Source organism: Nonomuraea sp. NPDC050404 (assembly GCF_040655495.1).
Lineage (GTDB): Bacteria > Actinomycetota > Actinomycetes > Streptosporangiales > Streptosporangiaceae > Nonomuraea.
In genome coordinates, this window is the sequence record NZ_JBFAKB010000006.1 from 228,940 (window position 1) to 283,324 (window position 54,385).

58 protein-coding genes, 1 tRNA gene, 1 pseudogene and 1 riboswitch (2 of these 61 running past the window's edge) are annotated in these 54,385 nt (G+C 69.4%); of the genes and pseudogenes, 30 read left to right on the forward strand and 30 right to left on the reverse strand.

Annotated elements, in window-relative coordinates; translation table 11 throughout:
• The 6 genes from AB0I81_RS18245 to AB0I81_RS18270 all read left to right on the forward strand — a co-directional run.
• On the forward strand, nt 1-1,050 hold the 3' portion of the coding sequence (locus AB0I81_RS18245; protein WP_360657778.1) for a hypothetical protein. It extends 324 nt beyond the left edge of the window; 1,050 of the gene's 1,374 nt are visible here — the last part of the coding sequence; its start codon lies off the left edge, out of view; its stop codon occupies nt 1,048-1,050.
• A 61-nt stretch (nt 1,051-1,111) separates the two neighbouring features.
• Nucleotides 1,112-2,239 carry a DUF2510 domain-containing protein gene (locus AB0I81_RS18250; protein WP_360657781.1) on the forward strand — a complete coding sequence of 376 codons (1,128 nt, stop codon included), beginning with the start codon at nt 1,112-1,114 and terminating at the stop codon, nt 2,237-2,239.
• Nucleotides 2,240-2,307: 68 nt separating this feature from the next.
• Nucleotides 2,308-2,901: an oligoribonuclease gene (gene orn / locus AB0I81_RS18255; protein WP_360657784.1), complete on the forward strand. Its 594-nt coding sequence runs from the start codon at nt 2,308-2,310 to the stop codon at nt 2,899-2,901.
• Between the two features lie 68 nt (nt 2,902-2,969).
• Nucleotides 2,970-3,045: transfer RNA gene (locus tag AB0I81_RS18260), tRNA-His, on the forward strand.
• A 219-nt stretch (nt 3,046-3,264) separates the two neighbouring features.
• Nucleotides 3,265-3,492: a LuxR C-terminal-related transcriptional regulator gene (locus AB0I81_RS18265; RefSeq protein ID WP_360657787.1), complete on the forward strand. Its 228-nt coding sequence runs from the start codon at nt 3,265-3,267 to the stop codon at nt 3,490-3,492.
• A gap of 322 nt (nt 3,493-3,814) precedes the next feature.
• Nucleotides 3,815-5,035, forward strand: coding sequence for an NAD(P)/FAD-dependent oxidoreductase (locus AB0I81_RS18270; protein ID WP_360657790.1), 1,221 nt, complete (start codon nt 3,815-3,817; stop codon nt 5,033-5,035).
• A 3-nt stretch (nt 5,036-5,038) separates the two neighbouring features.
• Here the strand turns inward: AB0I81_RS18270 and lat are convergent, their stop codons facing one another.
• From lat to AB0I81_RS18290, 4 genes are all read right to left on the reverse strand, one after another.
• Nucleotides 5,039-6,319, reverse strand: coding sequence for an L-lysine 6-transaminase (lat, locus tag AB0I81_RS18275; RefSeq protein ID WP_360657793.1), 1,281 nt, complete (start codon nt 6,317-6,319; stop codon nt 5,039-5,041).
• A 63-nt stretch (nt 6,320-6,382) separates the two neighbouring features.
• A complete protein-coding gene (locus AB0I81_RS18280; protein WP_360657795.1) occupies nt 6,383-6,925 on the reverse strand; it encodes an HdeD family acid-resistance protein in 543 nt (180 codons plus the stop codon).
• A gap of 57 nt (nt 6,926-6,982) precedes the next feature.
• Nucleotides 6,983-7,630: a hemolysin III family protein gene (locus AB0I81_RS18285; RefSeq protein ID WP_360657798.1), complete on the reverse strand. Its 648-nt coding sequence runs from the start codon at nt 7,628-7,630 to the stop codon at nt 6,983-6,985.
• Nucleotides 7,631-7,687: 57 nt separating this feature from the next.
• Nucleotides 7,688-9,199 (reverse strand): penicillin-binding transpeptidase domain-containing protein, encoded by a 1,512-nt coding sequence (locus tag AB0I81_RS18290; RefSeq protein WP_360657801.1) that lies wholly within the window; start codon nt 9,197-9,199, stop codon nt 7,688-7,690.
• Nucleotides 9,200-9,247: 48 nt separating this feature from the next.
• Here AB0I81_RS18290 and AB0I81_RS18295 point away from each other — a divergent pair, with 48 nt between their 5' ends.
• Nucleotides 9,248-10,093: a fused MFS/spermidine synthase gene (locus AB0I81_RS18295; protein WP_360657804.1), complete on the forward strand. Its 846-nt coding sequence runs from the start codon at nt 9,248-9,250 to the stop codon at nt 10,091-10,093.
• 282 nt (nt 10,094-10,375) lie between these two features.
• On the opposite strand, the gene tgmC is transcribed toward AB0I81_RS18295, so the two are convergent.
• The 3 genes from tgmC to AB0I81_RS18310 form a co-directional block, all read right to left on the reverse strand.
• Complete coding sequence (gene tgmC, locus AB0I81_RS18300; RefSeq protein WP_360657807.1) at nt 10,376-11,506, reverse strand: ATP-grasp peptide maturase system methyltransferase; 1,131 nt, start codon at nt 11,504-11,506, stop codon at nt 10,376-10,378.
• Nucleotides 11,503-11,700 carry a hypothetical protein gene (locus tag AB0I81_RS18305; RefSeq protein WP_360657810.1) on the reverse strand — a complete coding sequence of 66 codons (198 nt, stop codon included), beginning with the start codon at nt 11,698-11,700 and terminating at the stop codon, nt 11,503-11,505. The genes tgmC and AB0I81_RS18305 overlap by 4 nt, the downstream gene beginning before the upstream one ends.
• A 426-nt stretch (nt 11,701-12,126) precedes the next feature.
• Nucleotides 12,127-12,375 (reverse strand): hypothetical protein, encoded by a 249-nt coding sequence (locus AB0I81_RS18310; RefSeq protein ID WP_360657813.1) that lies wholly within the window; start codon nt 12,373-12,375, stop codon nt 12,127-12,129.
• A 269-nt stretch (nt 12,376-12,644) separates the two neighbouring features.
• Between AB0I81_RS18310 and AB0I81_RS18315 the strand changes: the two genes are divergently transcribed.
• Nucleotides 12,645-13,967 carry a helix-turn-helix transcriptional regulator gene (locus tag AB0I81_RS18315; protein ID WP_360657816.1) on the forward strand — a complete coding sequence of 441 codons (1,323 nt, stop codon included), beginning with the start codon at nt 12,645-12,647 and terminating at the stop codon, nt 13,965-13,967.
• Nucleotides 13,968-14,069: 102 nt separating this feature from the next.
• A complete protein-coding gene (locus AB0I81_RS18320) occupies nt 14,070-14,546 on the forward strand; it encodes a Uma2 family endonuclease (protein WP_360657819.1) in 477 nt (158 codons plus the stop codon).
• On the opposite strand, the gene AB0I81_RS18325 is transcribed toward AB0I81_RS18320, so the two are convergent.
• Nucleotides 14,543-15,949 carry an SUKH-4 family immunity protein gene (locus AB0I81_RS18325; protein WP_360657822.1) on the reverse strand — a complete coding sequence of 469 codons (1,407 nt, stop codon included), beginning with the start codon at nt 15,947-15,949 and terminating at the stop codon, nt 14,543-14,545. The two genes, AB0I81_RS18320 and AB0I81_RS18325, sit on opposite strands and share 4 nt — an antisense overlap.
• A gap of 127 nt (nt 15,950-16,076) precedes the next feature.
• Here AB0I81_RS18325 and AB0I81_RS18330 point away from each other — a divergent pair, with 127 nt between their 5' ends.
• From AB0I81_RS18330 to AB0I81_RS18345, 4 genes are read left to right on the forward strand one after another with little or no spacing between them, the layout of a single operon-like run.
• On the forward strand, nt 16,077-17,027 hold the full coding sequence (locus tag AB0I81_RS18330; RefSeq protein WP_360657825.1) for an SPFH domain-containing protein: 951 nt from the start codon (nt 16,077-16,079) through the stop codon (nt 17,025-17,027).
• Nucleotides 17,027-17,287, forward strand: a complete 261-nt coding sequence (locus tag AB0I81_RS18335; protein ID WP_360658605.1) for a hypothetical protein — start codon at nt 17,027-17,029, stop codon at nt 17,285-17,287. Before AB0I81_RS18330 ends, AB0I81_RS18335 begins: the two co-directional genes overlap by 1 nt.
• A complete protein-coding gene (locus AB0I81_RS18340; RefSeq protein ID WP_360657828.1) occupies nt 17,274-17,918 on the forward strand; it encodes a GPP34 family phosphoprotein in 645 nt (214 codons plus the stop codon). Before AB0I81_RS18335 ends, AB0I81_RS18340 begins: the two co-directional genes overlap by 14 nt.
• A gap of 28 nt (nt 17,919-17,946) precedes the next feature.
• Complete coding sequence (locus tag AB0I81_RS18345) at nt 17,947-19,134, forward strand: DUF418 domain-containing protein (RefSeq protein ID WP_360657831.1); 1,188 nt, start codon at nt 17,947-17,949, stop codon at nt 19,132-19,134.
• Between the two features lie 4 nt (nt 19,135-19,138).
• Here AB0I81_RS18345 and AB0I81_RS18350 read toward each other — a convergent pair whose 3' ends face one another.
• Together AB0I81_RS18350 and AB0I81_RS18355 are read right to left on the reverse strand one after the other, a co-directional pair.
• Nucleotides 19,139-19,816 carry a response regulator transcription factor gene (locus AB0I81_RS18350; protein ID WP_360657834.1) on the reverse strand — a complete coding sequence of 226 codons (678 nt, stop codon included), beginning with the start codon at nt 19,814-19,816 and terminating at the stop codon, nt 19,139-19,141.
• Nucleotides 19,809-21,542, reverse strand: coding sequence for an ATP-binding protein (locus tag AB0I81_RS18355; RefSeq protein WP_360657837.1), 1,734 nt, complete (start codon nt 21,540-21,542; stop codon nt 19,809-19,811). Before AB0I81_RS18355 ends, AB0I81_RS18350 begins: the two co-directional genes overlap by 8 nt.
• A 166-nt stretch (nt 21,543-21,708) precedes the next feature.
• On the opposite strand from AB0I81_RS18355, the gene AB0I81_RS18360 reads away from it, so the two are divergent.
• A complete protein-coding gene (locus AB0I81_RS18360; RefSeq protein ID WP_360657840.1) occupies nt 21,709-23,055 on the forward strand; it encodes a serine hydrolase in 1,347 nt (448 codons plus the stop codon).
• Between the two features lie 68 nt (nt 23,056-23,123).
• The gene (locus AB0I81_RS18365; RefSeq protein ID WP_360657842.1) at nt 23,124-24,593 is read left to right on the forward strand and encodes a DUF234 domain-containing protein; all 1,470 of its coding nucleotides are present in this window, start codon (nt 23,124-23,126) and stop codon (nt 24,591-24,593) included.
• A 15-nt stretch (nt 24,594-24,608) separates the two neighbouring features.
• On the opposite strand, the gene AB0I81_RS18370 is transcribed toward AB0I81_RS18365, so the two are convergent.
• The 5 genes from AB0I81_RS18370 to ngcE all read right to left on the reverse strand — a co-directional run bounded on the left by AB0I81_RS18370 (nt 24,609) and on the right by ngcE (nt 28,756).
• The gene (locus AB0I81_RS18370) at nt 24,609-25,169 is read right to left on the reverse strand and encodes a superoxide dismutase family protein (RefSeq protein ID WP_360657845.1); all 561 of its coding nucleotides are present in this window, start codon (nt 25,167-25,169) and stop codon (nt 24,609-24,611) included.
• An 88-nt stretch (nt 25,170-25,257) separates the two neighbouring features.
• Entirely contained in the window at nt 25,258-25,533 is a 276-nt protein-coding gene (locus AB0I81_RS18375; protein ID WP_360657848.1) for a 4a-hydroxytetrahydrobiopterin dehydratase, read from the reverse strand.
• A gap of 9 nt (nt 25,534-25,542) precedes the next feature.
• Nucleotides 25,543-26,391, reverse strand: a complete 849-nt coding sequence (locus tag AB0I81_RS18380; RefSeq protein WP_360657851.1) for a carbohydrate ABC transporter permease — start codon at nt 26,389-26,391, stop codon at nt 25,543-25,545.
• On the reverse strand, nt 26,392-27,306 hold the full coding sequence (locus tag AB0I81_RS18385) for a sugar ABC transporter permease (protein WP_360657855.1): 915 nt from the start codon (nt 27,304-27,306) through the stop codon (nt 26,392-26,394). It lies immediately after the preceding gene.
• Between the two features lie 4 nt (nt 27,307-27,310).
• On the reverse strand, nt 27,311-28,756 hold the full coding sequence (ngcE, locus tag AB0I81_RS18390) for an N-acetylglucosamine/diacetylchitobiose ABC transporter substrate-binding protein (protein WP_360657858.1): 1,446 nt from the start codon (nt 28,754-28,756) through the stop codon (nt 27,311-27,313).
• 150 nt (nt 28,757-28,906) lie between these two features.
• Between ngcE and AB0I81_RS18395 the strand changes: the two genes are divergently transcribed.
• Nucleotides 28,907-30,139: an alkyl sulfatase dimerization domain-containing protein gene (locus tag AB0I81_RS18395; RefSeq protein ID WP_360657860.1), complete on the forward strand. Its 1,233-nt coding sequence runs from the start codon at nt 28,907-28,909 to the stop codon at nt 30,137-30,139.
• A gap of 1 nt (nt 30,140) precedes the next feature.
• On the opposite strand, the gene AB0I81_RS18400 is transcribed toward AB0I81_RS18395, so the two are convergent.
• The 4 genes from AB0I81_RS18400 to AB0I81_RS18415 form a co-directional block, all read right to left on the reverse strand.
• Nucleotides 30,141-31,025: a hypothetical protein gene (locus AB0I81_RS18400; protein ID WP_360657863.1), complete on the reverse strand. Its 885-nt coding sequence runs from the start codon at nt 31,023-31,025 to the stop codon at nt 30,141-30,143.
• On the reverse strand, nt 31,022-31,558 hold the full coding sequence (locus tag AB0I81_RS18405) for a sigma-70 family RNA polymerase sigma factor (protein WP_360657866.1): 537 nt from the start codon (nt 31,556-31,558) through the stop codon (nt 31,022-31,024). The genes AB0I81_RS18400 and AB0I81_RS18405 overlap by 4 nt, the downstream gene beginning before the upstream one ends.
• Before the next feature lie 64 nt (nt 31,559-31,622).
• The gene (locus AB0I81_RS18410) at nt 31,623-32,837 is read right to left on the reverse strand and encodes an aminotransferase class III-fold pyridoxal phosphate-dependent enzyme (RefSeq protein ID WP_360657869.1); all 1,215 of its coding nucleotides are present in this window, start codon (nt 32,835-32,837) and stop codon (nt 31,623-31,625) included.
• A 12-nt stretch (nt 32,838-32,849) separates the two neighbouring features.
• Nucleotides 32,850-33,764, reverse strand: a complete 915-nt coding sequence (locus AB0I81_RS18415; protein ID WP_360657871.1) for a carbohydrate kinase family protein — start codon at nt 33,762-33,764, stop codon at nt 32,850-32,852.
• Nucleotides 33,765-33,810: 46 nt separating this feature from the next.
• On the opposite strand from AB0I81_RS18415, the gene AB0I81_RS18420 reads away from it, so the two are divergent.
• Nucleotides 33,811-34,395 (forward strand): TetR/AcrR family transcriptional regulator, encoded by a 585-nt coding sequence (locus tag AB0I81_RS18420; protein WP_360657873.1) that lies wholly within the window; start codon nt 33,811-33,813, stop codon nt 34,393-34,395.
• Nucleotides 34,392-35,033: a class II aldolase/adducin family protein gene (locus AB0I81_RS18425; protein ID WP_360657876.1), complete on the forward strand. Its 642-nt coding sequence runs from the start codon at nt 34,392-34,394 to the stop codon at nt 35,031-35,033. Before AB0I81_RS18420 ends, AB0I81_RS18425 begins: the two co-directional genes overlap by 4 nt.
• On the opposite strand, the gene AB0I81_RS18430 is transcribed toward AB0I81_RS18425, so the two are convergent.
• Entirely contained in the window at nt 35,028-36,596 is a 1,569-nt protein-coding gene (locus tag AB0I81_RS18430) for a DUF885 domain-containing protein (protein ID WP_360657879.1), read from the reverse strand. The genes AB0I81_RS18425 and AB0I81_RS18430 overlap by 6 nt on opposite strands.
• A 22-nt stretch (nt 36,597-36,618) precedes the next feature.
• Here AB0I81_RS18430 and AB0I81_RS18435 point away from each other — a divergent pair, with 22 nt between their 5' ends.
• The 5 genes from AB0I81_RS18435 to AB0I81_RS18455 all read left to right on the forward strand — a co-directional run bounded on the left by AB0I81_RS18435 (nt 36,619) and on the right by AB0I81_RS18455 (nt 39,973).
• Complete coding sequence (locus AB0I81_RS18435; protein ID WP_360657882.1) at nt 36,619-37,830, forward strand: DUF4032 domain-containing protein; 1,212 nt, start codon at nt 36,619-36,621, stop codon at nt 37,828-37,830.
• Nucleotides 37,831-37,996: 166 nt separating this feature from the next.
• The gene (locus AB0I81_RS18440) at nt 37,997-38,374 is read left to right on the forward strand and encodes a roadblock/LC7 domain-containing protein (RefSeq protein WP_360657885.1); all 378 of its coding nucleotides are present in this window, start codon (nt 37,997-37,999) and stop codon (nt 38,372-38,374) included.
• Between the two features lie 4 nt (nt 38,375-38,378).
• Nucleotides 38,379-39,173, forward strand: coding sequence for a hypothetical protein (locus tag AB0I81_RS18445; protein ID WP_360657888.1), 795 nt, complete (start codon nt 38,379-38,381; stop codon nt 39,171-39,173).
• Nucleotides 39,174-39,202: 29 nt separating this feature from the next.
• The gene (locus tag AB0I81_RS18450) at nt 39,203-39,577 is read left to right on the forward strand and encodes a roadblock/LC7 domain-containing protein (protein WP_360657891.1); all 375 of its coding nucleotides are present in this window, start codon (nt 39,203-39,205) and stop codon (nt 39,575-39,577) included.
• Nucleotides 39,578-39,601: 24 nt separating this feature from the next.
• A complete protein-coding gene (locus tag AB0I81_RS18455) occupies nt 39,602-39,973 on the forward strand; it encodes a hypothetical protein (RefSeq protein ID WP_360657894.1) in 372 nt (123 codons plus the stop codon).
• 54 nt (nt 39,974-40,027) lie between these two features.
• Here the strand turns inward: AB0I81_RS18455 and AB0I81_RS18460 are convergent, their stop codons facing one another.
• The 3 genes and pseudogenes from AB0I81_RS18460 to AB0I81_RS18470 form a co-directional block, all read right to left on the reverse strand.
• A complete protein-coding gene (locus AB0I81_RS18460; protein ID WP_360657897.1) occupies nt 40,028-40,873 on the reverse strand; it encodes an alpha/beta fold hydrolase in 846 nt (281 codons plus the stop codon).
• Between the two features lie 334 nt (nt 40,874-41,207).
• Nucleotides 41,208-41,573, reverse strand: a pseudogene (locus AB0I81_RS18465) (hypothetical protein); the annotation flags it as partial.
• A 295-nt stretch (nt 41,574-41,868) separates the two neighbouring features.
• Nucleotides 41,869-42,005: riboswitch (cyclic di-AMP (ydaO/yuaA leader) on the reverse strand.
• Nucleotides 42,006-42,167: 162 nt separating this feature from the next.
• Nucleotides 42,168-42,368 (reverse strand): DUF5302 domain-containing protein, encoded by a 201-nt coding sequence (locus tag AB0I81_RS18470; RefSeq protein ID WP_360657900.1) that lies wholly within the window; start codon nt 42,366-42,368, stop codon nt 42,168-42,170.
• Nucleotides 42,369-42,662: 294 nt separating this feature from the next.
• Between AB0I81_RS18470 and AB0I81_RS18475 the strand changes: the two genes are divergently transcribed.
• Both AB0I81_RS18475 and AB0I81_RS18480 read left to right on the forward strand, forming a co-directional pair.
• Nucleotides 42,663-43,649, forward strand: coding sequence for a rod shape-determining protein (locus tag AB0I81_RS18475; RefSeq protein WP_360657903.1), 987 nt, complete (start codon nt 42,663-42,665; stop codon nt 43,647-43,649).
• Complete coding sequence (locus tag AB0I81_RS18480) at nt 43,646-44,158, forward strand: VOC family protein (protein ID WP_360657906.1); 513 nt, start codon at nt 43,646-43,648, stop codon at nt 44,156-44,158. The genes AB0I81_RS18475 and AB0I81_RS18480 overlap by 4 nt, the downstream gene beginning before the upstream one ends.
• Before the next feature lie 4 nt (nt 44,159-44,162).
• On the opposite strand, the gene AB0I81_RS18485 is transcribed toward AB0I81_RS18480, so the two are convergent.
• Nucleotides 44,163-44,492, reverse strand: a complete 330-nt coding sequence (locus AB0I81_RS18485; RefSeq protein WP_360657909.1) for an STAS domain-containing protein — start codon at nt 44,490-44,492, stop codon at nt 44,163-44,165.
• Nucleotides 44,493-44,629: 137 nt separating this feature from the next.
• On the opposite strand from AB0I81_RS18485, the gene AB0I81_RS18490 reads away from it, so the two are divergent.
• A complete protein-coding gene (locus AB0I81_RS18490; protein ID WP_360657911.1) occupies nt 44,630-45,070 on the forward strand; it encodes a hypothetical protein in 441 nt (146 codons plus the stop codon).
• 251 nt (nt 45,071-45,321) lie between these two features.
• On the opposite strand, the gene AB0I81_RS18495 is transcribed toward AB0I81_RS18490, so the two are convergent.
• The 4 genes from AB0I81_RS18495 to AB0I81_RS18510 are packed head-to-tail and all read right to left on the reverse strand — an operon-like array spanning nt 45,322 to nt 49,044.
• Nucleotides 45,322-46,542, reverse strand: a complete 1,221-nt coding sequence (locus AB0I81_RS18495; protein ID WP_360657914.1) for an ABC transporter permease — start codon at nt 46,540-46,542, stop codon at nt 45,322-45,324.
• On the reverse strand, nt 46,542-47,378 hold the full coding sequence (locus AB0I81_RS18500; RefSeq protein WP_360657917.1) for an ABC transporter ATP-binding protein: 837 nt from the start codon (nt 47,376-47,378) through the stop codon (nt 46,542-46,544). The genes AB0I81_RS18495 and AB0I81_RS18500 overlap by 1 nt, the downstream gene beginning before the upstream one ends.
• A gap of 8 nt (nt 47,379-47,386) precedes the next feature.
• On the reverse strand, nt 47,387-48,511 hold the full coding sequence (locus tag AB0I81_RS18505; RefSeq protein ID WP_360657920.1) for a peptidoglycan-binding protein: 1,125 nt from the start codon (nt 48,509-48,511) through the stop codon (nt 47,387-47,389).
• Nucleotides 48,512-48,516: 5 nt separating this feature from the next.
• Nucleotides 48,517-49,044: a hypothetical protein gene (locus AB0I81_RS18510; RefSeq protein WP_360657924.1), complete on the reverse strand. Its 528-nt coding sequence runs from the start codon at nt 49,042-49,044 to the stop codon at nt 48,517-48,519.
• Between the two features lie 187 nt (nt 49,045-49,231).
• On the opposite strand from AB0I81_RS18510, the gene AB0I81_RS18515 reads away from it, so the two are divergent.
• From AB0I81_RS18515 to AB0I81_RS18525, 3 genes are all read left to right on the forward strand, one after another.
• Nucleotides 49,232-49,888 carry a response regulator transcription factor gene (locus AB0I81_RS18515; protein WP_360657927.1) on the forward strand — a complete coding sequence of 219 codons (657 nt, stop codon included), beginning with the start codon at nt 49,232-49,234 and terminating at the stop codon, nt 49,886-49,888.
• Entirely contained in the window at nt 49,885-51,129 is a 1,245-nt protein-coding gene (locus AB0I81_RS18520) for a HAMP domain-containing sensor histidine kinase (protein WP_360657930.1), read from the forward strand. Before AB0I81_RS18515 ends, AB0I81_RS18520 begins: the two co-directional genes overlap by 4 nt.
• 625 nt (nt 51,130-51,754) lie before the next feature.
• Nucleotides 51,755-51,976 (forward strand): hypothetical protein, encoded by a 222-nt coding sequence (locus tag AB0I81_RS18525; protein ID WP_360657933.1) that lies wholly within the window; start codon nt 51,755-51,757, stop codon nt 51,974-51,976.
• On the opposite strand, the gene AB0I81_RS18530 is transcribed toward AB0I81_RS18525, so the two are convergent.
• Complete coding sequence (locus AB0I81_RS18530) at nt 51,957-53,234, reverse strand: MFS transporter (protein WP_360658607.1); 1,278 nt, start codon at nt 53,232-53,234, stop codon at nt 51,957-51,959. The two genes, AB0I81_RS18525 and AB0I81_RS18530, sit on opposite strands and share 20 nt — an antisense overlap.
• A 28-nt stretch (nt 53,235-53,262) precedes the next feature.
• On the reverse strand, nt 53,263-53,490 hold the full coding sequence (locus AB0I81_RS18535; RefSeq protein ID WP_360658609.1) for an SEC-C metal-binding domain-containing protein: 228 nt from the start codon (nt 53,488-53,490) through the stop codon (nt 53,263-53,265).
• Between the two features lie 348 nt (nt 53,491-53,838).
• Here AB0I81_RS18535 and AB0I81_RS18540 point away from each other — a divergent pair, with 348 nt between their 5' ends.
• A protein-coding gene (locus tag AB0I81_RS18540) for a serine/threonine-protein kinase (protein WP_360657936.1) crosses the window boundary here: on the forward strand, nt 53,839-54,385 show its 5' end (the start). Its footprint extends 1,355 nt past the window's final position; the window shows 547 of its 1,902 coding nt (coding positions 1-547); it begins with the start codon at nt 53,839-53,841; its stop codon lies off the right edge, out of view.

A 54,385-nucleotide genomic window follows, 5' to 3' on the forward strand; every position in this document is an offset into this window, starting at 1 on the left:
CCGGGCGGGGCGGCGTCCGTGCTGGTGGAGACCGCTCAGACGTTGCTCGCGCTGCACGCGGCGGGGGTCACGCACGGCTCGGTGCATCCGGGCACGGTGGTGGTCACCGCCGAGGGCGTCTCGCTGCTGTCGGAACGCGGGTTATCCGACGCCATCCGCGGCGAGATCTCCCCGCGCGAGCGGGACGCGGCGGGCTGGGCCGCACTGGCGCGCGGCCTGGCCGCCTCATGCGGGAGTGGCTCCCCCCAGGCGGTGGAGTTGTTCGGGCGGGCCGCGGCCACCGCCGGCACGCTCGGCCTGGGCACCGCGCGCGACCTGCTGGTCAACGAGCGGCGGCTGCTGCCGGGCGGCAGGATCAGCAGGGACGGGCTGGCCCTGGCGGCGCGCGGGAGGTCGGCGTTCGCGCAGTCCTCGCCGTTCGGGCGCGGCCCGGCCGTGACGCCGCCACGGGACGAGGGCGACATCGTCACCCTCCTGCGCGTGCCCGCCCGCTCGGCGGGGCCGCTGCACTTCGGGCCCGGGGTCGGCACGCAGGAGCCCGGCCCGCAGGAGCAGTCCGCGACGCCGGCCGAGCGGATCTGGCGGGCCGGGCGCGACGGCTCCTCCACCACGCACCGGCCCGGAAAACGGCCCGGCAGGGCGGTACGGGCCAGGCGGCGGCGTACGGTGCTGGCCGGCGTCGTCTTCGCGGTGATCATGGCGGGGGCGATCCTGGCCTGGTTCAGGCTGGGCAGCGAGCCGGCGCTGGCGATCGAGTCGGTCAACGTGGTGGCGCCGAAGAAGACCCAGGGCTGCGGCAGCGCGGTCCAGGTCACCGCGACCGTCGTCACCAACGGGTCGGCCGGCGAGATCGCCTACGAGTGGCGCAAGAACACCGACAAGGAAGTCGTCAGGGGGACGCTGCGCACGAAGTCCGACCAGACCTCGTACACGGTGCCGCTGCGCTGGACGCTGCAGGGCAGGAGCAACGTCAAGGCCACCGCCACGCTGCGGATCACCGCGCCGGCGCCGGCGATCACCGACAAGGCGAGCTTCACCTACAAGTGCTGATCCAACTGTTGATCACCTTCCGGCAATGCATCTCCAGGCCGTTCTTACTAATCTTGCGAACATGACCACGCAGACCCCCGCGGGCTGGTACCCAGACCCCTACGGAGAGCCCCAGCTCCGCTGGTGGGACGGCGACCAGTGGACAGACGCCACGCACGTCCATGAGCAAGGGCCGGACCAGCCCCGGCCCGGGCAACCGTCCTCCGGGCCCCAGCCGCAGTCCCCGACCCCGACTCTGACCCAGCCGCAGCCGCCGTCCGGACCTGACTGGTCGGCCACGCCGGCGAACCCCACGCTCCAGTTCGGCCAGCCCACCTCCGGGCAGGGCGCCTACGGCGCGCCCACCGGGCCGCCGCCGCAGCCGCAGTGGAGCGGCTCGCGGTTGCCGCCGGGCCCCGGCTACGGGCCGCCGCCCAAGCAGAGCAACCCGATGCCCTGGGTGTTCGGCGGGCTCGCGGCGCTGGTCGTGGTCGCGCTGATCGTGGTGGCCGGGATGGTCTTCATCAACCGCGACAGCACGGAAAGCGCCTCGCCGCCGATCCCGACGGACACGTTCGAGCCCCGGCTGCCGCCCACGGAGCAGCCGCCGTCGCTGAGCCCGCCCTCCCAGGAACCGCCGCCCAACCAGGGTGGCGCCGAGTTCCCCCAGCCGTCGGGCGACCGCGTCACCGACTCCAGGGCGGGCGTCTCCTTCGAGGTGCCGGACGAGTGGACGGTGCCCGAGCCCAACACCGTCAACAACGGCAGCCCGGCCGAGCAGCAGTGGTCGGCCGCGGTGAAGGGCATGTCGCACGAGAACTACGAGGGCGAGTCCGACTGGATCGGCAATGTCTTCACGGGCGAGCTCAACGAGCTCTACCCCTACAGCGGGGCCGCGGGCATGGAGGAGACGGCCAAGGCCATGTTCCTGCAGTTCTCCACCAACTACTACGCGCCCGCGCACGAGAGCAAGATCGTCGAAGACAAGACCATGAAGATCGGCGACCGGGACGCGTACCTGCTGCAGTTCGAGCTCGACTTCACCAAGATCTCGGACGAGAAGGGCTACAAGTGGAAGAAGGAGAACGGGGCGATCGTGCTCATGGATCGCGGCGATGGGCAGCGTCCGGCGGTCGTATACGTCTCCGTTCCCGACAATCTGGGCACCGACGTGGTCAGTAAGGTTCTCGGCTCTCTCAAGCCCGCCTGACCGGTGGCACTAGGCTGGGAGGGTAACAAGCGGGCGGATTGCTCCGAGCCGCTGGGCGAGGAGATCGTATGAGTGACTTGCTGGTATGGATCGACTGCGAGATGACCGGGCTCGACCTGAGCCGCGACGCGCTCGTTGAGGTGGCGTGCGTGATCACCGACAGCGAGCTCAAGCAACTGGACGAGGGCGTCGATGTGGTCATCAAGCCGCCGCCGGAGTCGCTGGAGCAGATGTCGCAGGTCGTACGCGAGATGCACACGGCCTCCGGGCTGCTGCCGGAGCTGGCTGGCGGCGTGACGCTGTCGGAGGCGGAGTCGCTGGTGCTCGACTACATCCGCCGCCACGTGCCCGAACCCAAGAAGGCGCCGCTGTGCGGCAACTCGATCGGCACGGACCGCACGTTCATCGCGCGCGACATGCCCGGAGTCGACTCCCATCTGCACTACCGGATGGTCGACGTCTCCTCGATCAAGGAGCTGGCCCGCCGCTGGTATCCGCGGGTCTACTTCGCCGCGCCCGAGAAGCAGGGCGGGCACCGGGCCCTGGCCGACATCACGGAGAGCATCAGGGAGTTGCGTTACTACCGCGCCGCCATCTTCGTCGGCCAGCCGGGACCCGACTCGACCACGGCCAGAGCCCTGGCGGAACGCGTCAGCGGTTAATCGGGTGGCGTAAAGACTCCCGAACCCCGCTACACTTTTCCTGTGCCGCCACGACAGCGGTGGCCGTGGTGGGTGTAGCTCAGTTGGCAGAGCGCCAGGTTGTGGTCCTGGATGTCGAGGGTTCAAGTCCCTTCACTCACCCCAAGAGGCGCGCGGCCGGTCCCACGGGACCGGCCGTCGCCGTTTCTTCCCGGGTTCTCTGGGGCTGCCGTGCTCTGGGCTGCCGTTTCCTCCCGGGCTGTCGTTTTCTCCCGGGCAACGCCCCAAAACATGACAATGCGGGTTATGCTCGCTGTCTAACGCTAACGCCGGCAGCACGGGGGCCATCGGCGATCTGACCGTCTGCGCGCCCCCGGAGGCCGGATGAGAGTCGACGACGCAGCTTTCGAGAGCGTGTTCACGTCCTTGAGCAAGCGCGAGGCCGAAGTGATGGACCTGATCGCCACGGGCGAGTCCAACGGCCAGATCGCGCAACGGCTGTTTCTCAGTGAGAAGACCGTCAAGAACCACGTCAACCGCATCTACGCCAAGCTCGGCGTGGACTCCAGGGTCACGGCCATCGGGCTGTGGCAGTCACGCCGCGATCGGTGAGGGCTCTTACAGTCCCTCGCTGACCGGGGTTTCCGGGTCGCGAGGCGGGTCGATGCTGCGCGCCCGCGGGACTCCCGGGTTCGCGGGGTTCGTCCACCACGTCGCCGGTCCACTTGGGCTCGCGTTACGGCGGGCCACCGCTGAAGGGTCAGAGGCCGTTTCCTGGAGGGCCGCCGGCCGTAGTGCGGCGGTTGGGAAGCCACGGCAGCGCGTAACGGATGGGGCCTTGATGGGTTGAGAGGTGCCGTCCGCAAAGGGATCTGGCCGCGTAACGGATGGGCCTTGATGGGTTTAAGAGGTGCTGCGCGGAAAGGGACCTGACATGGTGCAGAGAGCGCGGGTCATCGTCGTCGGGGCCGGGTTCGCGGGGCTGGCCGCCACGCGGGAGCTGGCCAGGAGCGGCGCGCTGGTGACGCTCGTGGACCGCAACCCGTACGCCACCTTCCAGCCCCTCCTCTACCAGGTGGCCACCGCCGGGATGGGCACATCTGACGTGTCCTACCCGATCAGGACCTTCGCCGCGAAATGGCCCAACGTGCGCGCGCGCCGCGCCGCGATCACCAAGGTGGTGCCGGACAAGCGGCGGGTGGAGTTCGACGACGGCGGCTCGCTCGCCTACGACTACCTGGTGCTGGCCACCGGCGTCACCACCAACTGGCTGCACGTGGCAGGCTCGCGGGAGAACGCGCTGCCGATCTACTCCCTCGGCGACGCCGCCACGCTGCGCCGCCGCCTGCAGCACTACCTGGAGGACACGGCGGCGGGCCGGCGCGAGAGCACCCACGTCGTGGTGGTCGGCGCCGGCGCGACCGGCGTCGAGATGGCCGGCACGCTCGCCGAGCTGCGCCGTCACACGATCCCGCTGACCCACCCCGAGGTCCGGCCCGACCAGACGAGCGTGACGCTGGTCGAGCGGTTCGACTACGTGCTGGCCCCCTACAAGCCGCGGCTGCGCGACTCGGCGGCCGACGCGCTGCGCAAGCGCGGCGTGGACCTGCGGCTGGGCTCCACCGTGGCCTCCGTCGAGCCGGACGCCGTGGTCCTGGAGGACGGCACGCGGCTGCCGAGCGACGTGACCGTGTGGGCGCTGGGCGTCACCGCGCCGCCCGAGGTGGGCTCGTGGGGCCTGGAGCAGGGCAAGGGCGGCCGGATCGCGGTCACGGACGCGCTGAACGTGCCGGGACATCCCGAGGTCTTCGTGATCGGCGACCTGGCCGGGCCGCCGGACGCGCCGCCACAACTCGCGCAGCCGGCCATCCAGATGGGCAAGCACGTAGGCAAGCAGATCGCGGCGGTGGTGAAGGGAGGCCCGCTGCGGCCGTTCACCTATCGCGATCCGGGGATCATGGCGACCGTGGGCAAGGCCGAGGCGGTGCTGCAACTGGAGAACGGGCTGACGGTGCGCGGGTTGCCCGCCTGGCTGGTGTGGATCTTCATCCACGTGGCGTACCTGCTGGGCGGGCGCAACCGCGTCAGTGTGCTGCTCAACTTCTTCTGGCGCTACGCCGGCCCCCATCGCAGCAGGGCCAGCGTCACGCAGTAGGAGCTACGCGGGGTCCCGGAGCGCGGCCGACAGGGCGGCCAGGCCGTGGTCGATGTCGGATTCGGGGATGTTCAGTGCCGGGCGCAGGCGTACGGACCTGGGCCCGCAGGGCAACACCAGCACGCCGTGCTCCTCCCTGAGCCGGGTCACCAGCGCGTCGCGGGCGGCCTGGTCGGGCAGGTCGAAGGCGCACATCATGCCGCGCCCGCGCACGTTGGCCATCGCCCGGGGATGCTCGGCCTCCAGCTTGGACAGGCGTTCGAGCAGCACGTTGCCCACGGTGGCCGCGCGCGCGATCAGGCCGTCGCGCTCGATGATCTCCAGGATGCCCCGGCTGCGCACCATGTCCACCAGGCCGCCGCCCCACGTGGAGTTGATCCGCCCGCTCTGCCGGAACACGTTGTCGGGCACCTGGTCCACCCTGCGACCGGCCATGATGCCGCCCACCTGGACCTTCTTGGCGAAGGCCACCACGTCGGGCTGCAGGCCCAGCTGCTGGTAGGCCCACGGCGTGCCGGTCGTGCCGCCGCCGGTCTGCACCTCGTCCAGGATGAACAGGGCGTCGTACTGGTGGCACAGGTGCTGCATGGCCTGCAGGAACTGGGGCCGCATGTGGTTGTCGCCGCCCTCACCCTGGATGGGCTCGGCGATGAAGCAGGCGATGTCGTACGGATCGCGCTCGAACGCCTCCCGCGCCTGGGCCAGCGCCCGCTCCTCGGCGGCCTCGACGTCGCCGAGGTGCACGGCCGGCACGTCGATCCGCGGCCAGTCGAACTTGGGGAAGCGGTCGGTCTTGCCCGGCTCGGTGTTGGTCAGGCTCAGCGTGTAGCCGCTTCGGCCGTGGAAGGCCCTGGTCAGGTGCATGACCTTGGTGCCCAGGTCGCGGGAGCGGCCCGCGGCCTCGTTGAACCGGCTCTTCCAGTCGAAGGCGGTCTTGAGCGCGTTCTCCACGGCCAGGGCGCCGCCCTCGACGAAGAACAGGTGGGGCAGTTCAGGGTCGCCGAGCACGCGGGCGAAGGTGTCCACGAAGTCGGCCAGATGCTCGGTGTAGATGTCGGGGTTGGCCGGTTTGTTGCGGGCCACCTGGCCGAGCAGCCGGGTGAAGTCGTTGTCGAAGGGCGGGTTCACACCCAGCGGGGCCGAGGCGAAGAAGGTGTAGAAGTCCAGGTAGCGGCGGCCGTTCCGGGCGTCCACGAGCCAGGAGCCATGGCTGAGCTCCAGGTCGAGCACGAGGCGGTAGCCGTCTACGAGCAGGTGGCGGGCAAGGCGGGCGTGTACGTCCATGGCGCCTCCACAGAGAGTCTCGCTTGACGTTCCTCTTGCAGAACGCCGTTATATATACAAAATTTACGGCATTCCTGCCCCTGTAGTGAAGTTCTTCACGCGTAGCGACAAGGCCACCATGGCGATGCCGTACAGCACGGCGAAGCCCCCGATCAGCCAGACGAGGCTGAGCATGCCCGCACCGGGCCAGAGGAGCAGCAGCACGCCGAAGATCACCGACAGGATGCCGCCGACGATGAACATCCACTCGTTCTCGATGTCCTTGCGCAGCTGGATGCCGGCCACGATCTCTGCCACGCCGGTGAAGATGGCCCAGAAGGCCACGAGGTAGAGCAGAGCGAGGGAGGTGATGCCCGGCCAGACGACCGTCACGATTCCCGCCAGAATCCCGATGATTCCGGAGACGATGAGCCAGGTCCTCGATCGCGCCCCGTGCCGGAACCCGGCGAACAGCGCGAACAGCCCGCTCACGAAAGCGTAGGCACCGAAGAAGAACACCAGTGCGAGCAGCGTGATCCCCGGCCAGATAAGAGCCAGGACGCCGAAGACGATGGCCAGCAGGCCGCGCACGAGCAGCAGCCACCAGGATCGAGAGATTTCCCCCATGCTGGTCTGCTTTCCTACCTCCGCCCGAAAACAGACCAGCGCCGGGTCAAAAGTCGTTCAGCCGTGTGAGTAGACCACGATCGAGACCGCGATGTACTGCACCAGGTACGCGGCGACGGTGAAGGCGTGGAAGACCTCGTGGAAGCCGAACCACTGGGGGGAGGGGTCGGGGCGGCGCAGGCCGTACACGACGGCTCCGGCCGAGTAGAAGACGCCGCCGACGGCCACCAGTACGACGGCGGCCACGCCCGCGCCCTCCAGGAGCTGCGGCATGACGAAGATCGCGGTCCAGCCCAGCGCCAGGTAGAGGACCGTGTACAACCAGCGCGGCGCGCCCATCCAGAACACCCGGAACAACACCCCGGTCAGAGCGCCGCCCCAGATGACCGACAACACCGCGATCTGGGCCGCCCCCTCCATCGCCAGCAGGGCGAACGGGGTGTAGGTCCCGGCGATGATCAGGTAGATGTTCGCATGATCGACCCTGCGCAGGAACTCCGCCAGCCTGGGGCCGAGCTCGCTGCGATGGTAGGTCGCGGAGATGCCGAACAACAACGCCGAGGTGACGGCGTAGACAGCGGAGGCCAGACGGGCCTGCAGAGTCGGGCCGAGCGCCACGAGAGCGAACCCCGCGACCAGCGTGAGGGGCAGTGCTCCGGTGTGCAACCAGCCTCGCAGCCGCGGCTTAACGGTGATGGTCGTCATGAAACCTACGGTACCGTAGGTTACGTTCGATACTCACCCGCACCTGCGCTTAGGCGGTCATAGACCGTTGAAGAAGCGGGCCGCGATCGGGACCGCCGCACCACTTCCGGACCCGCCGTTCCGTACGAAGACGCAGAAGGCCAGGTCATCCCGGTACCCGATGAACCAGGCGTGCGAGGGCTCACCATCCAACTCGGCCGTGCCGGTCTTGCCGGAGACGTCATCGGGCAGTCCGGCGCCGCTGGCCGTACCGTAGTCCACCACCGCCGCCATCATGTCCCTGAGCGGCGTCACGATCGTCTCGTCCATCGGAACGTCATCGCTCGCCGGGCCGTCGATGCGCTCCACCTGCTCCCTGTCCAGCAGCCGGGGCGAGCGCCAGGTGCCGTTCTGGACGGCGGCGGCGAGCGCCGCCATGCACAGCGGGCTGGTGACGACCTCGCCCTGGCCGATCGCGTCGAGGGCGAACATGTCCACGTTGGTGGTGGCGGGAACGCTGCCGCAGGTCCCGCCGATGCCGGTCGCGACGGCCCGGCCGAACCCCCATTCGTCCGCCGTCTCGCGCAGATCGTCGATCGTCAGCCTGGTGGTGGCCTGCTCGACGAAGGTGGTGTTGCAGGAGTGGGCGAACGCGTCGGTGAAACTGACCGAGCCGCGATCCACCTCACCGTCATTGCCGATGGGGGCGTGGAACGGGATCTGGTACGTGCCGGGGCACGGGACCTGGGAGACCACGCTGAGCCCGCTCTTGAGCAGGGCCGCCGCGGTGATCGTCTTGAAGATGGAGCCGGGGGCGAACACGTCCCGCACGGCGCTGTAGTTCTCGCCGAGCCGGTCGGCCAGCCCGAGGATCTCCCCGGTGCTCGGCCGGATCACGATGATCGTGGAGTCCTCGGTCCCGTCCAGCGACCGGGCGGCGGCCGCCTGTACGGGCCTGGACAGGGTGGTGCGCTCGACGTTCGCCTCGGGCTCACGCGCCAGCACCTGCTTGTCGGGCTGCCCCGGTTTCTTCGACAGCAGGCTCCAGCCCTGCTTGACCTGCTCGAACTCGGGCTTGATGGGGTTGAGGTAGGCGTCGGCGTAACTGTCGTTCGGGATCTTGTCGCCCTCGCGGGTGACGAACTCGACCTCCGACGACTCACTCTCCCCCAGTTCCAGCGTCCCGCCGTCCTTCAGCAGCGGGTGCAGGGTCTCGGGGCTCCATAAGACCTGCCACGAACGTTCGCGTACGGCCAGCTTCAGCGTGCCCTCGAACGGCCACTTTCCCAGCTCCGCCAGCTCGCGCACCCCGGAGAAGGCGACCTCGGCGGCCCCCTCCCCCGTGCTCTTGACCTGCCCAGGGGTGAGCTGGAGCGACTCGACGTGCAGTTCGTCGCTCAGCTCGCGGTGCCGCGCGATGAAGTCGGCCGGAGGCTCGTACGCCAGCCGCGTCATCGTCATCAGGTCACCCTTGCGCCAGGCGGCGAAGTACGCGGTGGCCGTCTGGGCGGCGCTGCCCTTGACCCGGTTGGAGGCGGCTACGGCGAAAGCACCGGCCCCGACTATCGCGGCAACTGCGATAACGAGCACAATCAGCCTTCTCCGTCGCATACGGTTTCTCCCAGGAGGGGATCAGGCGTGGCACGTGGACAGCGGGAACCGATGCCCGGCCAGTACCAGGTGACGTTCGGCGAGGTCGAACTTCTCCGGGACATGGACAGGCAGGACGGCTGGATGCTGTCCAAGGATGGCGTACCTCAGTCGTATGTAGATCTTCAAGACCCGACATTTCTGGAATTCGAGTATGTACGACTCATGGCGGATGTGATCGACCTTTTGCCAGACGGACCGCTGAGCTGCGTCCACGTGGGCGGCGGAGCCTGCACCATCCCCCGCTACGTCACCGCCACCCGCCCCGGCTCCAGGCACATCGTCATCGAACCCGACGGCCTGCTGGTCAACCTCGTACGCGAGCAACTGGACCTGCGCTCGGTACCCAAACTGAAGGTCATCGTCACCGGAGGCCGCGAAGGCACGGCCAAGGTATGGGACGAGACCGCCGACCTCGTGGTACTGGACGCGTTCACCGGGGCGACGATGCCGGTGGAACTGGCCACGGCCGAGTACATGGGCGACATCACCCGCATCCTCCACCCCAACGGAACCTTGCTGATCAACATGGCCGACGGCAAGGGCCTGGCCTTCGCCAGACGCCTGCTGGCCACGGTGACCGGCACGTTCAAACACGTGACCCTGCTCGCCGAGCCGGGCGTCATGCGCGGCCGCCGCTTCGGCAACCTGATCGTCGCCGCCTCCCGCACCGCCCTCCCCCTGGACCTGTTGACCCGCCGAGCAGCCGGCGGCCTGACCCAGGCCCGCTGCGTCCACGGCCCCGCCCTGACCAATTTCATAGCCGGCGCCGCCCCCATCAAAGACGGCGACCCCATCATGGCCCCCGTCCCCCCACCAGCCGTCTTCGGCTGAACAAACCCCACCCCAAAGCAATGCCTTCCCATGGGGCGCTTCGCGCTATGGGGCTCAGCCGTTTCTCCAGTCGAGCCGAGCCTCGACCCCTGCACGCCTTCGCTTCGCTCAGACGCCCTTACTACAGGCGCAGGCTCCGCCTGCGCAGATCTTGCGTTGGCGAATGCCGGACGGTGGTGGCCATGCGCGGCGATGGCGGGGAGGGTCGTATGGGCTCACATAACCACTTTTCGACACTCGCCAAGAGAGCGGATTCCGGGGCCTTTCGCGTTTCCCTCACTACTACCCGGGGAGATTCCAGGTCGCCCCGCCAGGATCCCCGAGCCACACCCATTGACCGCCAGGCGTGACGGTGAGGCCGAAGTCGGAGCGGCGAGGCTCGCCGGCCTCCTGCCAGGTGATTATGGCCTTCTCGATCTCGTCCCATAGCCGGAGCGGGCCGTGCTGGCGTACCGCCCGACCGCCTGCGGCATCGGATGTCGCTTCCGCTCGGGACCCTGTGCTGGGGTCCACCAGGTACGTGGCGCTCTCACCCCATGCGATCAGCGCCTGAGGCACGGCGAGTTGGGCGACCCAAACGGCTGTCCTGTCCTGGAGTATCTCCGGATCGATCCTGCTCTTTCGTGCATCGGCGCTGACTTTCACAAGCCGAGGCCGCGCCGGAGGCACGTGAGACCGCGCGGTCATGAAGCAAAGATCGTCTTTGAGGAAACGACCGACCGCTGTGCCGTCACCGGCCGCGGTGAGGTGAGCGAACGCCGTCTCGCCCATCCAGCCGCACAGCGGGGCCGTGATGGTCCCGCCGGCACGCATCTGTTGCGGCCATGCCTCGGGAATCGTCCGCACGGAGCAGGTTGCTACGAGCCGGTCGTATCTGCCGCCCTGTGGATACCCCCTCAGCCCGTCTCCCTCCACCAGCGTGGGGGCGTAGCCGGCACCGACGATGGCGTTGCGGGCGCGGGCGGCTACCGCTGGGTCGTACTCAATCGAGACGACAGCGTTGTTTCCGATCCGCTGGCACATCAGCGCCGTCGAATAGCCCGTACCTGTGCCGATCTCCAAGACCTTGTCGCCTTCTTCGATCTCGGCGGCTTCGAGCATCCGTACGACCAGACTCGGGAGCGTGGATGACGACGACGGATTTCCACGCACGGGTTTTGTCGTGTCTTCGGCCATGGTCCCGGCAACCTGCGTCACCCATGTCTCGTCGGCATAAGCCAGGGCCAACCATGCACCCTCGGGCATGTCGGCACGCCGAACAGGTGTCCACAGATCGAACTGGGTTTCGTCGGGGCGGTATACGGCATCGCCGAGGAACCGTTCGCGAGGCACCATTTCAAGTGCCTTTCGCCAACCGACGGTTTCTATGCGGTCCGCGAGTTCGAGGCGGAGCATCTCAGCCGTGTCGCTCATGTCCACCACCCATTCAGTAGCACGTCGGCAAAGGCGTGTGCCATCTCCTCAAAATCTGGCAACCATGCCCACTGCCCGTTCGGATTACATTCGATGAACGTCCACTTCACGCCTTTTATACTCTCTTCGAGAGCGAAGTCGAAGCAGCCGAATTCGAGCGCGAAGAAGTCGAGGTAGGCGAAGAGAGATGACACGATCGTGCCGGGAACCTCGATGCGGCCATAGTCCAGCTTGCTCCAGTCGCCACTCCTCGGCCTCTGGCTTGGCCTGCGTTCCTCGGAGCTTGAGGCTTCGCCACGGGCCCAGGGGCGAGAGAGCTTTCCAGCCCTTTGCGCTCCGCCAGCACCCTTCCTTGATAATTGTTGTTCTGCCCTACGGCGGATCAGATGTGTGCTCGTGTCCCTCGGTAAGGATGTCCCACGCCCGCATCACGTCGGCGTGGCATCCCCGGGCGGCCTCCTCATGTCCTTCGCGCGTGTGGCGGAGGAGCAGGTACTTGCCGCCCTCCGCGCCCATCTCGTACTCACCGCAACACGAGGTCTTCACGATGCGCGTTCTGGCCGTGTGAGGGTGGTGCGGTTGCCACTGAAGCACGATGAATCGCTCTCCTTTCGGATCGGTCACGCGCCTCTGCGAAACAGGAGTGCGCCGGTGCGCTCGTCCCGGTGGACCGTGAGCAGCACTGGGCCGTGCACGTAGGAAGGCACCCGGGCGCTCTTGTCGAGTGCCACCCGCTCCACGAAGCCCCCTGCTCCGGGCGCCAGTCGGCTGAGCGCTCCGACGAGGCGGGCCGCCGCCAGGTTTCCGGAGAATGCGACACCGCCCGCGCCCCGGTGGCGGCTCTCGGTCGCCTTCCAGAAATAGAGCATTTCACCTCGGGGATGGGCATTATCCATCGGGCTGGACAGGTCCGGCCATTTGGCTTGCGGCACGGATAGCACCTCCAGATAGCGAAATATCACTTGAGGGATTGATTTTGGTATCGGGTGGCATGTTGTTGCCGATACGGATGGGCTTCTGGCCTCCCAGTAGTAGCGTGGCCAGCGCAAAGGATCAGGTCTAGACAAGGCCGGTCCGGTCGGCGTCCGGAGGCGGTTCGGGCAGGCCGTCCGGACGTGTGCCGGACGGGGCGGGAACCGTGGGCGAGGAGACGTTCGGGCAGGTGCTGCGGCGTCTGCGACAGCAGAGCGGGCTGTCGATACGAGACCTCGGAAGCCTCGCCAAAGTCGGCAAGAGCTATATTTGCGAGCTGGAAAACGACATCTATATCCCCTCCGCGGAAGTTGCAGCTGCGTTGGACCAGGCCCTGAATGCCGAGGGCGAGGTGATCAAAGCTTGCAAAACAGCCACGATGCAGGCACAGATTGCCAGAATGCAAGAAACGGCCGCAGCAAGAGGCAGTTCTCGACATGTGGGTATAAATTCAGCCCGGAACGCCGAAACCGAGGAGGACGCCACGAACCGCAGACGGCTCCTGCAGGCGGCCGCCGGGTTGGGGTTCGCCTCACTGGCCCCAACCGAGGCACTGCGCCAACTGATCGACCTCCACACTCCGGTGACCCAGTCGATCGAAGATTGGGAACTGGCATGCGCAGACCATTTGCAGGCACTGCGCACCCTCCCGCCCGCCGAGATGCAGCACTTCCTCCACCTCGATCTGATGGCCGTGCTGAGGCAGGTCGAAAGAGCGACGGACCGCGTCGGCGCCGATCACATCCACACGCGTGGCCTTTACCGAGCTCTATCCGCGTTGTCCACGCTCAACGGCAACGTGCTGAGCCGGTTGGGTCGGCACGAGGAAGCGCTGCGATGGTGGCGCACGGCCCGGCATACGGCCGACGCCTCCAGGGATCTGAACCTCAGCCTTGGAGTGCGCGCCACAGAGGCGGGACACGCCATCGCCACCAATCAGCGAGACCCGGCGACCACCCTGGCCTTGATCGACAGTGCCGATGCGCTCATGGCGCGAGCACCCGACTCCCATGGCGCCGCACTCATGCGAGTCACGCGCGCCAGAACGCTCAGCCTGCTCGGACGCCACGCTGAGGCGATGAGCACGTTGGAAAGCACTCGCGACGTGCTGGAGACCAGCTCTTCTGCGGTGAGCATCATGCCGAAGTACTGGCGCAATCAGCAACTGGTCTTCTCGGAGCTCCTGGTGTACAGCGCGGCGGGCAAGGAGACACCGGCGATGCAGGCTCGGGAACAAGTGATCACGGCCAACCCGGACTACCAGTACCCCACCATTGCCCGCCTCGTCACGGCGATGTGCGTCGTGGTGCGCGGCGGTGTCAAGGAAGGCGCGCTGCAAGCGTCCGCCGCGTTGAACGAGTTGGCTGCCGCATACCGGACCGACCTGATCACGCACGCCGGCCGCCAGGTCGTCGCGGCTGTACCGCACGATCAGCGCAATCGTCCGGACGTGCGTGACTTGCAGGCGACCCTGGCAATCGAGGCTTGATTCGAGGCCTGGAATACGGCGGACCACCCGCGTGGATCGCTGAGGGTGAGCTGGTCTGGCTTGATTCACCTGAGCGGGTGATCGGAACAGAGCGATGGTCAGGTGCTGGTAACCAGTCGCAAGTGGCACGTCGCAGGTTCCGTGGCGCGCCTCGCCAACGCCTTGGAGGCCGCCCGTCCGGCCGGCGGACCGTGTCTGAGCGTTGGGACCGACATCGACGTGGTGCTGTGGCGGGTTCCCAAATTCACCTTCCGGCGTCCCGATGTGGTGGTCTACAAGTGTCCGGACGATCCCGGCCGAAAGCCGGACGCGTCACAGACTCTCGCCGTCGTCGAGGTCTCCCCACCGGGAACCGTGCGCGAGGACCTGACCGACAAACGCACCCAGTATGCCGCCGCCGCGATCCCGCTCTGTCTCCTCCTCCTGCTCGACGAGAAGTACGAGATCATCGAGGTGAAGGAGTTTCATCTCGATGCCGTGGCCTCCGAGTACCGGCTTCATCGCATACATCAGTCGGACCTCGAACTGGAACTCCCCATCAGGTTGAGCATCCCGTTCCTCGTACTGACCGCTCCCTAGGACTTGCCTTCTCCTGCTGAGGCGAGGCGGGGGCGCAGGAGGAAGGCGGTGCCCTGGTCTTCGGGGGTTACCACCTCCAGGCCCGTCGTGGTCAGTTCCTGCGCGATGGCCGAAGGGTCGCCCGCCCACTGCAACGCCAGTTCCGCCACCAGGTCCCCGCGCGCGTCGAACGACGACGTGTGCTGCTGGGTGGTCCAGAAGACGGCCCTGACCGGCTCGCCCGCTTCGGTCGCGTCATAAGCCTCCTGCCAGCCCCCGGAAGCCGTGGGCCACAGGTCGGGTTCGGCGACGTAACCGTGCAGGGCGGAGAGGCGGTCGAAGGCGCGTACGATGCGGCACAGGTCGGAAGGGTGGTCGGTGGCCAGGCAGGTCACGGTGCCTTCCGGGGGCAGGCCGGGGTTGTGGACGGCGGCGTAGAGGCGTTCCATCGCCTCGTCGGCGCGGCGTTTGAGCTCCTCGGCGTCCAGTCCAAGCAGTTCGTCGTAGTCGTCGTCCTGGTCGGCCGCCTGACCGGGGACGGAGATGACCAGGCCCTCCCGCGCGAACACCGACTGCAGGCGTGAGGGGAGGCCGCCGCGCCAGGCCAGGGTGACGTCCTTGACGAGGGTGCCGTCGGGGGTGAAGTAGGCGTCGAGGTCGGCGGGGTGGTGCAGGAGGCCGCTGGTCGCGGTGTCGGAGTTGAAACGGTGGGCGTCGGCGAGGTGCCAGCCGTCCTCCTCCAGGCGGGCCAGGGCCTGGTCGAAGCCGGCCCGCTGCGTCTGGGCGGCGGGTACGGGCGGCTCCGCGCCGGCGGGTGGTGAGCCGGCCGTCTCCGCGCGGCGTTGCTGGAGGAACGCGCGGGTCTCGGCGATGAGGTCGCGGTCCATCAGGTTGTCCAGGACCATCGACCACCAGGACTCGGCGTTGCCGAACGCCGCCGGGTCCAGGTCGCGCAGCGACCGCCACAACTCCTCGGTGTGGCGGCGGGCGCTCTCCTCGGATTCGCCGTTCAGTGCCTGCTGGCGCAGCCTGAGGCGGTAGAGGAACTCGACGAACAGGGCCAGGGAGCCGTTGACGCGTTCCGCCTGCGGTTCGCCGTCGAGCGAGAGCAGGCCGACGACGCCGCCGCGGATGTCGAGGAAGTAGCGCATGCCGGCGCCGCCCGCCGTACCGCCGAGCACGAGGACGTCCACGTCCCCGCTGCCGGTCTTGAACACGACCTGCGAGCCCGTCCCCGGCTCCCCCGCGACCGCGGTGGTGAACGCCTGGTCGGCGCGGACGGGCAGGCCGATCTCGCAGAGGAGGCGCGTGTCCTGCTCCGACAGGCCCAGATCGCGGCACCGCCGGGCGTCCATCGGGCGCAGGGCCTCCTCACCGAAGGCGGCGGCCAACTCCTCGCGCGAGATCACAGTGCGATGTCCCATCGTCCGAACGAACCGAAGGTCGAGATCTTACCGGCGGGAAGCCGGGCGAATAACGCCTTTCCAAACCTCCGGAAAAGTGATATCACTTTGCTAGCAAGGTGAAGTCACAAGAGGAAGGGGACGGACGATGGCGGACTCATCGAGTGGACTCGCGATCGAAGGCACGGTCGTGGACATGCCCGCGCCGCACACGCACGAGCGCCCGGTCAGGGCGGCCAACGGGTTCGCGATGCTGAGCGTGTCCACGCTGGTGACGCTGGCCGGCATCGCGGGGATCATCTTCGGGATCGCGGTGCTCGCCGGCGGCGGCGGGCAGGCGGGCGCGTGGCTGCTCATCGCGGGCATCCTGGTGACCCTGACCGGGTTCACCATGTTCTTCGGCCTCACGGCGGTGGCCCCTGGCGAGGCCAGGGTGGTGCAGCTGCTCGGCCGGTACGTCGGCACCCTGCGCACCCCCGGCTTCCAGTGGGTCAATCCGATCACCGTGCGGCGGCGGGTCTCCACCAGGATCCGCAACCACGAGACGGACGTGACGAAGGTCAACGACGCGGACGGCAACCCGATCCAGATCGCGACCGTGGTGGTGTGGCAGGTTCAGGACACCGCGCAGGCGGTGTTCGAGGTGGACGACTTCCTGGAGTTCGTGGCCATCCAGGCCGAGACGGCCGTGCGGCACATCGCCGGCGCCTACCCCTACGACTCCCACGGCGAGCCGAGGCTGTCGCTGCGCGACAACGCCGACGAGATCAACGACCAGCTCTCGGCCGAGATCGGCGTCCGGGTGGCCTCCGCGGGCGTGAAGGTCATCGAGTCGCGCATCATCCACCTGGCGTACGCGCCCGAGATCGCCCACGCGATGCTCCGCCGCCAGCAGGCCGGCGCGGTGGTGGCGGCCCGGCAGCGGATCGTCGAGGGCGCGGTCGGCATGGTGGAGATGGCCCTGGACAAGCTCGCCGAGCACGACGTGGTCGAGCTGGACGAGGAGCGCAAGGCCGCCATGGTGAGCAACCTGCTCGTGGTGCTGGTGGGCGACCGTGACACGCAGCCCGTGGTCAACACCGGCTCGCTCTACCAGTAATCACCGTGGAACGGAAGAAGATCCTTCTGCGGCTCGACCCGGTGGTCCACGACGCGCTGGCCAGGTGGGCGTCCGACGAGCTGCGCAGTACGAACTCCCAGATCGAGTTCCTGCTGCGCAGGGCGCTCACCGAGGCTGGCCGCCTGCCCGACGGGGTGGGGCGGATGCGCCCGCGTGGACGGCCGAGGAAGACCCCCGACGAAGACCAGGACGAGGAAGAACGGGAGCGGGCGGATGGAGACGCGAGTGAAACAGGCTGAGACTCTGACGCGGTCGGCCTTCCTGCTGGCCTTCGACCCACGCAAGGAGCGGCTGGTCAACAGGGGCTCGCTGGGCTACCTGCTGCGCGCGGCGGCCCTGGCCGAGCTGCTGCTGGCGGGCAACCTCGCCGACGAGGCGGGCAAGGCGCGGACGCTGACCGCCCCGTCGCACGCCAGGCCAGGCTCGCTGCGGGCCGTCATCTGGAAGCAGATCGCCGACTCGCCGCCGCGCTCCTGGCGGCGGTGGGTGGGCAAGGACCATACGAAAGCGGTCGGCGTCGTACGGGACGAACTGGTCGCCGACCGGCTGATCCGGGTGGAGCGGCACCGGGTGCTGCTGGTGTTCCCGGTCGAGCGGATCCTGCCGCGCAGAGCGTACATGTCGCGCAGGCTCACCGAGCACGTCGTCCGGGCTGTCCGCGGGGGCCAGCCGGTCGGGCGACTGGACCAGGACATCCGCGTGCTGGCGGCGCTGGCCGTCGCCGCCGACCTCCGGGGGATGCCGGCCGCGCGCGAGGTGCACCGGCACAAGGAACGAATCGAGCAACTGTCGGCACCCGTCGAACCGGTCGCCACCGCGTTGCGCAAGAGCGTGCAGGCGGCCAAGAGCAATTACGCGGCCTCCGGCTGACCTGACGGCTCCTTGGGGAGGAGAACACATGACCACGTCTATCGAGGCGACGGCGCGATCGCGCGTCGCCCCCGCCACCGCTACTGCGCCCCCCGCCGGGCGGGCGCTGGCTCCGGACCTGGCCAGGGGTGCGATGTTGCTGGCCATCGCGTTCGCGCACGCGCCGCTGTTCGTGACCGACGTCGATCGCGGGCCCGCGCTGCTGAACACGATCACCGACTTCTTCCACATGCTCTTCGTCAACAACCACGCGCGGCCGATGTTCGCCTTCCTGTTCGGGTACGCGCTGGTGCAGCTCATGAACAAGCAGCTCGACCGCCCCGGCGCCGACTGGGTGAGCGTGCGCAAGCTGCTGCGCAGGCGCGGGTGGTGGCTGGTGGCCATCGGGTTCGCGCACACGGCGCTGCTGGTGCCGATCGACATCCTCTCCGTGTACGGGCTCGCCGCCGTCCTGCTGGCCGGCCTGCTGCGGCGCGGCGACCGGGCCCTGCTGTGGACGGCCGGGCTCACCCTGGTGCCGGGCACCGCCATGATCGGGGCCGGAATGTGGTTCCCGCTGTCGAGTGGCAACTCGACCTGGGAGGCGGCCGGCATGGCCGCGGGCGGGCAGGACATCGGAGTGATGTTCCTCGATCGGCTCATCGCCTGGCCCATCGGGCTGGTCGTGGCGCTGGTCGGGGTCGTGCCCGGCGTGCTGCTGGGCGTGTGGGCGGCGCGGCGGCGCTACCTGGAGGAGCCCGTACGGCACCGCGGCCTGCTGGTCCGCACCGCCGTGATCACCACCGTCGTGTCCGTGGCCGGTTCCGTGCCCGCCGCGTTCCTCCAGGCCGGGCTGTGGACCGAGCCGCCGGCCGGGGCCGTGTGGGCGGCGGCGCTGATCCAGCCCTTCGCCGGCTTCGCGGGCGGCATCGGCCTGGCGGCCCTGGTCGCCCTGGTCGCGATCCGGGCCGGGCGGCGGCGCAACCGGCTGACGACGATGGTCGAGGCGCTCGGCCAGCGTTCGATGAGCCTGTACCTCTTCCAGTCCATCGTGTTCGTGTTGCTCTTCTACCCCTACGGGCTGGGCCTGCAGGACCACCTGGGCCTGGCGGGCGCCACGCTGGTGGCCGCGGCGACCTGGCTGCTCTCGTTGTCCATCGCCGACCTGATGCGGCGCGTCGGCCACCGCGGCCCGGCCGAGATCCTGCTGCGGCGCCTGGCCTACCGCACCCGCTGATCGGTCAGGACGGGTCGGGGCCCAGGTAGGCCAGAACGGCGGCGACCCGCCGGTGCACGTCGCCGCTGTTCTCCAGGCCGAGCTTGGTGAAGATGGAGTTCACGTTCTTCTCCACCGAGGAGACCGACAGGTGCAGGGCGCGGGCTATGGCGGAGTTCGTCCGGCCGTGGGCCATCTCGCGCAGCACGTCCCGCTCCCTGGTGGTCAGGTCCTCCCGCTGGCCGCGCACGTCGCGCCTGGCCAGCAGGCCCTCGACCACCTTCGGGTCGATGACGGAACCGCCCGAGGCCACCGCCCTGATCGCCCCGAGCAGCTCGTCCAGGTCGCCCACGCGGTCCTTGAGCAGGTACGCGAACCCCTCGGTGCCGTGCTTGAACAGCTCGAAGGCGAACAACGCGTCCGAGAACTGCGACAACACCACCACCCCGACCTCCGGATGCGCGGAGCGGATGCGATGGGAGGCGTCGATGCCCTCGAAGCCCTGCCGCCACTCCCCTCCCGGCATCCGGATGTCGGTGATCACGACGTCGGGGCCGAGCCTGCGCACGGCGTCCAGGAGCTCGTCGGCGCTGCCCACCGTGCTCACGACCGTCACCTCTCCGGACATCTCCAGCAACTGCCTGGTGCCCTCGCGTACCAGGTAGTGGTCGTCGGCCACCACCGTACGGATCAGCTCACCCATCGACCGGCACCCACGCGTTCACCTGCGTTCCCCTTCCCGGCTCGCTGTCCACGCCGAGGCCGCCGCCGAGCGCGTCGAGCCGGTCGGCGAGCGTGGCCAGACCTCTGCGGCCCGTCGTGTGCGGGTCGAAACCCTTGCCGTCGTCGGCCACCGTGGCGCGCAGGCGGCCGTCCTCCTGCGTCAGGCGCACCTCGATGGTGGTGGCGCCGGCGTGTTTGAGCGCGTTGGCCACGGCCTCGCTCACCGTGAAGTACATCGCGCCCTCGATCTCGTCGGAGAAGCGGCGCGAGCGCAGCGGCGGCGGCGCGGTGACGGTCGTGCGTACGGGCAGGCGGGAGCAGCGTTCCTCCACGGCCTCCACCAGGCCGCCCTGCGTGAGCGAGGACGGGTGGATGCCGGCGGCCAGCTCGCGCAGGTCCTCCAATGTCTGGCGGGCCTGTTCGCGCAGGTGGGTGAGCATGTCGGGGCCCGCGCCCGTGGCCCTGGCCAGCTCCAGGCCGGCGATCAGGGCGACGACCTGCTGCTGTACGCCGTCGTGGATGTTGCGCTCGATGCGGCGGCGTTCGGCCTCCTGGGCGTTGACCAGGCGGGTGACCAGGCCGGCGCTCTGGATGGCCAGCCCGGCGGGCACGGCCAATGCCTGCAGCAGACGCCGGTCCACCTTGGTCAGGCGGCCGCTCTCCCTGGGGCCGCACTCGATGCGTCCGAGGCCGCCGCGTACCGGCAACTCCAGCACCGCCCGGCCCTCCTGCCTGCCCGAGACGACGCGGGTGCCGTCCGCGAGCGTCACGGCCGCCCACCGCAGCTCCAGCCCGGTACGCACCGCCGCGGCCAGCCGGCTGACCTGCTCCACCGGCTCGGAGGTGCCCTCCAGCACCGTGCCGAGGTCGGACAGCACCTCGTCCGCCGTGGGGCGCAGGTCGAACACCAGGTGCAGGCGCGATCCCCTGATGCCGACCCGCAGGTCGAGCAGCCGGTGCCGGACGATCGCCGCGGCGATCGCGGCGGGCAGCCCCCCGGCCACGGCCACGATTCCGACCAGCCCGATGACGGGAGAGCGCAAGCCGCCCAGGTTGAACGCCATCATCAGCACCGCGCCCACCGCGGTCGCCGCCGCGCCGCCGACCATCCAGGCGTACTGGCCGCGCTCTTCCCGGCTGCTGCGGCGCCAGCGGACGAGCAGCCCGGCGAAGACGATCACCGCCATGATCCACGTGACGAACTGCGCGGCGGCCGAGACGAGCATCGCGACCTGGCCCGGGCCCGACAACACGGCGGTGGGCCGGTGCAGGGTGAAACCGCTCAGCAGGATGCCCGCCCCGTGCACCACGACCGCGACGCCCGAGATCCACGCCACGGCCCGCCACCGGCGCGAGGGCAGCCGCCCGTCGGGGAACAGCAGGGGTATGAAGATCCAGCTCAGGCCGTAGAAGCCGGCGAACAGGGCGCTGAGCCGGGAGCCGATGCCGATGAAGCCGTGCAGCGACAACCCCGTGCCGAGCGTGCCGAGCCCGAAGCAGAGCCCGGCGGCCAGGAGCAGCCAGCCGTAGCGGAGCTCGGGGCGCCTGACGGCCAGCAGCCAGCCCAGCGCGGGCAGGGGCAGGGAGGCGACGATGTACACCCAGTGCGTCGCGGGGACGGGTAGCCCGGTCTCCAAGATCGCGCCGGTCACGCTGCCGACGATGGCGATCAACGCCAGCGGGCCTGCCACCAGCCTGGAACTCATAGCGCCCTATCGTGATGAGCGTGCGGATCTGCGTCTATGAGGTTATCCGCACATTTCATATGGCCACCCCCACCACGGGAAACGGCGGCCCGCTTGGTGGCGGCGATCCACCTGGCAGGCTTGGCTTGAGGCACGAAGTCGATATTCGCGAAGGAGCCTTTCTCCCATGAAAACCCCGTCGAAGCCCGCCCGGCTCCTCTCGGCGGCCGCGGTGGCGATCACCATGACGGCCTGCGTGTCCCAGCCCGGCCCCGTGTACGCCACGCAGACGGCCTCGGCCGGCAGCGTGGCCGCTCCCACGATCCCGGACACCCTGGCGGGCAAGCAGCTGACCTGGCTGCTCGACGCGGTCAACCGCACGCCGATCCCGGACGACGAACTGGCCGGGCACTTCTCGCCCGACTTCCTCAAGGCCGTCCCGCCCGCGCAGGTCAACGAGGCGCTGGCGAGCGTCAAGGGCATGCAGGTGCGGCGCGTGTTGTCCTCCCAGAACCAGTACCTGCTCGCCGAGGTCACGGCGGGCGCCACGACGAGCAACGCCGAGATCACCGTGGACACCGCGGGCGTGATCGTCGGCCTGCAGTTCGGACAGCCGGACCCGAAAACCTGGGCCGAGATCGACAAGCGGATGAGCACGGCCTCCCCGGACAGCGGCCTGCTGGCGGCCGAACTGACCGGCAACGGCAGGTGCCGCACCGTGCACGCCGTCGCCGCCGGCAAGGCGCGCCCGCTCGGGTCGATGGTCAAGCTGTACGTGCTGGGCACGGTGGCCGACCAGATCAAGCGCGGCAAGTTCGGCTGGGACAGCCAGATCACGATCAAGGACGAGCTCAAGAGCCTGCCGTCCGGCGTGCTCCAGGACCGCCCCGACGGCACCAAGGTCTCCGTGCTGGAAGCCGCCAAGCTGATGATCTCCATCAGCGACAACACCGCCACCGACCTGCTGATCCACAAGGTGGGCCGCAAGGCGGTCGAGCGCACGATGCGGGCGTGGGGCGTGGCCGACAAGCGCAACTCGCCGCTCATCACGACGCGCGACCTGTTCGTCTTCAAGGGCGTGGACTATCCCACCCACACCAAGAAGTACAAGTCGCTGAGCACTGCCGCGAAGCGGGCCTACCTGGACAAGGTGCTGGCCAAGGAGCCGCTGTCGAAGGTCCAGATGTGGACGAAGCCCCGCGATCTGGATTCGGTGGAGTTCTACGCCTCCCCGAACGACATCTGCCGGGCCTACGGGGAGCTGGTCAAGCTGGGCGACAAGCGCATCGGTGAGGCCATGTCGATCAACGACGCGGCGCTCGGGCTGGACAGGAAGCAGTGGCCGACGGTGTGGTTCAAGGGCGGCTCGGAGCCGGGGGTGCTGGACCTGAGCTTCATGGCGCGTACTTCCGAGGGGAAGACGTACGTCGTGACCACGATGGCGATCGACCCGAACGAGCCGATCAAGCCGGCGGTGCAGTCGGAGCAGCTCGGCGTCGTCCGCACCGCCTTCGGTCTGGCCAGGAAGGGCTGACAGGGGCGAGTTCCCCTCTTTTTAGGAGTGCACTTCTTATAATTGCACTCCTAACAGGAGGGGAGCTCATGCGTCTTCCGAGGCCGGCCGACATGTTCGACCGCACGTGGGAGTGGGCCCAGCTCACAAGATTCGTCTCCGACACCGAGCCCGGGGCCAGTCTCGGCGTCGTGTCGGGCAGGAGACGGCAGGGAAAGACGTTCCTGCTTGAGGCGCTGTGCGAGGCCACCGGCGGCTTCTATTACTCGGCGACGGAGACCATGCCCAGCCGAGAGGCGCTCAGGCAACTCGGCGACGCCGTGGGGCGCCACGTCGGCTCACCGGGGAAGATCCGCTTCGCGCACTGGGAGGAGGCCATCGACGCCCTGCTCTCACTCGGCGCCGACCGGCCCATGCCCGTGGTCCTCGACGAGTTTCCCTACATGGTGCACGGGGCTCCGGAACTGCCGTCGCTCATTCAGCGGGCGCTGTCCCCCCGGCGCAGGGAACGGGTCGAATCCAGGGCGCGGATCCTGCTGTGCGGCTCGTCGATCTCGTTCATGGGCAATCTGTTGATGGGCAGCGCACCGCTGCGCGGCCGGGCGTCACTGGAGCTGATCGTGCCGACCTTCGACTACCGGGCCGCCCGGGAGTTCTGGGGGCTGGACGATCTGCGACTCGCCGCGCTCGTCTACCTGATCGTGGGCGGGACGCCGGCGTACAAGTCCGAGTTCCTGCGGGGCGCCGCACCCGCTCGCCGGGAGGACTTCGACGGCTGGGTGATCGAACACGTCCTCAGCCCGGCCAGCCCGCTCTTCAGGGAGGTCAGAGCCCTGCTGGCGGAGGATCCGACGCTCACCAACACCGGTCTGTACCACACGGTCCTGGCCGCGGTCGCCGAAGGCAACTGCACCCGAGGTGCCATCGCGAGCAGGATCGAGCGCAAGGCGACCGACATCTCGCATCATCTGACCGTGCTCGCCGACGCGGGACTGCTGAGTGTCGAGCCGGACGCGTTCCGGCAGAACCGCTCGGCCTACCGCATTACCGAGCCGCTGGTCCGCTTCTACCACTCGGTCATGAGACCTGTTTACGCCCAGCTCGAACAGGTACGACCGGGCCGGACCGAACGCCTGTGGCAAGCCGCTCAGCCCCGCTTCCGCAGTGCCGTGGCCGGGCCGGTCTTCGAGCACATGTGCAGGACCTGGGCTCATTCCATGGCCGCCGACGAGACGCTGGGTGGCATGGCCGTACAGGTGCTGTCCGGCGTCGTGCACGACCCCTCGTCCCGCGCCAATCACGAGGTGGACCTGGTCTCGATGGACGCCGACGGCAACATCCTGGCCATCGGCGAGGCGAAGTGGGGCGACACGATGGGAATGGCCCACCTCGAACGGATGGAGCAGATCGCGGCGGTGCTGCGGGCCAAGGGCCGGGAGCCGAACGCCATCACCCTGTTCAGCGGCGCCGGCTTCATGCCCGCGCTCCGTGCGGCCGCCGACGGGAGCGGCGGCCGCATCCAGCTCGTGGATCTCGAACGGCTCTACCACGGGGAATGATTACGGAGTCAGGTCCTACTTCAGGGTCAGGCAGGCCACGCGGTCTCCGGCCTGGCCGGCCTGTGGGCCCGAGGTTGTGGTGGGCTTGGCGTGGATGACGAGTGAGCCCGGGAGCTTGGAGCGTTCCAGGGTCCAGTCCTGGCGTGCGCTGGAGCGGCCCGCGCCCTCGGCGTCGGTGGTGAAGTCGAGCCAGACCTCGCTCTTGGCGTCGATCTGGCCCGGGTGGTGCTGGTAGTGCGGGCCCGAGGCGTCGGGCTTCGGGCCGCAGGGGTTGACGTGCAGGTGGGCGCCGTAGCGGCGGTCGGGGAGCAGGCCCTCGACGACGAGCGAGGTGCGGGTCTGGCCGCCGGAGGACTCCACGGTGACGCTGGCCTGGGAGCCCCGGGGGGCGAGCTTGCGGTCGAAGGCGATGGCCGCGGTGTCGTCGTCGCTGAACTCCCCGGCGGCGTTGAGGTTGACCGTCTCCTCCGGGGACTGCTTGGCGTTCTGCGCCTCGGGGACGGCCGGGGCCGGTGGGCCCGCGCAGCCGCCGGCCAGTGCGGTGGTCAGGATGAGCAGGAGTGCGGGCACGCGCATGAGACCCCCATGAGTCGAGCCCCTACGGCGTGAGGGCTCCGAGAGGACACCCACTCTAGTGAGTGACCGGCCCGACACGTGGGGTAATTTACCCGCCGTGCCTGGCCGCGATGTCGTCGATCATGGCGGCGAGCGTGAAGTCCAGGTCCGTCAGGCCGCCCTTGTCGTGGGTGGTGAGGGCCAGGTGCAGCGTGCGCCAGCGGATGTCGATGTCGGGGTGGTGATTGAGCTCCTCGGCCTTGACCGCGATCTCGTCCACGATGCGGATGGCCGCGGGGAAGTCGGGCGCGCTGACCGTGCGCCTGATCTCGTCGCCTTCGCGCCGCCATTCGGGCAGGTCGCTGAGCTTGCTCTCGACGTCCATGTGGCCACATTACTTCAGCGCGCCCGAGCCGAGCCCGGACTGGATCTGCCGCTGGAAGATGATGTAGACGATCATCACGGGCAGGATCGTGATGGACAGGGCGGCGAACAGTCCCGGCCAGTCCGCCTCATAGCCGGCCAGCGTGGAGATCCTGGCGATGCCCTGGGTGAGCACCCATTTCTCCGGGGCTCCGGCCAGCAGCACGAGGGGCAGCAGGTACTGGTTCCACTGCCCGAGCACGTTGAAGATGGTGATGCTGATCAGGCCGGGCCTGGCCATGGGGACCATGATCTGGAAGAACGTACGCGTGTGCGAGGCGCCGTCGATGAGGGCGGCCTCGGCGACGGCCTCCGGCAGCGTGCGGAAGAACGCCGCCAGGAAGAACACCGTGAACGGCAACGAGTAGGCGATGTAGACCAGCACCAGCCCGACGTGCGAGTTCAGCAGGCCCACCGACTTGACCACGAAGAACAGCGGCCCGAGTGCGAGGAAGACCGGGAACGCCAGCCCGGCCACGAAGTAGTAGTAGATCAGCCGGCTGCCGGCGAAGCGGTAACGCGCCAGCACGTACGCCGCCATCGACCCGAACACCATCGTGCCCGCCGTGCCGAACAGCACGACGACGACGGTGTTGAGCATGTACTGCCCGATGTGCGCCGTGTCCCACGCCCGGCCCCACGCGTCCAGCCGCAACGCCCCCGGCAGTTGCAGCGGGTCGCCGAAGATCTCGGTGTTGTTCTTGAACGAGGCCAGGAACGTCCACAAGAGCGGCGCGATGATCAGCAGCGCCCAGATCGCCAGCGCCACGTGGGAGAGCCCGCCCAGCACGCCGGCGCCCTTTTCCTTACGCGTGGCCATCTACAGCTCAATCCTCTCGCGCCTGGTCGTACGCAATGTCAGCACCGCGAACGTCACGGTGAGGAAGAACAGGGCCACGCCCATCGCGGAGGCGTAGCCGACCTTCTGGTAGGAGAAGGCGGTGTTGTAGATGGTGATCGGCAGAATGGTCGTCGCGCCGTCGGGTTCGCCCTTGTCCCCCGCCAGCACCTGGATGAGCGCGAATCCGTCGAAGGCCGCGATGCCCAGATAGATCCAGCCGACCTGGATGGTGTCGCGCAGCAGCGGCAGCGTTATCGAGAAGAACAACCGGAGACGATTGGCGCCGTCCAGCGCGGCCGCCTCGAAATAGTCCTTGGGAATGGCTGCCATGCCCGCCGAGAACAGCACCACGTAGAAGCCGACCGCCTGCCAGACCATCACCGCGATGATGGACCACAGGGCGAGGTCCGGCTCGATCAGCCAGCCGACGGGCTCGATGCCGAACCTGGCCAGCAGGCCGTTGATGACGCCGTCCTCGTCGGGCCGGTAGACGGCCTGGAACAACACCCCGACCACGGCCACGGCCAGGACCTGGGGGAAGAAGAACACCACCCGGTAGAACTTCGACCCCCAGATGCCGCGCATTCCGGTGCCGCGCGGCCCGCCGCCGAGATTGAGCAGGAAGGCGAAGAAGAGCGCGATGACGATTGTGGTGAGCGGCAGCACCAGCAGCAGGATTCCGTGGTTGCGCAGGGCCCGCCAGAAGACCTCGTCCGCCAGCAACCGGCCGAAATTGTCCAGCCCGACGTAGTTCACGACCGAGCTGTAGCCGTTCCAGCTCGTCAGGGCGAGCTGGAAGGCCTGGAGGTAGGGGCTGATGACGAAGACCGTGTAGAGCACGAGGGGCACGGCGAGAAACCCGGCGACGAACCCGTACTTGCGCAACCGCTCCATGTTGCTACTGGCTCCGCGTCTGCTTGGTGACCGAGTCGTCCTTCTTGATGCCGTCGGCCTTCTTCTGCACGTTGGCGCAGAACTCGTCCGGGGTGATGCGGCCCGCCATCAGCACGTTGGTCTGCTCGGTGGCGTAGTCGAAGAGCTCCTTGTACCAGCCTTCAAAACGCGCCTCGGTGATGATGTTCTGGCCGGCCTTGTCCTGGGCTTTGGCGGCGCTCATGAGGCCGGCGGGCAGGCTGACGCCCTCGGTCGCGCCGTTCACGACCGTGACGTTCTTGGTCTTCTCGGTGAAGGCGCGGGCGCCTTCCTTGGAGAGCATGATGCGCAGGTACTCCAGGCCGCCCTGCGGGTTCTTGCCCTTGGCGGCGACCACGAAGTTCTCGCCGACACCCACCTGGATGGCGCCGTACGGCATCTTGTCGGTGCCGGTGACCTCGGGGATGGGGGCGATGGCGTACTCGAAGTCGTCGGGTTTGTCCTTGACCATCTCGTTCTCGACCCAGGAGCCGACGGGGTAGAACAGCACCTTGTTCTGCAGTTGCTTGATCTGGGTCTGGGTGTGGTCGAGGCCCAAGTACGCCTTGTCCCCGTACTTCGCCTGGATCTCCGCCCAGACGGTGACCGCCCGCTTCATCGGCTCGGCGAGCCAGGCGTTGTCGACCAGGTTGTCGATGTCGAGGATGACCTGGTTCCCGCCGATCTTGGCGGCGGTGTAGAGGGCGTTCCAGAGCTGGTAGTACGGGCCCTTCTGCCCCGGATAGGCGAAGAGCAGGATGCCCTCCTTCTTGGCCGTCTCCCCGAGCGCCGTGAACTCCTGCCAGGTCGTCGGCACCGTCCAGCCCCTGGTGGCGAACAGCTTGGCGTTGTACCAGAGCGCGCGGTGCGAGACCGTGTAGTTCAGCACCAGGTCCTTGCCCGTGACCTGGGCGTTGATGATCACGGCCGGGGTGATCGTGTCGCGCACCTTCTTGGCCGGGTCGTCGATCGAGGGCGCGTCGAACAGCGGGGTCAGGTCGGCCAGGGCCCCTTCGGCGGCCAGCGCGGCCAGGTCCATCGACTTGGGGCCGGAGTTGTTGATCACGTCGGGCGCGTCGCCGCCGACCAGGCGCGGGCGCAGCAGGGTGCCGATCTCCTGGGTGGCGGTGTGCTTGATCGTGACGCCGGGGAACGCCTTCTTGTACTGCTCCTCGTGCAGGTCCTTGGCGTAGGCGTCGCCGTAACCGCCGCTGAAGATGACGACTTCGAGCGGCTTCCTGGCGTCCACGCCGAAGGGGTTCTTCGGATCGGCCGAGGCCGCGAGCGAGGTGGCGGGGGCGGCGGTGGGCTCGCCTCCCGTGCCGGCGGTGGCGCAGGCGCTCAGCAGGCCCGCGCCGGGTCCGGCGGCCAACGCGGTCAGGCCGATCCGGTGTATGAGCTGTCGCCGCGTGATCTCACCGGGGTGGGTCATGGGGGGGCTCCTGAATTAGGAAAGTTTCCTAAACGTTTGCCCGCAACGTACGAACGGCCTCCGACGCGCGTCAAGGGGGCGCGATCGAGACGTGACCTTGCCGTAGTGATGCCTTGCTTAGAACGGGGTTCTAGAAGCAGAGTGGGTCGCATGATTGTGGAGTACGCGGACCGGGTGTGGCACGGCGAATCCGACGACAGCATCGTTGACTCGGGCATGAACGGCAAAGGCGTCATCACGATCGCCGACGGGCTCGGCTGGTGGCCGGGATTCGGGAACGTGATCGCCTTCGAGACCGGGGGCGAGCTGCTGCTGTTCGACACCAGCAGCCCAATGTCGGCCACCAAGCTGCACCAGGACGTACGCGCCTGGTCGCGGGCGCCGCTGACGACCGCCTTCTACTCGCACGGCCACATCGACCACGTCTTCGGCACGGGCCCGTTCGAGGAGGAGGGCACGCGAGCCACCGTTTATGCCCATAAAGCGGTCGGCGATCGTTTCGAGCGATATCTGCTGACCAATGGCTACAACGCGGTGATCAACCAGCGCCAGTTCCAGGCACCGAACCTGCGCTGGCCGACCGAATACCGGCACCCCGACGTCACCTACACCGACGCCCTGACCGTGCGGCGCGGCGAGCTGACCTTCGACCTGCTGCACGCCAAGGGCGAGACCGACGACGCGACCATCGGCTACGTGCCCGAGCACCGGCTGCTGCTCCCCGGCGACCTGTTCATCTGGGTCACTCCCAATTGCGGGAATCCGCAGAAGGTGCAGCGCTATCCCCGGGAATGGGTGCACGCGCTGCACCGGATGGCCGCTCTGGACGCCGAGATCATGTTGCCCAGCCACGGCGCCCCCATCTTCGGCCGCGACCGCATCAGGCAGGCGCTGCTGGAGACGGCGCAATGGCTGGAATCGCTCGTCACGCAGACCCTGGACCTGCTCAACGCGGGCGCGCGGCTCGACGAGATCGTGCATTCCGTACGCCCGCCGGCCCACCTTTCCGACCGGCCCTATCTGCGGGCCCGATATGACGAGCCGGAATTCGTCGTACGCAATATGTGGCGCCTTTACGGCGGCTGGTACGACGGAAATCCGGCCAATCTCAAGCCCGCTCCCGACGCCGTTCTGGCGAAATCGGTGGCCGGACTGGCGGGCGGTCCCGCGGCTCTCGCGGACGCCGCGTTGCAGGCCCTTTCCGGCGGCGACGAACGATTGGCGGGGCACCTGGCGGAGATGGCCGCCCTGGCGGCTCCGGACGACGCGGGGGTGCACCGCGTGCGCGCGGAGGTGTTCTCCGCCAGGGCGGCGAACGAGTTGTCGCTGATGGCGAAGGGCGTCTTCACCTGGGCGGCCGAGGAGTCGCGGCGACGCTCGTAGGTCAGTCCAGCCACCAGGCGCGCACGCCCGTCTCGGCCCGGGGCAGCGAGTTCCTGGGCAGGTCTGCGGGGGCGGTGACGCCGACGGTTACGGCGTCGGAGGCGGTCTTCCGTACGGAGTCGACCATCCAGTCGTCCTTGACGTGCTCCGCCGCGACTGCGTATCCGTCACCACTGCCATCCGGATTGGACCACATCACCACATAGGCGATCCTCATCCCGGCGCGTTCCATCTCGGTCCTGACCTCGGCGACGGGCGTGCCATACGGGTTGTAGCGGTCGGAAAGGCTCCCAGGTTCGGGTGAGAACCGGGCCGAGTGGGCATAGCGCTCTCCCGGTTCGGCCGGCCTGCCGACCCCGAAGATCAGCTTCCCGGTGTAGTCGACGGGCATGGAGACCGTGCCGCACCACGCGGACGAGCAGCCCTCGACCTGGAAGGTCTTGGTCACGCCGGTGCCCTCCGGGAAATTCCCAGGCGTGGCCGGGCCGATCAGGCGGCCCACGTCTTCCGGGGCCACCGGGACCTTCTTCACCTCCGCGTCCAGGCCGACGGCACGGAACGCCTCGGTGAACTTCCCGGCCTCGGCCTCGGGGTCGTTGATGACGACCTCGATGGAGTCCTCGCCGGCCTTGAGCGAGACGGCGGCGTTGGCGTACTCGGTGGCCGGGCCGCCGAACGGGGTCCAGACGACGAGCGCGGCGGCCAGCCCGGCGGCCACCACCCCGAACCCGATACCGCGCCGCACCGGGGAGCGCCGGCGCACGGGCTCGCGCTCGGAGGACATGATCGACTCCATCAGCGCCCGCGCCCCCGCGCCGGACGCCTGCCCCACGGGCTCCCCCGCCAGGTCCTCATCACGTACGCGGGCCAGATCGGCGATGTTCACAACGTGCTCCCTTCAAAGGCGACGGCATGCGAGTGCGCGATCCCGGCCTCGTTCAGGCGGCGGGCGAAGCGCCTGCGGGCGCGGTAGAGCCGTACTCTCACGACGTTGGCCGACACGCCGAGCACCTTGGCGATCTCGCCGGGGCTCAGCCGCTCCCAGGCGACCAATGCGAGCAGTTCCCTGTCGTCCTCGGGCAGGGATTTGAACACCTGCCCCATCTGGGAGAGGTCCGGCGACTCGGCCACGAGCGGCGAGGCGGCCAGCTGCGCGCGCAGGGCCTCGGTGCGCCGCTCGTGCCGCCGCTCGCCGCGCCGCTGGTTGGCCAGCACCTTCCTGGCCACGCCGAACAACCACAACCTGGCCTCGTCCCCCCGGGGGACCTCCGCCAGCCTGCGCCAGGCGATCAGATAGGTTTCGGCCACCACGTCGGCCGCGTCATCGGGATCCGGACAGCGGCGCAACGCGTACCCGAGCAGTGGCCGGTACGAGGCGCCGTACAGCTCCTCGAACCGGCTTTCGGGATCTACTCCCACGTAAGCTCCTCATTTGGGTGCGTCATCACCCAACGCATGTCCACAAATATCGGAGCATTACCGGTCAGCCGAAATGGGCGCGGGTCTCGGCGAACGCCTGGTCGGTGCCCTCCAGGGCGGCCGCCACGTCGGCCTCGGTGTGGGCCGCGGACATGAACCAGTTGTGCCAGGGGTGGAGGTACACGCCGTGCCGCAGGCAGGCGTCGCTCCAGTGCATCGCCACCGACAGGTCCGCGTCACCGTCGAAGCTGAGCCACGGGATCGTCACCGGGCCGGTCTGGTTCACCACGAAGCCGTGCGTCTTGGCCTGCGCGTACAGGCCCTCCCTGAGTTGCGTGCCCGCGCGTTCCATGGCGGCGATGCCGGAGGTGTCGCGCAGGGTCTCGATGGTCGCCTTGGCCGCGGCCATCGCGACCGCCGAGAACCAGAACGAGCCGGTCGAGTACAACGTCTGCGCCGGGCCGCGCAGCGCGTCCGTGCCGGTGACGGCGGCGATCGGGTAGCCGTTGGCCATCGCCTTGGACCAGGCGGTCAGGTCGGGGCGCACGCCGTACTGCTCCCACGAGCCCCGCAGGTCGATCCGGAACCCGGCCCGCACGTCGTCGATCACCAGCGCCGCCCCGAGCCGGTCGGCCAGCGCCCTGGCGCCGCGCGCGAAGGCGGGCTCGGCCAGCGCCTGGTCCTCGAACGAGTCGTGCTTGAAGGGCGTGACGATGATCGCCGCCACGTCCCCCTCGACGGTCGCCGCCGCGGCCTCCAGGGATTCCAGGGAGTTGTAGGCGAACTCCACCAGGTCGGCCCGCTCGTTCGGGGTCGTGCCGGACAGAGACGGCGTGCACCAGGGGTCCGCCCCGTGGTAGGCGCCGTGGGCCAGCAGCACCTTCGTACGGCCGGTCGCGGCCCTGGCGACCATGAGGGCCTGCGTGGTGGCGTCCGTGCCGTTCTTGGAGAACATCGCCCAGTCCGCGCTCGGCACGGTGTCCACCAGCAGTTCCGCCAGCTCCACCATGATCGGCCCGGGGCCGTTGAGGCAGTCGCCCCTGGCGGCCTGGCGGGCGGCGGCCTCCTCGACGCGCGGGTGCCGGTGGCCGAGCACGACGGGGCCCCAGCTGCACATGAAGTCGATGTACTCGCGGCCGTCCACGTCCCACTGCCGGCAACCTTCGCCGCGCTCGAAGAACTGGGGGTAGCCGGGGGCGAAGATGGCCGCGTTGAGGTGGCCGTACATGCCGCCGGGGACGACCTTCGCGGCGCGGGCGCGGAGTTCGGCGTCTGTCATCGTCAAGATCCTTTACAGCAGGCTGAGGGTGGATTCGAGGTCGGTGAGGCCGGCGTCGGAGCCGAGGCCGGTGGCGACGCGGGCGGCGGCGGCCGTGCCCCAGCGGGCGGCGGTCGGGACGTCCCGGTCGTGCAGGAGCCCGGTGAGGAAGCCGGCGCAGTAGGCGTCGCCGCAGCCCGTGGTGTCCGAGACGTCCGTCTTGAGGGCCGGTACGTGCTCCGTCCCCGCCTCCGTGACCACCAGGCTGCCGGACGCGCCCAGCGTGACCAGCACGCCGAGCGGCCCGTCGGCGAGCAGGGCGCGGGCGGCCGACTCGGCGTCCTGCTCGCCGGTCATGAGCAGGGCCTGGGCCTCGTTCGGCAGGACGTAGTCCACGTGCGGCAGGAACGCGCGGGCCATGCCCAGCAGGTCCGGCATCTCCGACAGCAGGTCCATGGTGACGATGGTCCCCGACGACCGCACCGAGTCCAGGAGTTCGAAGAAGGCCGGGTCGCCGAGGCCGAAGGTGACGTCCATGCCGCCCAGGTGAATGGCCCCGGCCCGGCGCAGCACGTCGGCGTCCAGGTCGGCGTAGGTGACGCTGAGGTTCGCGCCGGGCACGTGGAAGCTGGGACGCCCGCCGTCCGGCCTGATGGGCAGGATGGAGGCCGCCGTCTGCTCCCCCGTCCTGCGGACCAGCCGCGAGGCGTCCACGCCCCGTTTGGCCAGCACCATCAGCAGGAAGTCGGCGAGCTCGTCATCACCGATGGCTCCCATGGTGATGACGTCGTTGCCCAGCTTGACCAGGTCCACCGCCGTGCCGGCGGCGGCGCCCGCGGCGGTGAGGCGGATCTGGTCGACCAGCACGGTGTCCTGGCCCTCGGGGATGCGCTCGACGGGCCGGGTGAGAATGTCGACGATGTGGACGCCGACTGTGGCGACGGTCATAGTTTATATAGACAGACGTCCGAATAAAAAGTCAACGGGAGGTTCGATGCCGAAAATCGTCGATCACGACGAGCGCAGGCGCGAGGTGTTGTCGGCGGCCGGCCGCGTGATCGTCAGGGACGGCATCGACGCCGCCACCTCCCGCGCCATCGCCAAGGAGGCGGGCTACTCCAACGGGGTGCTCGCCCACTACTTCGGCGACAAGGACGAGATCCTGCTGTCCGCGCTGCGTCACTCGCACGAGCGCATCCGCGAGCGGCTGATGAGGAAGGCCGAAGGTCTGACGGGGCTGGCGGCGCTGCGTGAGGTGCTGCTGGACAACCTGCCGCTGGATGACGAGCGCGATCGGGAGAGCCGGCTGGAGGTCAGCTTCTGGAGCCGGAGCCTGGCCTCGGAACGGCTGGCCGAGACGCAGCGGGCGGAGGCGGGAGAGTTGCGCGCCGCCGTACACGATCTGCTGGTCCAGGCCCGCGACGCGGGCGAGCTGAGCACGGACGACGGCCTGGACGATCTCACCGAACGGCTGCTCGCCCTGGTCGACGGGCTCAGCCTGCACCTGCTGCTCTATCCGGGCCGGCTGGCGAGGGCGGACGTCGAGCGGATCATGCTGGGCAGCCTCGATCGCCTATGATCGACGACATCATGAGCCTTCGCGAGCAGTTGTGCGAGTACGGCCGCCGCGCCGTCGAACTCGGCCTGGTCATCGGCACCTCGGGCAACCTCAGCGTGCGCGAGGGCGACCTGGTCACGGTCACGCCCTCGGGCGCCGCGCTCGACCGGCTGACGCCGGAGATGTGCCCGGTGGTGGACATGGGCGGCCGGCTGGTGGCGGGCGAGTTGCGGCCCTCCAGCGAGACCCCCATGCACCTGGCCGTCTACGAGACCACCGACGCGCAGGCGATCGTGCACACGCACTCGGTGTTCGGCACGGTGGTGGCCACGACGATGACCGAGCTGCCGCCCGTGCACTACAACGCGCTGCTGCTGGGCGGGGTGGTCAGGGTGGCCGAATACGCCACGTACGGCACGCCCGAGCTGGCCGCCAACGTGCGCGCCGCGATGGCGGGCGGCAAGCGGGCCGCCCTGATGGCCAACCACGGCGGGATGACCATCGGGGCGACGCTGGAGGAGGCGTTCGAGGCCACCCGGCTGCTGGAGTGGCTGTGCGAGGTGTACGTGCGGGGGCTGAGCATCGGCAAGCCGACCATCCTGACCGACGATCAGCTCGCCGCCGTCGTCGAGCGGACGCTGAACCCGCCGCCCCTATGAGAGCGCGGCCTGCTCGGCCAGCCCGAGCGGCAGCCCGCCCGACCCCGCGATCCGGTCGTGGAACTCCTTCGGCGTGCCCTGGAACGACTCCCTGATGCGGTCGATCTCGATCGCGCCCGTGAGGTAGGAGGGGGCCTGCGTGGGCCAGGCGCAGTACCGGTTGACCTCGCCCTGGGCGGTCCCCGGCGACAGCGACGCCTTGGTGGCCATGAACGTCTCCGCCTCCTCGATCGACATGTCCTCGCAGTGCAGCGCGGTGTCCACGACGATCCTGGCGGCCCGGAAGATGCGGCAGTCCAGGTGCGCCAGCTCGGTGGCGGGGGTGTCGAAGTAGCCCTGCTCGTGCAGCAGCTTCTCCACGTACAGGGCCCAGCCCTCGGTGAAGTACGGCGTCCTGAAGACCTTCCTGACCGTACGCGGATTGCCCGCCATGTACGACAGGTGCCAGTGATGCCCGGGATACGCCTCGTGCACGGCGATCGAGGGCATCTGGGCCCGCGAGTTCGTGCGCAGGCGCTGGCGTACCTGCTCGGGGGTGAAGTCGTCGGGCGTGTAGGGCACGAAGAAGATGCCCGTCCGCGAGGCGCTGAGCGGCGGCGGGGACAGGTAGTGCGCCACCGACAACACCGGCCGGGTGTACTCGGCCGACGGCAGCACGTGGCACTCCTCGCCGTCGGCGAAGGTGACCAGATCCCGGTCGCGGACGAAGTCGCGGGCCCGCAGGGTCTCGGCCTCGTACTCGGCCCGCATGTCGGCCAGGGTCGCCGGGTGGTCGTCCATGAGGAACTCCATGGCCGCCCGCCAGTCCTGGGTGCCGTTGACGCCGACGGCCACCTCGCGCATGCGCGCGTCCAGCTCCGCCCAGGCGGCCTCGCCCTTCTGGTGCAGCTCCGCCGCGCCGTAGCCGAGCAACTCGCGCTCGCGCAGCAGCGTGGAGTAGAGCTTCTCCCCCATCCGCCAGGTGCCGCCGCACTCGAAGCCTTCGAGGTAGGCCACGAGCTCGTCGAACGCCTGCGCGGCCGGCTCGGCGGCGGCGGCCAGCTTGGCGCTCAGGCCCTCGTCCCGGACCATGGACGGGATCGTGCGGGTCAGGAAGTTGCGGCCGGTACGCGCCTGGCCGAGACCCCGCTTGACCAGCAGCGGGGCGGCCAGGTCCGGGTCCAGGTTGGCGCGGCAGGCCGCCAGCACGCCGGGCACCTCGGCCAGGCGGGACAGGGCCGAGGCCACCAGTTCCGGCTCGGGCTTGAGGCGGCGCTGGAAGGGCGCGTACAGGGAGTTGAAGATCGCCCCGAGGTAGACGGCGGGGTCGCGCCGCCACTCGGGCCAGGAGGACATCGCGATCGAGCCCCGGAGTTGCGACAGGACGAGGTCCCTGTCGATCGCGTCGTCCAGAGTGGGCGCCTCGGCGGCCGACAGCCGTTCGAGCCAGAGGATCTGCTCACGCTCGCGGGTCTGCCAGGCGGAGGCGGTGAAATCGCCGAGGGTGTGATCGTAACCGTCGGCCCCCAGGGAGGCGGCGACGACGGGACGGTCAGAAAAGTACCACTTGAGAAACTCGTCCACCGATGCACCATATCCTGAGCAAATGCCCCTGCAGATCACTGGCGCGCTAGGCGACCCTGACCTGATCCGCCTCCCCTGGGAGGTCCCCCTGCAAGACTGGCCGCAGCACCATCTGGTCGATCTGCCGCGCGGCATCTCGCGGCACGTGGTGCGTTTCGCCCGGCTGTCGGGCAAGGTGTACGCGATCAAGGAGATCAGCGAGCGCTACGCCAAGCGGGAGTACCAGCTCCTGTGGGACCTGGCCAGGCTCGACGCCCCCTCCGTGGAACCCGTCGCCTACGTCACCGGCCGCGAGAACGACCTCGACGCCGCCCTGATCACCCGCCACCTGCAGTTCTCGCTCCCCTACCGCGCGGTCATGTCCGGCACCCTGCGCCCCGACACGCTCACCCGGCTGCTGGACGCGCTGGCCGTGCTGCTCGTCCGGCTGCACCTCAACGGCTTCTACTGGGGCGACTGCTCGTTGTCCAACACCCTGTTCAGGCGGGACGCGGGAGCGTTCGCGGCCTACCTGGTGGACGCCGAGACCGGCGACATGCACCCGATGATCAGCGAGGGGCAGCGGCTGACCGACATCGAGACCGCGCACGTCAACATCTTCGGCGAGATGCTCGACCTGGAGGCCGGCGGGCTGCTGCACCCGTCGATCGACCCCATGGAGACCGCCGAGGACATCGTCTCCCGCTACCACCGCCTGTGGAACGAGATCAACGAGAGCGAGATCATCGAGGAGGTGGACTGGCACCGCGTGGAGCAGCGCATCAGGCGGCTGAACCTGCTGGGCTTCGACGTGGCCGAGATGATGGTGCGGCGCAAGGTCGGCACGGGCCGGCTGATCGTGCGGCCCAAGGTCGTGGACGCCGGTCACCACCAGCGCCGGCTGCTGCGGCTGACCGGGCTCGACGTCGAGGAGAACCAGGCGCGCCGGCTGCTCAACGACCTCGACGGGTTCCGGGTGGCCAAGGGGCTGCGGCACGAGGACGAGGCCATAGTGGCGCACCGGTGGCTGGCGGAGGTGTTCCAGCCGACCGTCGAGGCCATCCCCGCCGGGATGCGCGGCAAGCTGGAGCCCGCGCAGCTCTTCCACGAGATCCTGGACCACCGCTGGTTCCTGTCGGAGCAGGACGGCTCCGATGTGGGGCTGGGCACGGCGGTGAAGTCGTACGTGGACAAGGTGCTGGTGCACAAGCCGGACGAATTGGCGCTGCTGCCCGACGAACCGCCCGCTGAATAGGCTTTTTGTCGCGAGAAGTTCTCATAAATCGTACAGATTTGCGCAACGGGGTTGGTTTTATTCTCCGTAGCCGTATAAAAGCCCAACACCGGCGACCGGCCGCCATCTGAACGTGCCCGCCTCCCCCTACGCTGTCACGCGTTCCACCACGGCGAGGAGGGGTCACGTGCTCGGAATCGACACCTGCCTGGCAGAGGTCATGTCCATACCAGGGGCATTGGACGCCATGCTGGTGGACCACACCAGCGGCATGGCGGTGGCCTTCAGCAGCGCATCGGGCGCGGAGGCCGACAGGTCGGCCGCCGCGCTCACCGAGGCCCTGCGCGCCACCACCGACGGCCTGGCCCGCACGTGTCCCGGTGAGGTCGTGCGCATCGACGACATGCTGGTCACCACCGACAAGGGCCACCATCTGCTGCGCATGCTGGAAACCGTCTTCGAGGGGCCGCTGGTCATCTACGTACGCCTTGACCTGGAACGATCCAATCTCGCCCTGGCCAGGCACCGCCTGCGCACCATCACCGGCCTGCTGACGACGACGTGAGGCCATGAGCAAGCTGGACACCCTCCTGGCCGGGCTCGCCCGCGAGCGGTCCACGGGCGCGCTCCAGGTCGGCAGGAGCGGCACGATCTTCCTCGCGGACGGGCGCGTGACGTACATGGAGTGCGCCATGGCTCCCAGCGTCGAGCGCCTGCTCGCCGCCAGGGGGCTGATGACCGAGACGGCGCTGCGCCGGCTGCAGGCCGACGGCGACTGTGCGCGGCTGCTCGCGGAAGGGCCGCTCACCCACGGCGAGCTGCAGTACGCGGTGCTCGGGGGCGTCCTGGACGCGGCCTTCTTCCTGCTGCCCAACAGCGGGTCGCGGCCCAAGTTCCGGCCGGGCGAGCGGCACTGGCTGGGCGGGCAGTGGTTCTTCGACGTGCCGGGGCTGGTGCGGGAGTGCGCGCGGCGGCGGGCGCAACTCGCCCAGATCTGGCCCTCCGCCGACGTGGACTCCCTTCCGGTACGGCCGCTGCCCCGGCTGCCGGGCCACGGGGTGACGCTGAGCCGGATCCAGTGGGAGGTCATCGTCAGGGCCGACCACAAGGTGACGCCGCTGGAGCTGGCCAAGCAGATCGGGCGGCCCGCGTACCCGATCCTGCTGGCGGTCAGGAAACTGGCCGCCTCCGGGCTGCTGGCCCCGCCCGATCCCCCGGATCTGCCCAGGCGGCGCGCCTCCGCCGAGCGGCCGCCGCACGATCCCGGGGCGGCGGCCCAGCCGCTGGGCCCGCCCGTGAGCGGGGATCCGACCGATCTGGCGCTGCTGATGCGGCTGAAGAAGGCGCTGGAGGAGTTGTCGTGAGGTTCCCCTCACTCAGGAGGAGGCCACCGGTGGAGCTACGACAAGAGGTCCTGGAGGAGATGACGCTCCTGCGGGAGCGCACGCCGGACGTACGGGGCAGCGTCGCCTGCACCGTGGACGGCCTGCCCGTCGCCTGCGACCTGGAGGACAGGACGGGCGACCAGGCGGCGGCGCTGTCCGCGGCGCTGCTCGCGATGAGCAGGCGCATGCTGATCGTCACAGGACAGGGCAATTTCGAGGAGACGCTCATCTCCGGCACCGCCGGCTTCGTGGCCTTCTACGCCGCCGGCCCCACCATCGTCCTCACGGTCCTGGCCGGACCCGGCGCGAACGTCGGGCTGCTGCGGCTGGAGGGCAGGAAGACGGCTGCCGGAGTGGCCGCCGTCGCAGCACGAAAGCACTGAAACCACCGCAAGGGAGGAAGAAGCATGGCCGGCATGGACGTCTCGCTCAAGGAGATGATGTCGATCGACGGGTCCGTGGGGGCGGCGATCGTCGATCACGGCAGCGGCATGGCGCTGGGCTCGCTCGGCGGCTCCAAGGACCTGGACCTGCAGGTCGCCGCGGCGGGAAACACGGAGGTGGTCAAGGCCAAACTCCGCACGATGGACTCGCTGGGCCTCAAGGACAGCATCGAGGACATCCTGATCACGTTGAGCGGGCAGTACCACATCATTCGCCCGATCACGGGACGCGGGGGGAAGGGGCTGTTCCTCTACCTGGCGCTCGATCGCGGGCGGGCCAATCTGGCGATGGCGCGGCACCAGCTCCGCGGCATCGAGGAGAAGCTGGAGGTCTGACCTTCCGTCGCGGTGGCCCGCCCTTGACGGGGCGGGCCATCCCGACGTTGCGGTTTACGCCGTAGTCAGTTTGGTGATCTCGGCGGCGAAGTCGGGCCAGAGCGCGCGGGGCAGGTCGTGTCCCATCCCCGGGTAGGTCACCAGCCGCGCCCCCGGCACGGCCGCCGCCGTCGCCTGGCCGCCCACGAGCGGGACCAGCGGGTCCGCCTCGCCGTGCAGTACCAGCGTGGGGATCCGGACCTGCGCCAGCGCCTCCCTGCGGTCTCCCGAGGCCATGATGGCGGCCATCTGCCTGGCCGTGCCCGCCGGGTCGAAGCACCGGTCGTAGGCCCGCCCGGCCCGCTCGGCGAGCTTGCCGGGGTCCAGGTCGTAGGCGGGCGAGCCGATGACCGACCAGTTGCGTACCGACTGCTCGACCACCGCTTCGCGGCCCTCGGGCGGGCGGCGCATCAGCACGGCGGCGGCGGCCTCCGTGGGCGGCGCCACGGAGGGGCCGGGCGTGGACATGATCGAGGTCAGCGTCAGCACCCGTTCCGGGCGGCGGATGGCCAGCGTCTGGGCGATCATGCCGCCCATCGAGGCGCCCACCACGTGGGCGGCGGGCCAGCCGAGCGCGTCCATGAGGCCCGCCGTGTCGTCCGCCAGGTCGTCCAGCAGGTACGGCGCGGGCGTGCCCGACTTGGGCAGGCCCAGGTCGTGGAGGTGCGTGGACAGGCCCGCGTCGCGGTTGTCGAACCGTACGACGTGGTGGCCCTGCTCCGCGAGAAGCTCGCAGAGCTCTTCGTCCCATTGGATGAGCTGGGCGCCGAGTCCCATGATGAGGAGCAGGGGGCGTCCCGAGGGGGAGCCGAAGCTCTCGTACGCGATGTCGATGCCGTTCGCGGCTGCGCGGGTGGTCACGACGACCAGAATGACATTCTGGTCGATAGTACGTAAAGCGCTTCTCTGAGCCGGTCCGCGCGCCCGGGGTTCAGCGCTTGAAGAGGGTGCGCAGGCGCTCGCCGCCGAGCACCACGCCGCCGCCCGCGACGGCCAGGGCGCCGGCCATCAGCGCGCCGCCCACGACGCCGGACGCCTCGGACTTGTCCTGGCCGTCCTGGGTCTTCTTCTGCGCGGCCGGGGCGCCGACGATGCCGCCGCCCTGCGGGGCGGGCTCCTCCTCCGCCTCGGGCGGGGTGGCCGGGTTGTCGTCGCGCTCGGCCCAGGCGCGGGTCGAGAAGGGGACCGGGTAGTTCTTCTTGCCGGGGCCGTCGCCCCACTTGGTGATGACGTACTCGACGTCGATGTGGCCCAGGCCGCCCGCGTCGTCCACGCCCAGCGTGCTGGAGTTGAACGTGCCGCCGGTCAGCTCGGCGAACGTCTTGGCGTCGAGATCGAGCATGATGCCGCGGTTGGAGGGCGTTCCCGGCCCGCGGTCGCCCACGAAGAACGGCGCCTTCTTGCCCTTGTAGACCACGTAACCCTCGGTCAGCAGCGGCCAGCTCGGGCTGGCGGCCATCCCCTTCTGCATCGGCTTGCCACTGGCGGGCAGGCCCGTGTCACCGGCGCGGCCGGAGGAGTCGTCCCAGAAGTAGGAGGCCGTGGTCGAGCCCTTGAGCATGACCTTCTGGTCGGTGTCAGTGTCGGCGTGGGCCGCCGTGCCGGCGATGGTCAGGGCGCCGACGGTGGTGGCGGTGAGCATGGCGAGGGAACGCAAACCAAAACGGGCAGACATGAAGCAGCAAAAACCCTTCACGAGGGGACAGGGAGGTTGCACTCGGGGGAAAAGGGCGCAGCGGGCGGGGCACCCGGCGTTACGCGGAGCGCAAGATACGAGCCTTAGGGAAGGGGGCCGCTCAGCAGGCGGCCGTCACTACGCGGCCTGGGGGTACGACGCGCTGGTGCATAGGGGGAAACAGTCCTCTCCATCACGCCTACCGGGTTAGCTGACGGGTTCGGGCGTGGAGATGCCCTACCGGCGCGCGGCCGGATTCACCCCAACATGACGTGGGTCCCCGGTTCCCGATCGCTCGGGATTCGGCGCCAGCCGGTCGTCCGTCTTGGGTAAGGACTGGGTCACCGGCTGGTAATGGCGATTACTGTAGCCACGGAAACGGACATACGCAAACGATTCATCATGAATCGGGCGAAGATCTACCTACGTAGGTAAAGAGAAAGGGGGTACGGCATGCCGTACCCCCGTCAAATCCCAGCCTCAGCCGCCGCTCTTGCGCCTGAATGATCTTTTACTCGCAGCCGGACCGTGCGCCCCGTGGATCTTCGATGGGTCGACGCCCCTGCCACCCGCGCCTGATCCGGCGGCCTGGCTACGCTTGCGCTCCAGTGCCTCGCGGAACTTGCGCTTCATCTCGTCCTCGGGAGTTTCATCGACTTCCGGCTCCGGTGTTTCCGCCATGAGGACCTCCATGGTGTTGGGGACAGTCACAGCTTCGCACGGCACTGCTTATGACGCGAAACCGGCCTCAAGACTGCATTGAGGTACGCGGAACGCTTCCGGCCGCTTGTCCGGCGCCACGGGTGCAGGCCAGCAGCCGGAAAACGGGATCCGGACTGCCGGAACGCCCCTGCCCATGCCCCACGAACGTGCCCTCCCCACTCACCCCGCAGCCCCGGGCGCGCGGGCGCGGGTAAAGGGGAACCGCTCTGTTCGTGGTGTTGTGTTGGAGCGGCTCAGGAAATAGCTCCCTTGATGAGACTCCTCGGGCGTGACCTGGCAATGGATCTTGGGGCCGCGAGCACGCGGATCTACGTCAAGCGCAGGGGCATCGTGCTGGACGAACCCTCGGCCGTGATGTGCGACGGCCGTACAGGGAAGATCATCGGGTTCGGGTCGGAGGCCGCCGCCCTCGGCGGGGGCACGCGTACGTGCTGGCCGGTCCGCGGCGGGCTGCCGGCCGACGCCGAGCTGGCCCGGCGCATGATCCGGCACTTCCTGCGCAAGGTGCACTGGCATCCGTACTCCAGGCCGCGACTGGTCCTGGCGCTGCCCGGCGAATCCACCCCGATCGACCGCGCGGCGCTGCACGACGTGGCGTACGAGGCGGAGGCCAGGACCGTGCGGCTGGTCCCGCACGCGCTGGCGGCCGCGCTCGGGGCGGGGCTGACGCTCACGGACTTCGCCGGGAACATGGTGATCGACATCGGCCGCGACGCCGCACGGATCGCCGTGTTGTCCGGGGAGTCGGTGGTGGCGGCCGGCTCCGTGCCCTACGGCGGCCGGGCCGTGAGCAGGGCCATCGCCCGCCACGTCGAGCAGGAGCACGGGCTGCTGCTGAACGACGCGGAGGCCGAGTCGGCCAAACGCCGCGCGAGCGGTGGCGACCGGGAGATCGTGGTGCGGGCCCACGACCCCGACACCGGCCGGGTGCGGGAGCTGCTGCTGCCCGTACAGCGGATCTTCGAGGCCACCGGGCCTCCGGTCGAGTCGATCGCGCGGGCGGCGGTGGAGACCGTGGAGCTCTGCCCTCCGGAACTGACCGCCGACCTCGGGGAACGGGGCGCGGTGCTGGTCGGTGGCGGGGCACTGCTGCCCGGCCTCGGGCGGCGGCTGCGCGAGACGTTGTGCATGCCGGTACGCCGGGCGGAGCGGCCGCTGGAGTGTGTGGCGCTCGGGCTCGGCCGATGCGTGGACGAACTGGGCCTGCTCGGCAGGTTCCGGACAGGAGGCAGGCTATGACCGTTCGCGGCATCGACCACATCGGCGTGACCGTGCCGAATCTCGACGTGGCCACGGAGTTCTTCGCCCGCGCGTTCGGCGCCGAGGTGCTCTACGACACCCTCCCCCGCGCGCGTGGGCCCAAGGGGGGCTGGGCGACCGAGCGGCGGCTCGGGGTGCCGCAGGGCACGGCCGAGGTGGCGGTGCGCATGTTGCGCCTGCCGAACGGGCCCGGGATCGAGCTGTTCGAGTTCAGCGGGCCGCGGCAGGCCGGGGCGGTGCTGCCGTGCGATCTGGGGTGGCAGCACGTCGCCCTGTACGTGGACGACCTGGAGGAGGCGCTGCGCCTGGTGGCGGAGGCGGGCGGCATGCGGCTGTCGGAGCCGGTGCCGCTGCCGGGGCCGGAGGCGGGTGAGGGCAACCGGTTCGTGTACTGCCGTACGCCCTGGGGTGGGACCGTGGAGTTGCTGACCTATCCGGATCCGCAGGCGTACGAGAAGGAGACCGACCTGCGACGCTGGCGGCCCTGAGCTCTCAATGGGGCACGCGCAGGCCCGGCGTGTCCTCCCAGCCCGTCACGGCGAGCAGGCGGCGCACCACCGGTGAGACCGGGTCGAGGATCAGCTCGCGGTCCGGCCATAATCGTGCGGCGGTGGCCACGATGAGGCGCATGCCTCTGACGTCTATGAACGTCAGGCCCGACAGGTCGAGCCGGATGCCGTGGCTGCCGGCGTGCAGCGCCCAGTCGAGGACGTCGGCGAGCAGGCGGTGGTTGCCGCTGTCTATCTCGCCGGTGACACGCAGGCCGAATGGATGCGAAACGAGGGTGACGCGTGCTTGGTCATCGCTCTCTTCGTAGATCATCCGGCTCCGGTGGGGGCGCCCGCCATGTTCTGTCAGGATCTGCCCCAGGAGGCGCGTCTTATGCGGAGGCTCCTGACACCCAGGTCTTTTATGGGATTTCGCCGTTACCTGATGGTGATCTTCGATAGGGTCGCCTTGTGCGCGTCGGCCGACCCGTGTTATCCGCGCTGCTCCTCTGCGTCGCGGCCGTCGCAGGCTGTGCCACCGCCTCGGAGACGCCCACGCTCGAAGAGGCCGCCAGACGGCTTGACGCCGACGCCGGCCACCTTCTCGGCGCGAGCGAATTACAACTGTCGGCGGTACGGCGGGCCGGCGACGCCACCTGCGTGCCCGGCCAGGTGCGGCACTTCTTCCAGGCGGAGAGCGACGCGGCCGGCGCTCCGGACGAGTTGCTGGAGCGGCTGCAGGCGATGGGGTACGACAAGGTGGTCGATGACCTGGACCTGCGGGACGGGGATCAGGACGTGTCCGTGTTGCGTGATCCGGCGACCCGGGTGACCTTCGTGCTGACGGTGCTCGCGGAGGACGAGCCCGGTGTCCGGGTGGTGGGAAAGACCAGCTGCTACGCGGTCGACTGAACCCTCTCGCCGGCTCGCACCCGACAAGCCCGGCCCTTCCGGTCCGCGCACCCCACAAGCCTGGCCTTTCCCGGCCTGCGCACCCCACAAAGCCCGCCCCTTCCCGCCCCGCGCACCCCACAAAGCCCGCCCCTTCCCGGCCTGCGCACCCCACAAAGCCCGCCCCTTCCCGGCCTGCGCACCCCACAAAGCCCGCCCCTTCCCGCCCCGCGCGCGCCCGGCGGGTGGGCGGGCGCGCGCGTACCCGAGGGTTATGGGGTTGACAGGGCTTCCGTCGGGGACAGGCGGGAGGCTCGGATGGCCGGGTAGAGCCCGGCCACGGCGCCGATGATCAGGGTCGCGGCGAGGCCGCCCGCCGTGGCCCAGATCGGGACGACCGAGGGCCATCCGCTGTACAGCGCGTACACCATCGTCACCCCCGTCCCCAGCAGGACGCCCCCGGTTCCGCCCATCGCGGACAGGAGCAGGGACTCCGCCAGGAACTGCGTCCTGATCTGCCCTCTGGTCGCCCCGAGCGAGCGGCGCAGGCCGATCTCGGCGCGGCGTTCCAGCACCGAGATGACCATCGTGTTGGCCACCCCGACCCCGCCCACGAGCAGGGCCACCCCGCCCACGCCCAGCAGCAGGCCGGCGGTGGCCTGGCTGGTCGCCTGCTTGGCGGCCAGGGCGTCGGACGGGCGGGAGACGTCCACCTCGTTCGGCGCCTCCGGGTTGGCCGTGCCCGCGAGCACCTGGCGTACCGACTCCAGCTCGGACTCGTCCGAGCGGGTGTAGAGCGTGGTCGGGTGGCCGTCGAAGCCCAGCCGGTCCTCCGCCGCCGGCCAGCCGACCAGGATGCCGGCGTCCAGGTCGGTGGCCAGCGCCACGGGTTCCAGGATGCCGACGACCGTGAACCGGATGCCGCCGACGAGGATCTGGGCGTCAGGGCCGGCGGCCCCGATGCCGAGGCGCTGGGCGGCGGTCGAGCCGATCACGGCGGCGGGGTAGCGCTCGGTGGCCGCGTTGAGCCACGTGCCGCTGCGCAGGGTCGCGCCCACCGTGGCGGGCAGGTCGAGGCGGGCGGCGTAGGTGTTGAGGCCGCCGGTCTGGGCCTCGGGGATCTGCTCGGATCGGTAAACCTTCGCTTCGGGGATCTTGCCGATGGACGAGACCGCCTCGACCGGCCCGATCCGTTCGATCATCGCCTCCGCGTCCTTCGGCATCTGGGCCGCCTCGCCCGTGAGGGTCGAGCCCGCGGAGATGGTGAGCAGGTTCGTGCCCAGAGCTGAAAGCTGGCGGTCCAGCTCGGCGCCCGAGGAGGCCGAGAGTCCGACCACGCCGACCATGGCGGCGATGCCGATGGCGATGCCCAGCGCGGACAGGAACGCCCGCAGCGGGCGCGTACGCAGACCTACCGCGCCGACCCGCATCACGTCGCGCGACCGCATCCTGGCCGGGGACAACTTGGGCCGCGCCGCCTCGATGACCGCCATCACGCCACCCCGAATTCCGCGGGCTCGGGCTCTCTGTTGTCGGGCTCCCCGTTGCCGGGCCCTCCGTTGCCGGGCCCTCCGTTGCCTAGCCCTCGGCCATCGGGACCTCGGCCGTCAGAACCTCGGCCGTCAGAACCTCGGCTTGCGGGCTCTCGGCCTTCAGGTGCCCGGTCGGCGGCGGAGTCGGAGATGATCTCGCCGTCGCGCATCCGCACCTGCCTGGGAAGGCTGGCGGCGATCTCCCGGTCGTGCGTGATGATCACGATGGTGGTGCCGGACGCGTTCAGCTCGTGCAGCAACTCCATCACGCCGGTGCCCGACACGGAGTCCAGGGCCCCGGTGGGCTCGTCGGCCAGCAGCAGCGGCGGCTCGCCCGCCACTGCCCTGGCGATGGCCACCCGCTGCCGTTCCCCGCCCGACAGCTCATGTGGCTCGTGATCCATGCGGTGCCCGAGCCCCACCCGCTTGAGCGCCACCGCCGCCCGGCGGCGCCGCTCGGACGTGCTCAGGCCGGTGTAGATCAGGCCGTCCGCCACGTTGTCCAGCGCGGGGACCTTCGCGGCGAGGTGGAAGGACTGGAAGACGAACCCGATCGTGGTCGCCCGCAGCGCCGAGAGCTGGTTGTCGGACAACTTGGAGACGTCGTACCCGTCGATGTGGATGTTTCCCGAGGACGGGCGGTCGAGGGTGCCGACCACGTTGAGCATGGTCGACTTGCCCGACCCGGACGGGCCGACGATGGCGACGAGCTCACCGTGCCCGATCCGCAACGACACCGACCGCAGCGCCGCCACCCCGCCGGGGTAGATCCTGGACACGTCCGTCAGAGCGATCATGGGGTACGTCACTTCGGCATCCCCACGGTCATGCCCTCGCTGAGCCCGTCACCGGTGACCTCGACCTTGCCGCCGGCGAACAATCCCGTCTCAACGGCGATATATCGGGACTTGTTGTTTTCGATGACCTCCAAGCCGAACCCGCCCTCCTGCAGCGCCACGAGCGCCGCCACCGGCACGGTCAGCACGTTCTTGCGCTGGGACGCGGTGAACGTCACGTCCACCGACGCCTTGTCCAGCCCCTTGGCCGACTTGGCGTTCCCGATCGAGACCAGCGCCTCGACCAGCGTCTCCGGGTCCTCGTTGTTCTGGCCGGGCACGATGACCGTGGCCACCTCGGTGATTTTGCCGTCCACGCTCTTGCCGTCCGGCAGCGTCACCTCGACCTTGGCGCCCTTCTTGGCCATCCGCTGGTCATCGGCCTCCAACTGCACCGTGATGACCTTCTCCGTGCCCGTGTACGTCAGGACCTTCTGGCCGGGCGCGGCCGGCTGACCCTTCTCGGCGTCGAGGCTCTCCACGCGTACCTTGCCCGGCGCGAAGACGACCCTGCCCAGCTCGACCACTCCGGTCTCGTCCAGGCCGCGGTCCTCCTGCCATTCCAGTACGGCCTCGTAGGTGTCGTAGGTGAACTCCTCGTCCACCGTGAAACCGTCGTAACCCAGCTTGCTGAGATTGCGCTCCAGGTTCTCGACGTCCTTGCCCTCCACCCCGATCTTGAGATCGCGGTACGCGGGCGTGTCGCCGTACATGAGCGTGACCGGCTTGTTGTCCAGCCGATACAACGACTTGCCACGGGTGACCGTCGCGCCGCTGTCCGGCAGCCAGGTGATCGTGCCGGGCTTGCGGCTGGTGGCCGTGGTCACCGGGCCGTAGCCGAGTTCGCCGTCGGCGTCCCTGGTGTCGTTCAGGGTCTGCCTGCTCACCGTCGTGGTGGCCGGAGGCAGGGCGGCGGCCGACTGCGTCGGCCCCGCGCCCCCTTCCAGCAGGCCCGCGCTGTTCACCGCGACGAGCCCGCCGCCCGCGGCGGCCACCACGATGAGCAGCCCGGCCACCAGCTTCCCCCGGCCGCGGCGGCGGCGCTGCCGGGGCGGCGTGGCCTCCGGCTCTGCCTTTCCGTCAAGGGTGGCCATCCCCATCAAGACCCTCCCATACCGGCCTCAGCGGACTCCTTCTGGCACTTCTCCTGCGCGGCCTGGAAGTCGGGGTCCTCGCCCACCTCGGGCGTGATGCGCATCATGTTGCCCTCGGGGTCGGGGTAGGCCTCGACGCCGTTGTCGCGCATGCACTGGGCGAGCTTGCGCATGTTCTCGCCCGCCTTGGGGTCGCCGCCGCCCTTCATCTGGCCGCTCGGCTGGAACTGCTTGCACGCGGCCTGGGCCGCGTCGACCTTCTCCTTCGGCATGCTCTTGTCGAACTTCATCATGAACTTGCCGCTGCCGTCGGGGTCCGGGATGTCGACGCCGTTCTCGCGCATGCACTGGGCGTACTTGAGCGCCTGCTCCTGCGGGTTCACGCTCGGCTTGGCGCTGGACGCGGCCTGGTTGCCGGTGGCCTTGTCGGCCGTGGCCACGGTCGCGCCGCTGTCGCTGGAGCCGCAGCCCGTCAGGAACAGGGTGAGCGCGAATGGTGCCGTGACCAGCGCGCTGAGGACTCGTCCTCGCATGAGATCTCCTCCGTCGAAGTGAACGTCGTTCGATGGGAGATGCAATAGGGCCCGCTGTTTCCTCAGCGTTTCCGTCTCCCGGTCCTTCACCCGGGCTCGTCAGGCGGGTCCGCGGCGACTTATTCGGAGCAAATACCTCCTCCGTCACACTCGGCTTCATAAGCGAACAGAAGGGTCTGGGGACGTCATGCGGGTGCTGGTGGTTGAGGACGAGACGATGCTCGCCGACGCGATTGCCGAGTGGCTGCGTGAAGAGACCCACGCGGTCGACTTAGCTCACGACGGCGAGGCCGCGCTGGAGCGGATCGCGGTCAACGACTACGACGTGGTCGTACTGGATCGCGACCTGCCGCGGGTGCACGGCGACGAGGTCTGCCGGGAGATGGTGGCCTCGGAGTGCGACGCGCGGGTGCTGATGCTGACCGCCGCCGCCCAGCTCGACGACCGGGTGACCGGGCTGTCGCTGGGGGCCGACGACTACCTGTCGAAGCCGTTCGCGTTCCCCGAGCTGGCCGCCAGAGTGCTCGCCCTGGGCCGGCGCTCGCGGCCGGCCGCGCCGCCGGTGTTGCGGCGGGCCGGGATCACGCTCGACCCGGCGCGCAGGGAGGTGTTCAGGAACGGACGCTTCGTACCGCTGTCGAAGAAGGAGTTCGCGGTGCTGGCCGAGCTGATGCGGGCCAACGGCAACGTCGTCTCCGCCGAACAGCTCCTGGAGAAGGCGTGGGACGAGAACGCCGACCCGTTCACCGGCGCGGTCCGGCTCACCATACTCAAGCTGCGCCGCAAGCTCGCCGACCCGCCGGTCGTGGAGACCGTGGCGGGAGTGGGGTACCGCATCGCATGAACGCCGATCCGCAGCCACAACGCAGCCGCCTGCTGCCGAAGCCCACCCTGCGGCTGCGGCTCACCCTCGTGTACGGCGCCATCTTCTTCCTGGCCGGGCTGACCCTGCTCGGCGTCACGTACTTCCTGTTCGACCAGCAGCTCAACCGATTCTTCGATGACCGCTACGCCTCCGAGCCCGGCAAGATGAAGCAGCTCTTCGTCGTGAAGGACGGTGTCCGGCTGGGCGGCGAGGCCGCGGTCGCGTGGCTGCGGGAGCAGGAGGAGGAGGTGCGCGTCGCCGCCAGTACCTCGCTGCTCGCACAGGGCGCCATCGCGCTCGTCCTGGTCGGCGCCGGGTCCGCGGGGCTCGGGTGGGTGGTGGCGGGACGGGTGCTGGCCCCGCTCCACAGGGTCACCGACACCGCGCGCAGGATCGCCGCCGCCCCCATCGCCGAGCGCGGCCTGAGCGAGCGGATCGCATTGCGGGGGCCAGCGGACGAGGTCAAGGACCTGGCCGACACGTTCGACACCATGGTGGAGCGGCTCGACCACTCCTTCGACGGCCAGCGCCGCTTCGTGGCCAACGCCTCCCACGAACTGCGCACCCCGCTGACGCTCAACCGGGCGCTGGTCGAGCTGGCCATGCACCGCCGTACGGCCTCATCCGACGTCAAGGAGCTGGGCGAGAGCCTGCTGGAGATCAACGCCCGCCACGAACGCCTCATCAGCGGCCTGCTGCTACTGGCCAGGTCCGAGCAGGAGATCGCGGATCGCTCGCCCGTGGACCTGGGCGACGTGGTCGCCCACGTGGCCCGCCAGTCGGCCGCCGACGCCGCCGAGGCCAAGGTGACCGTGTACGAGGTCATCGCGCCCGCCCCCACCACCGGGGACGCGCTGCTGCTCGAACGGCTGGTGCACAACCTGGTCGAGAACGGCATCCGCTACAACGTCGACGACGGCACGGGGTGGGTGCGGGTCGTGAGCAGGACCGTGTCCGGTGACCGGGTCGAGGTCGAGGTCAGCAACACCGGGCCCGACGTGCCGCCGTACGACGTGCCGCTGCTGTTCAAGCCGTTCCACCGGCTGGCGGCCGAGCGGACCGTGACGGCGAAGAGCGCCGGGCTGGGTCTGTCGATCGTACGGTCGCTGGCGATGGCACACGGCGGGGACGTGCGGGCGCGGCCCCGGGAGGGCGGCGGGCTGATCGTGGCCGCCTCGCTGCCGCGCGAGCGCGGCTGGGCCACCGACCCCGCTTCCTGAGGACTTCGCGCCGGTTTTCGCGACACCTCTATATATAGGTGTCGCTGTCCTCTATGTCGGGCGCCTATGTCGGGTGGCCGGGAAGGGTCCCGAGCGGGTGCTGGCAGGCTCCGTCGTGACAGGCGGTACTCCTCTCGATGCGCAGGAGAACGAAGCCATGCATCCCACGGTTCCTCCCCGGCACAACGCGACTGCTCCCCGGCGTAGCGCTGCTCCCCGGCCCAACGTGGCCGCTCCCCTGCGCGGCACTGTTCCCGGTCACAACGCGACTGCTCGCCAACACGGCGCTGTTCGCCGGCGCATCGCGGGAGTTCTCCGGGGCGGCTCTGCTCCGTGGCAGGGCACGGTTGCCTCCCGGCGTAGCGCGACTGCTTCCCGGTATGTTGCGGCGCTGGTCGTGGTCGGTGTCGCGGTGCTGCTCACGGGGTGCGGCGGGGAGCCGGTGGCGACCGTCACGCCGTCGTCGTCCAGCCAGCGGCCGGCCGCCACCTCCTCCCCCTCGTCGTCCCCATCCCCATCCCCATCCCCATCCTCATCACCTTCGCCGTCACCGTCGCCTAAGGTCACGAAGGCCGCGGATGGGCGAAAGTTGTCAGCGTGCCGGGACCTCCGGTGTGAGGTGGAGGTGAAAGGCGGGGACACGATCCGGTTCGCCGCCAAGTACGACATCCAGGCCTTTCACATCCAGCAGATCTCGAAGCAGACCCTGTACTTCGCCACGGCCGACGACGATGGCGGTGTGCGCGGCTATGTCGGTGGCGAAGGCTCCGTCAGCACCGGCGACGCCCACGTCGAGGTGACGCCGGTGGGCAAGAATCGGATGATCCTCAAGTTCCGTCCGAGGTGAGCACCCGCTCCGGCTTCTCGGCCGACGCCGGGTCCGTGGCCGGGGTGGTCGGGCGGTGATCGTCCCGGAGGTGCCATACCGACGGCACCAGTAACGTGGCGAGGGTCAGCAACACGGTGAAGGCCGCGCAGACCAGCAGCACGGGCCGGGTGCCGAACGCGGCCGCGGCCGGTCCGGCCAAAGCCATGCCGAGCGGTGCGGCCACGAGCGAGCCCAGCATGATCACCGACGTCACCCGTGCCACGAACTGCTCGGGCACGTGCCGCTGCACGACGGTGGTCTGGAACACGTTGTAGACGACGAGTTCCATACCGGCCAACGCGCCCGCGACCACCAGCAGCCACAGGTCCGCGGGCACGGCGAGCAACGCCGGGAGCGGCGCCAGGAGGAGGAAGAACAGCAGGGCCGCGACCATGGGGCGCGCGGGCCGCCATCGGGTGCCGAGTAAACCTCCGGCCAGCCCACCGACGGCGTACGCGATGCCGATCGCCGACCAGGCGGGGGCGCCGCCGAGCCGGAGGTCGGCGACGTAGGGGCCGAGCACCAGGATCGGGGAGATCACGATCACGTTGCCCAGCGCCACGTGGATGATCCACACCCACAACCACGGGCGCCTGCGTACCTCCATCAGGCCGCCACCGATGCTCGACAGCAACCCGCCGGCCGGCGGCGGTCGCTCGCCGGCGACCGCCTTGGGCAGCAAGAACAGGAAGCCCGCGCTCACCAGGAACGTCAGCGCGTCGATCAGCACCGCCCAGCCCGGTCCCACCAGCGCCACCAGCGCGCCGGCGACGCCCAGCGCCACGATCGAGGTCGCGCTGCGGGAGATCGAGACCAGCGAATTGGCCGCCTGCAGTTGTTCCTTGCCGACGAGCGACGCGATGAGGCCCACGGCCGCCGGGTTGAAGAACGCCGATCCCGCGCCCGCGATGAGTTGCAGGACCACCAGCGACCAGATCTGTGCGGTGCCGGTGAGCAGCAGCACCGCCGTGGCCCCGTGCGCCCCGAAACGGACCAGGTCCGCTGCCAGCATGATGCCGCGCCGGGAGAACCGGTCGCCTGCCGCGCCGCCCACCAGGGTCAGCACGATCACGGGCAGCCTCGTGCTGAGCACGACGATCCCGAGGTCCACCGGGGAGCCGGTGAGTGCCAGGACGGCGAACGCGATCGCCAGGGGCGTCAGGGAGTCGCCGAACGCGGAGGCGGTGTGGCCGAGGTAGTAGCGCCGGAAATCCCGGATCGCCAGTGGCGCGAAGATGGCGGGGCTCCTTCCTGGGTGGGGGAGATCAGGAAGTCACCTTGCCAGAGGGCACCGACAAAACCAGCTCTGCTTTCCCGGGCCACCATCTTCGACGCCTCCGGCCGCCGCCGCGCGTACGAGGATGGCTCCTCAGTCGCGGACGTAGTAGTGGCCGAGCGTGTCGTCGCACCGGCCGGTGGGGCGGCAGCAGCGGCGGAAAGCGCCGTCCTGAGCCGCAGGGGCACGGGTCGTTGCCGCCGAGCTTCTCGATCAGCTCCTTGTCGCGGCCGACGCGCCGGTCGCCGCGCTTGACGTTGGTCTCGCTAAGGGGAACCCCCGGCGGCGCTTGCTGATGGGCTCAAAAGGACATCTCGTCGCGGTACATGGCGGGCCTCCTTGGGGCCGGGTGCTGACGACCGTCACGATAGATCGCCGGCGCGCATGGTCGCGAACGGTTTACCGACCGCACCGGCGTCGGCGTCGGCGTCGGCGTCGGCGTCGGCGTCGGCGTCGGCGTCGGTGGAAGATTTTGGACAGCCAACCGACTTGTCTACAAATCCGTATATGAGTCGCTATCGTACGTAAAGATCCGTCACATCCCGTCTCAGGAGTCACTTCTCTCATGGCGCACGTCGAACCGCTGCGGGAGGACGACCCAGCGGCAGCAGGGAACTACCAATTACTCGGCCGGCTCGGTCAGGGCGGGCAGGGCACCGTCTACCTCGGGCAGGCGCCCGACGGGCGGACCGTGGCGGTAAAGGTGCTGCGGGGCGGTGCCGGGTTCGACGCGCGGTTCGCCAAGGAGATCGAGGCGGCTCGGCGGGTGGAGCCGTTCTGCATCGCGCAGGTGCTGGACGCCTCGCTGAGCGGGGCTCAGCCGTACATCGTGACCGAGTACGTGGAAGGGCCGTCGTTGCAGCAGGCGGGCCGCCATGCCGGGGCCGACCTGCAGCGGCTGGCGGTGGCCACGGCTACGGCGCTGGCCGCGATCCATCAGGCGGGCGTCGTGCACCGGGACTTCAAGCCCGCGAACGTGCTGCTCGGGCCCGGTGGGCCACGGGTCATCGACTTCGGCATCGCGCGGGCCCTGGACGATGCCGTCACGCATACCAGCAGCATCGTGGGGACGCCCGCGTACATGGCGCCCGAGCAGCTCGCGGGGCAGCCCG

Bases quoted from the DNA above. Each gene is read 5' to 3' on its own strand.
- AB0I81_RS18495 (WP_360657914.1), bottom strand. From the start codon at position 46,542: ATGGCGGTCATCGAGGCGGCGCGGCCCAAGTTGTCCCCGGCCAGGATG.
- AB0I81_RS18500 (WP_360657917.1), bottom strand. From the start codon at position 47,378: ATGATCGCTCTGACGGACGTGTCCAGGATCTACCCCGGCGGGGTGGCG.
- AB0I81_RS18475 (WP_360657903.1), top strand. From the start codon at position 42,663: ATGAGACTCCTCGGGCGTGACCTGGCAATGGATCTTGGGGCCGCGAGC.
- AB0I81_RS18455 (WP_360657894.1), top strand. From the start codon at position 39,602: ATGGCCGGCATGGACGTCTCGCTCAAGGAGATGATGTCGATCGACGGG.
- lat (WP_360657793.1), bottom strand. From the start codon at position 6,319: ATGGACGTACACGCCCGCCTTGCCCGCCACCTGCTCGTAGACGGCTAC.
- AB0I81_RS18345 (WP_360657831.1), top strand. From the start codon at position 17,947: ATGACCACGTCTATCGAGGCGACGGCGCGATCGCGCGTCGCCCCCGCC.
- orn (WP_360657784.1), top strand. From the start codon at position 2,308: ATGAGTGACTTGCTGGTATGGATCGACTGCGAGATGACCGGGCTCGAC.
- AB0I81_RS18425 (WP_360657876.1), top strand. From the start codon at position 34,392: ATGATCGACGACATCATGAGCCTTCGCGAGCAGTTGTGCGAGTACGGC.
- AB0I81_RS18480 (WP_360657906.1), top strand. From the start codon at position 43,646: ATGACCGTTCGCGGCATCGACCACATCGGCGTGACCGTGCCGAATCTC.
- ngcE (WP_360657858.1), bottom strand. From the start codon at position 28,756: ATGACCCACCCCGGTGAGATCACGCGGCGACAGCTCATACACCGGATC.
- AB0I81_RS18395 (WP_360657860.1), top strand. From the start codon at position 28,907: ATGATTGTGGAGTACGCGGACCGGGTGTGGCACGGCGAATCCGACGAC.
- AB0I81_RS18310 (WP_360657813.1), bottom strand. From the start codon at position 12,375: ATGCTCTATTTCTGGAAGGCGACCGAGAGCCGCCACCGGGGCGCGGGC.
- AB0I81_RS18370 (WP_360657845.1), bottom strand. From the start codon at position 25,169: ATGCGCGTGCCCGCACTCCTGCTCATCCTGACCACCGCACTGGCCGGC.
- AB0I81_RS18365 (WP_360657842.1), top strand. From the start codon at position 23,124: ATGCGTCTTCCGAGGCCGGCCGACATGTTCGACCGCACGTGGGAGTGG.
- AB0I81_RS18420 (WP_360657873.1), top strand. From the start codon at position 33,811: ATGCCGAAAATCGTCGATCACGACGAGCGCAGGCGCGAGGTGTTGTCG.
- AB0I81_RS18250 (WP_360657781.1), top strand. From the start codon at position 1,112: ATGACCACGCAGACCCCCGCGGGCTGGTACCCAGACCCCTACGGAGAG.
- AB0I81_RS18265 (WP_360657787.1), top strand. From the start codon at position 3,265: ATGAGAGTCGACGACGCAGCTTTCGAGAGCGTGTTCACGTCCTTGAGC.
- AB0I81_RS18410 (WP_360657869.1), bottom strand. From the start codon at position 32,837: ATGACAGACGCCGAACTCCGCGCCCGCGCCGCGAAGGTCGTCCCCGGC.
- tgmC (WP_360657807.1), bottom strand. From the start codon at position 11,506: ATGAGCGACACGGCTGAGATGCTCCGCCTCGAACTCGCGGACCGCATA.
- AB0I81_RS18380 (WP_360657851.1), bottom strand. From the start codon at position 26,391: ATGGCCACGCGTAAGGAAAAGGGCGCCGGCGTGCTGGGCGGGCTCTCC.
- AB0I81_RS18325 (WP_360657822.1), bottom strand. From the start codon at position 15,949: ATGGGACATCGCACTGTGATCTCGCGCGAGGAGTTGGCCGCCGCCTTC.
- AB0I81_RS18470 (WP_360657900.1), bottom strand. From the start codon at position 42,368: ATGGCGGAAACACCGGAGCCGGAAGTCGATGAAACTCCCGAGGACGAG.
- AB0I81_RS18350 (WP_360657834.1), bottom strand. From the start codon at position 19,816: ATGGGTGAGCTGATCCGTACGGTGGTGGCCGACGACCACTACCTGGTA.
- AB0I81_RS18270 (WP_360657790.1), top strand. From the start codon at position 3,815: ATGGTGCAGAGAGCGCGGGTCATCGTCGTCGGGGCCGGGTTCGCGGGG.
- AB0I81_RS18355 (WP_360657837.1), bottom strand. From the start codon at position 21,542: ATGAGTTCCAGGCTGGTGGCAGGCCCGCTGGCGTTGATCGCCATCGTC.
- AB0I81_RS18285 (WP_360657798.1), bottom strand. From the start codon at position 7,630: ATGACGACCATCACCGTTAAGCCGCGGCTGCGAGGCTGGTTGCACACC.
- AB0I81_RS18375 (WP_360657848.1), bottom strand. From the start codon at position 25,533: ATGGACGTCGAGAGCAAGCTCAGCGACCTGCCCGAATGGCGGCGCGAA.
- AB0I81_RS18510 (WP_360657924.1), bottom strand. From the start codon at position 49,044: ATGCGAGGACGAGTCCTCAGCGCGCTGGTCACGGCACCATTCGCGCTC.
- AB0I81_RS18505 (WP_360657920.1), bottom strand. From the start codon at position 48,511: ATGGCCACCCTTGACGGAAAGGCAGAGCCGGAGGCCACGCCGCCCCGG.
- AB0I81_RS18445 (WP_360657888.1), top strand. From the start codon at position 38,379: ATGAGCAAGCTGGACACCCTCCTGGCCGGGCTCGCCCGCGAGCGGTCC.
- AB0I81_RS18280 (WP_360657795.1), bottom strand. From the start codon at position 6,925: ATGGGGGAAATCTCTCGATCCTGGTGGCTGCTGCTCGTGCGCGGCCTG.
- AB0I81_RS18435 (WP_360657882.1), top strand. From the start codon at position 36,619: ATGCCCCTGCAGATCACTGGCGCGCTAGGCGACCCTGACCTGATCCGC.
- AB0I81_RS18385 (WP_360657855.1), bottom strand. From the start codon at position 27,306: ATGGAGCGGTTGCGCAAGTACGGGTTCGTCGCCGGGTTTCTCGCCGTG.
- AB0I81_RS18330 (WP_360657825.1), top strand. From the start codon at position 16,077: ATGGCGGACTCATCGAGTGGACTCGCGATCGAAGGCACGGTCGTGGAC.
- AB0I81_RS18520 (WP_360657930.1), top strand. From the start codon at position 49,885: ATGAACGCCGATCCGCAGCCACAACGCAGCCGCCTGCTGCCGAAGCCC.
- AB0I81_RS18515 (WP_360657927.1), top strand. From the start codon at position 49,232: ATGCGGGTGCTGGTGGTTGAGGACGAGACGATGCTCGCCGACGCGATT.
- AB0I81_RS18485 (WP_360657909.1), bottom strand. From the start codon at position 44,492: ATGATCTACGAAGAGAGCGATGACCAAGCACGCGTCACCCTCGTTTCG.
- AB0I81_RS18415 (WP_360657871.1), bottom strand. From the start codon at position 33,764: ATGACCGTCGCCACAGTCGGCGTCCACATCGTCGACATTCTCACCCGG.
- AB0I81_RS18360 (WP_360657840.1), top strand. From the start codon at position 21,709: ATGAAAACCCCGTCGAAGCCCGCCCGGCTCCTCTCGGCGGCCGCGGTG.